The sequence below is a fragment of the Bradyrhizobium sp. CCBAU 51753 genome, from assembly GCF_015291565.1.
GTDB classification, from domain to species: domain Bacteria; phylum Pseudomonadota; class Alphaproteobacteria; order Rhizobiales; family Xanthobacteraceae; genus Bradyrhizobium; species Bradyrhizobium ivorense.
Genome location: NZ_CP030037.1, coordinates 2,225,272 through 2,282,942, shown reverse-complemented (window position 1 = coordinate 2,282,942; position 57,671 = coordinate 2,225,272). Strand labels below are relative to the sequence as shown.

Genomic DNA, 57,671 nt, shown 5'->3' with positions numbered 1-57,671 from the left:
GACACCAAGTCGCTTTGATCGGCTGAAGCGAGAATGCATCACGGGATCATCAATATGCAGCACCGCGGCACCGGCTTGTTCGAGAGCCAGCAATTCTTTGTTAAGAGCGGCCGCGACGGCCATCGCAAGCTCGAGCTCGTCATGGTAATATTCATCAGCCAATCGATCGACCACGGTAAATGGGCCGACGATTTGCGTCTTGAGCGGCCGGCTGGTCTGGCGCTTCGCAAATTCGAGCTCTTTCACTGTGATTGGCTTAAGCCATTCGATGGGACCGACCACTCGAGGAAGACCGTCATCATCCTCTCTCGACCATTCGCCCTTTTTCTTGAACTTGACCGTGCCGATTTCCGACGGAGGAACGACGATATTGGCCGGCCGCGCAATGTTCAGCCCGCCCAGCCTTGAAATGAAGTGCCTGTCCCAGGCTGACCGCCAAGGCTCGCCATCCGTCAACAGATCGATGCCAGCTTTTTCTTGATCATAGATGGATAGGCGCGCAACGTCTGCTTGCGCTCTTTCCAACAGATCAGGCTCTATCAGCCAGGCGCGACCGCCCAGACGATAGATTTCATTGTGCTTGATCAGCCAACTGGGTTTTGTGTAGCTTCCAACAAGCTGCGTGGTAAGCGGGTGAAGCATTCTCGCGGTCCTCTGCATGAACTACAGTACAGTCCTGTGTGCCATTGGATTGCTACTCGGGGCGCACAGCATCTTTCGCGGTGCAGCGTCGTGCGCTCCGTCTATGGGATACAACTGATAGGCTACGGATAAACTGCGCTTTGAGATTTACTTTAGAAGCGCCTCGACATCCTTCGTCATAGCCGCAAGAGCAACGTCGGGCTTCGATTTGAGCGTGACGACGGCCCGCAGCTGCTCTCGAATCGTGTCGCTAATCTTGACGGAGTTTGGCCCAGGGAATGCGGTCCAGGTTGTGACGATCGGAAGCTGCTTCAGGCTCGTCAGGTAGAGCGGGTTCTTGCTGTAGAACTTCCCTAACAGGCCCGGATCACTTGCTGGAAGATCGTTGCTCGGCATCATCCCTGTTTGTTCAACCACCAATGTTTGTGCGACCGGTCCGGTCGCAAACTTGATGTACTCCCATGCCGCCGCTTGTTTCTTGGGATCTTTCGTCGTCAGCATGTAGATTCCACCGCCCACTGGTATCCTTGCATCGCTCGCCGTACGCGGCAGGGGAGCGGTTCCGATGGAGAATTTGTTCGCCGAGGCTTTCAGAAGATTGCCCAGCTGGGAACTGGAACCGACGTAGATACCAAGAATGCCAGCGGCAAACGATTGTCTCGCCTGCTCACGGGGCATGTCGAGCATGCCCGACTGGCCAATCTGGCTCAAAGTCGTCAGCGCGCTCAACCCTTCGGCATTGTTGAAGCCAATCTTTCCTTCTGAGGTCACGAGTTGCCCGCCTCGAAGATTGAGCAACGCCTGGAAAGTCCAGTTACCATCCGCCTGGTAGTCAAAGAACATTCCGACCCGCTGGCCGCCAAGGGCGCTGATTCTCTTCGCGACCTGCAAAATGTCTTGCCAGTCGGACGGAAATTCGCTCGAGTTATCGGAGACCGAACGAACGAGATCGGCATTGTAAAATATGATTGGCGCTGAGATGCGGAACGGCAGCCCCCAGGTTCTGCCCTGGTATGTCCCAAGACTGGTGAGCGCCGGGCTGTAGCCCATCGACGACCAGCCCTTTTCTTGTTTGATCAATGAATCCAAGGGCTGCGCCAAACCACGATCTACGATCTGGCCGAAAAGATTGAAGGCATGTTCGGCAACGTCAGGCCCATTACCCGAGGCACTGTCAAGAACTGTTCGCTGCAGCTGATCCCCCCAAGCTTCTACCGGTGAAGCCAGAACCACTGCAATATCCGGGTGCAGCTGACTGAAGCGCCGAGCGATTTCCTCCTGTATCGGTTTCATATAGGAGCTCACGTAAGAGACGTGAATAGTGACGCGGTCCTGCGAATAGGCCGGCGAGCCGGCGAATATCCAGGCTGCGACGTAGAGCGCTGCACATATAAGGTCTTTCATCTTCATAGAGCTTTCCATTCGAAAGAGCATCGATATCTGGCTTGTATCGCTGGTCTCAGCTGTCCCACTGTCGGCTACGCTAGCTATTTCACAGCTCCTCCGGTCATTCCTTCGACAAACCATTTCTGAGCGGCAAGGAAGGAGATGACGAGAGGCAGCACGACGAGAGTCGATGCGGCCATGAGGGGGCCGTAGTCATTGCCCGCCTCCTCGTTCTTGAAGACCATGATGCCAAGCGGCGGCGGCATCAGTGATTGATCGCGCACCGCGATCAGTGGCCAGAAGAGATCGTTCCAGTGGCCGACCACGGAGAAGATCGAGAAGGCGATGAGCGCCGGCAGCGCCATCGGCAGCATGATCTTCCAGACGATGGCGAGTTCAGAAAGACCGTCGAGGCGTGCGGCGTGCACCACATCATCGGGAATAGTCTTGAAGAATTGACGGAATAGGAAGATCCCGAACGGCGAGACGACATAGGGGAAGATGAGTGCCGCATAGGTGTTGAGGATGCCGAGCTGGTAGCTCAGGATGAAGAGTGGCAGCGAAAGCACTTGGTGCGGCAGCAGCAGGCCGATGAGGACCAGGCCGAAGAGCAGGTCGCGGCCGGGGCAACGGAGCTTGGCGAGCACGTAGGCGCACGGCGCGCAGACGAGGATCTGGAGCGCCAGGATGATCGCGCAGACGATGAAGCCATTGCCCATGTAGCGCAGGAGCGGCGCTTCCGTCAGCGCCTTGGTGTAGTTCTCAATTCCGTAGAACCGGGCGGGCCAGAAGGAGAAGGACGCACGGAAAATCTCGCTTGGCGGCTTGATCGACAGCGACACCATCCACACAAAGGGGGCGAGGACAAGCGCGCCGGTAAAGAGCAGCACGGCGTGGCGAAGAATGGCGGTCGGCAGCGACAGGCGATTCGCGGACGTGCTCATTGATAATGTACCCTCCTGCCCATAATCCTCGCCTGGACAAGGGTGAGCGTCACAACGATGGCGAGAAAGACGACCGCAACCGCGGCACCATATCCGGTGCGCAAATACTCGAAGCTCTCCCGGTATAATGTGTAGAGCAGCATTTCGGAGGCGTGGCCGGGGCCGCCTTGGGTAAGTACTTTCACGGTATCGAACGTCTCGAACGCCCTCACCGCCACGACGATGACGACGAACATCGAAACGGGCCCCAACATCGGGAGCGTGACAGTACGCAGCCGGTCAAGCCAAAGGTCCGCGCCATCGACATCGGCAGCGTCGTAGAGATCCTGCGGGATGCCCTTCAAGCCTGCCGAGAACAGTACCATGGCATAGCCGAGGTTCTGCCAGATGCCGATGACGGCCAGCACCGGCAGGGCCGTATTCTCGTCTCGTAGCCAGTTGGCCGTCGGCAGGTCGATAGCGGCGAGCGCTTGGTTGACGAAGCCGATCGTGGGATGCAGCAACGCCTCCCAAGCGATCGCCATCGCGGCGAGTGTCGCCATGAACGGCAAAAAATGGATGGCGCGGTAAAAGGAGCGGCAGGACTTTGAACTCTCGATCAGCACCGCGATCAGAAGACCGAGGATGACGGTCCCCGGCACGACGATCAGAACGTAGACGACGGAATTGAGAAGCGACGTCCTGAAGCCCGCATCGACGAAGACCTCGCGAAAGTTGGCGAGGCCGACGAAGGAAAGGGAACGTACTCCGAACTGCCAGTCACTGAGCGCGATGACGAAGACCCCGATCACAGGCAGGAAGTACAGGACGAGCAAAAAGAAGATTGCCGGCCCGGCGAGCGCCCAGGACGCCAGCGCTTCTGCGACGGCCCGCCCACGGACGGGTGGCATGGCGGGGGCTCCGAACGTTCGACCGTCACCGGTCGCGGAGCGCTCGACGGAGCCGCGGGAAAGAGAAAGAGGTTGGCTCACCGGGCGATTTCCCGGATCGGTGTGACCGCGGCTCGGCCGGATTCCACTTCGCGGCGCAAACGCCGCCCATCACGGGTAAAGAGCAGCACGCGTTCGGCCCTGACACCGACATGCAAAGTCTGGCCGACGGCGATATGAGGCGCCCGCTCCGCCAACAGCCGCGCGGTCACCGGATGATCGATGCCTGCCAAATCGAGATGCACGAAGAGATCGGAGCCCATGTGTTCGATCAAGCGAACCGAGCCGGTCAGCGCGCCCGGTCCGCCGTGGTCGGCAAAATGAAAAGCCTCCGGGCGAATGCCAAGGGTGAGATGCGCGCCGGCGAGGGCATCGGCCTCGATCGCAAGCGCCGACCCGGCCACGTCGACCAAGCCGCGTTCGCGTACCACCCCGTCCAGCATATTGATCTTGGGCGAACCGATGAATTCCGCGACGCGGCGCTCGTCGGGATCGGCATAGATGTCCTGCGGCGCAGCGACCTGCAACACCTTTCCGTCGACCATGACCGCCACCCGGTCCGACAGTGTCATGGCCTCGGCCTGGTCGTGGGTAACATAGACGAACGTGCCCCCTAGCCGCTGATGCAGCTCCTTGATCTCGGCGCGCATCTGCACACGCAACTTGGCGTCGAGGTTCGACAGCGGCTCGTCCATCAGGAAAACGGCCGGACGGCGCACCATCGCTCGACCGACGGCCACGCGCTGGCGCTGGCCACCGGAGAGCTGTCCCGGTTTGCGCGCCAGCAAGTGGCCGATGCCGAGGGACTTGGCCGTACGGGTGACTTCCACGTCGATCTCGGCAGCGATCCGCGCCGTTCCTGGCAGCAGGCGACCGACGAGAGGAAGCCTCTGGAAGGCCGAGAGCCAGCGCATCCGGAGCGGCAGCGCCATGTTGGAGGCAACCGTCATATGAGGATAAAGGGCGTAGGACTGAAACACCATCGCCACGTCCCGCCGCTTCGGCCTGAGTCCGTCCACGGTCCGCTTGCCGATCAAGACTGAACCTGCGTCCTGCACCTCAAGCCCGGCCAGGATCCGCAACAATGTCGACTTCCCGCATCCTGATGGCCCAAGCAGCGTAAGAAATTCACCATCCGCTATCGACAGCGAAACACCATGCAGGACAGGCGTCGGGCCGTAATTCTTTCGGATGCCGTCAACCAATACGGATGCCATTGCCGTTACTTCCACGCGTCATGAGACTTTTGCGGAGCACGGCAATGAGATCGCCTATCTCATTTCGACTTGCCCGCCGATACGCAAGAACTTCAAGACGCCCATTGCTACGGCAGAATGACATCCATCGAATAGTTCGATGCCAGCTTCGAAAGATACGATGACGAAGAGGAGTGATGTCGAACGGAGAGGCGCGCTGCGCAATGCAAAGCGCGCTTTCATGGAGATCGCCAGCAACCCGAGCGTTCCACGCGCAGCGAGGAACCTTGGCATGACCCAGCGCTCCATCAAAGCATCTCTCTGTCCTGGAAAGCTACCTCAGCTCGAGGCTCGTCGGGCGGCGCGCCCGACGCAAACGAATGACGGACCTCTATCGGCACTTCGCCCATGCGTCGCCGAGCCTGGGCACGATCTTGTTCACCGCGAAGGTTTGAGGGAGCGCGACGAGCCGGAGCCGAACCGCTTCCTCGTAAGCACCTCGCTCAGAAGCCAGGCGCTGCTCGTTTCCAATCGACCAGATGACGTGTGCCGCGGTCGAGGTGATCAGATTATTATTCATGCTCTCGACCAGAGACAGCTTCGACGCGCCGGTAACGCGAGCCTGCGCTATCGGATTTTCTGGTCCGATGTGACATCCATATCGGCAACTGGTCTGCGTGGGCGCTGCGCAATTCGTCGCCGGACATGGACTTATCGCGTTACTCTCGATCGTGCGGTTGACTATGACCTCCCGGCCGGACGCAACTGCCATATGGTCGCTCATTAACATGACGATCATGATGTAGCCCGCCCCTTCTGCCGGTCGATGATCGCGTATCCCGCAAGGAGACGCTGTCCAGAGTCGCGACTTAAAATTATCGCAACTTTCGATGACCTCGTTCAAAAACGCGATATCATGATTGGTTGCGCGGTTTGGAAGCTAGTAGAAGCCCTTGAGAAGCTACTTTCCAGGTTCACAGGTCTTCTATCTTGTCTCTCGTTGCAGAACGGCTCAATCTCGTCCGTCTCTCTGAAACCAAGGCCATGACAGCTCGTGCCGCCGAGTTGCGCGATCAGGGGGCCGATGTGATCGCGCTTAGTCAGGGCGAACCGGATTTCGACACGCCGTCCGCCGTCTGCGAAGCCGGCATCCGCGCTATCCGCGACGGGCGGACGAAATACACGGCGGTCGCCGGAATCAAGCCGCTGCGTGAGGCAATCCGCGCGAGCTTCGGTCGCGATCACGGGCTCGATTATGGCATCGACCAGATCACGGTAGGCTGCGGCGCCAAGCAGGTCATATTCAACGCACTCTTCGCAAGCCTCAATCCGGGCGACGAGGTGGTGATCCCGACGCCGTGCTGGGTCTCCTATCCAGATATGGTGGCGCTCGCCGGCGGCAAACCGGTTCTCTCCGCCTGCGAGGAATTCCATGGCTTCAAGCTGCGCCCCGAGGCGCTGGAGGCGGCAATCACGCAGCGCACCAAGTGGCTGATGCTGAACTCACCCTGCAATCCAACCGGCGCGGTCTACAGCCGCGACGAGTTGCTCGCGCTCGCCGCAGTGCTGCGCCGCCATGCTCACGTCCATGTGCTGTCTGACGACATCTACGAAAAGCTGACGTATGATTTCGAGTTCGCTACCATGGCTGCGGTCGCGCCGGACCTCTACGAGCGCACGCTGACGATCAACGGTGTGTCCAAGGCCGACGCAATGACCGGCTGGCGCGTCGGTTACGGCGCAGGGCCACTGGCGCTGATCAAGGCGATGAACCTCATCCAGGGTCAGACCTCCTCGCACACCAGCTCGATCTCACAGCATGCCGCCATCGAGGCACTGTCCGGCGATCGGGGCCATATCGCGCAATTCGCGAGCGCTTTTCGTGAGCGTCGCGACCTCGCTGTTGCGAAGCTGAACCAGACCGAGGGGCTTTCGTGCCGCGTGCCGGACGGCGCTTTCTACGTTTTTCCCTCCTGCTCGGGGGTTATCGGCAAGCGCACGCCGAACGGCAAGATGATCGAAACCGATACTGATTTCGCCATGTACCTGCTCGATCGTTTCGCCGTAGCCGTCGTGCCCGGCAGCGGATTCATGGCCTCACCCTATATCCGCATTTCCTATGCCTCCTCGCTCGAAGACCTCACTCGCGCCTGCGACCGCATCATCGCCGCCTGCGCGGCCTTGTCCTGAAAGACGTCCCGATGTCCCCTGCCAATCGCCTCCGCGCTCGCATGGCCGAGACCAGGCTTCTCCACATCATGGCCGCCCATAGCCCGCTCTCGGCCATCCTGGCAGAAGAAGCCGGATTCGACGGTCTATGGGCCTCCGGCTTTGAGCTGTCGGCGCTTTACGGCTTACCTGACATGAGCCTGATTTCGATGACACAACATCTCGATATGCTGCGGGCGATCGCCGGGCGTTCGACGCTGCCGATCGTGGCCGACATCGATACGGGTTATGGCAATGCGATCAATGTCATCCATGCCATCAGCGAGTACGAGCGGGCCGGCGCCAGCGCCGTTGTCATCGAAGACAAGACCTTTCCGAAAGTAACGAGCCTCGTTGCCGGCGGACGCCAGGAGCTGCTGCGCATTGATGAGTTCCAGGGCAAGATCGGGGCCGCCATTGCGACAAGACGAGATCCGGATTTTCTTGTCATCGCCCGCACTGAAGCCTTGATCGCCGGCCTTGACGAAGCCGACGCCCTGCATCGTGCGGAAGCCTATGTGAAGGCTGGCGCCGACATGATCCTGATCCATTCGAAAAAGAAGGATCCGTCCGAGATCGAAAGCTTTTCGCGCGCCTGGACCGGATCGGTGCCGCTGGTGATCGTACCGAACGCCTACCCGGATCTCGACGCCGAACGGGTCAGGGCGCTCGGCAATATCCGCATGATGATCTACGGCAATTACGGCATCCGCGCCGCTGCGACCGCCATGCAGGAGACATTCCGCCGGATCCTTGCCGACGGCGGCGTTCAGAACGTCCATAAGGACATTCTGCCGGTCGAGGAGATCTTCAGACTCCAGAAAATGGAGACGATTAGAGCAGCTGAAGCTCGCTTCCTTTGCTGAATAAGTCCGGCCGCGCCCTGACTATCGAGATTTCAACAGATACACAGTACCTCCAGTCCTCGTCGGGCGCTGCCTGCGTTCGCCATTGACTGGAACACCTGAGCCACCGACTTTCTCCTGGGAAAAGTCGGCTAGTATCCATCGCGAAAAGATCGATCCTGGCGACGATCCGGCCGATTAAGGCGCGTCTACGAGAACGCGGCCGGAATCAACGATCGAGGCCATCACGCCGATCGTCTCGACCTAGCAAGATGTTTTTGCTCGCGATATCACCCATAGAAGCAGTAATCCGGCCATCGACATCGACTAATGTGATGGAAATATTCATTTTGGGCAATGGCCTGCCGTGAACGCTGGCAGACTTCCAGAGGTTGCCGGAGCAGAAGATGGCTAGCGAACACGATGACGCCCCCCTCAACGCGATCCGGGTCTTTGTGACGATCGCCCGCGAAGGAAGCGTAACGCGCGCGGCCAGCGTATTGAGAGCGACGCAGAGCTCGGTTAGCCGCTACCTGGCCGTGTTGCAAGACTACCTTGGGACAGATCTCATCGAACGACGCGGCAGGCGGAGCGAATTGACGGAGTTCGGAAGGCTTTTTGCGAACACTGTCGCTGAACCGCTGGACACGGTGTGCTTCACCGCCAAGAGAATGCGCCGGCGAGGTCGTCCGGACGCCAATCGGATTGTGGTCCGCACGTCGCTTTCCACCTTCGCCTACTCTTTGCTGATTCCCAACCTTCAGGCATTTTCTGCCGAGACGGGGGGCGTCATCGTGGATGTGACAAGTTCACTGTCTCCGCCGACATCTTCCGACGATTTCGATATCTTGATCACGCGCGATCTTTCCGTCATCGAACCGGCCGACGATTGGGAGCTCTACAATGAGCAAGTCGTCTGTGTGGGTTCTCCAAATCACGTAGATGGCAAGAGCCTCTCGGTTATTCGCTCGATGCCGATTCTGAACGTCACTTCCCGGCCCGACATATTGCCAATGTGGCTGCGGGCGATGAACCTGACCTCTGCAGACATAAAATCGGGGGCGCGATACGATCACAACTACCTTGCGCTGCCGGCCGTCATGACAGGAAAATGCCTCCTGGTGGCCCCCGAAATCATTGTTAGTGATCTGGTGCGCGGGGGCGCTCTGAATGTGATACCGGGATCACGTACCCCCAGCGGTATGCAGTATCGGGCCTACGCGATCGACCGCAGTGACAATCCCGAAATCGCCCGCGCCTTTTGCCGCTGGCTCGTCCGTCTTTGCAAGAAGGTCCCCCTTCTGGACAACGCTTAAGTACGGTACATGAGGCTACGGGCGCGCCTCTACCATTGGGTTGTCCGGCATTAGGATAGCGGCGTTGAACGCAGCCTCCAAAGAAGCCCGCTATGCCGGACACCCGGGACCGCAGCAAGCTTTTGTCGTAAACTGACCAGCTCCGAACAGAGGAATTTGTTGAACTGTCCGTAACCATCCCGCTCTCCTCCACCAGCGTTCTCGAGAGCTTACCCCCCCTCCGCCACTTCTTCCTGTTGACGCCCTCTCGTAAGACGAGCGTTTCTGTGTTGTGCCATCCCAACTATGTTCAAGCGCTGGCGGCTAGAAGCGAACAAGCACCATTCCCTGAACGCGGTCCGCGATACCACCGACGACCCCGTTCGCCTGAGTGACCAACAAGGTACGGGATCCATGCTGATATTCAAGACCGAGATCAATAGACGGCACAGGGCTGTAGATCAGATTGACACTTGTGGCCCACTGGGTGCTGTTGATGTTACCGGCGGTTGTCGTGAATTGGGTGACGTAGTCGGGGTAGCTGAGCCTGGCCGCGGCAATAAAAGCGTTGGTTTGGAGATTTGGAAGGAAGAAGTACTGGAACCCAGCAAAACCCGCCGTCGTCGTGACCGTATCGATTCGAGCCGTTTGCGCAGTTACGCCGGGCAAGCCAAAGTTGGTGACCGCCCCATATCCTGAACTGGCGATGTCATAACGGCCGATACCAGGTCCATAGTTTGCTGTCGCAAATAGGGTCAGACGATTGTCCAGGAGATTAAGCCCGCCGGTTACGCCAACGCCATAACCCAAAGTCGACGCGTCATATCGTTGAGCCCTATTAGCGGCAACATCATTGCTAATGGCGATATCCCGTACCATGCCTCGCAGGGCGAAGAACGAGCTTTCTCCGCGCCACACGACCTTTGCGGCAAAATCTGGAGTTCCACTCAGGGCGAAACCCGCGCCGCCGTTAGAATCGGGATAGCTCGTTCCGGTGGTACTTGTAACGTCGCTATACGCATTCTCCATGCCGACACTGATCGTCGTCGATCCAACACTTTTGCTGTATTGAAGAGCTGCGTGCCGGATGGCACTCGTTGCTGGAAATGTCCAATCGGAGACGCTTCGAAGGGGGTTAAGTGTGCAGTCGTTAAAAACGGAGTAGGTTTGGCCGGCAACTACAGAACCCCAGCCGTCGGTTTTGCCAAACTCACCAAATGCCAGCCTAAGTCTGGTGGTGAAGCTCGATGCAACCGTCTGAGTTGTAGGATCAGAGTACCCACCCCAATCGAGCTCGAAGACGGTGCGAGCACTTCCGAAGGTCTCGCTAATCGGCGTTCTTATATCAAGACCCAATCGGGAGTATTGAGCGCCGGCAGAGACATCTCCGGGCGTTTTTGTGCTCGACAACGGAAGGGACGGGATTGAAATTGCGACCGATCTGTTGAAGGGCCCGAGGTCTCCATACACATTGAGCTTGGCATAGCCGTAAAGCTTGAACGACGTGTTGGTGCCCGGAATTCGCATACTTCCGGGAAAGCTCCCCAGCAGTGGATCTGCTCCATTCTGCGCAGCTTGCGCCTTTGCCCGAGCGGCCTCAGCCTGGACTCGCGCCTCCTCCGCGCGCGCCCTCGCCTCCTCTGCTTCTTTTTGCGCTAGCTTCGCCGCCTTGGCCGCCGCGCGATCGGCGCGCGACCCAGCCTGTTCGGCCGCTTCAAGCGACTGGACGCGGGCCTGAAGACGCTGAAGCTCTTGCTTCAAATCATCTGAAGACTCAGCGTGAGCGGCCGAATGTGAATTCGAGAACGCCAAACCAACCAGGACGCTAGTTGCGATCCATCGCGATGCCATCGACCTGCTGACTTGCCGTGGCCGCCCAACATCAGGTTCACATCCGGTAGATATTTGTCCGCAAGATCCTTTTAGCACTGAAGCCCCCACATAGGTACGCAAACATAGCCCGCTATGTTCTTCACGTCGGAAAAGAAGAATCGTCGATGTCGGTGTTAGCCGGTAACGCGTCGTGCCTGGCCAACGAGGAAGGCACGCATTCCCATCACGCCAATTGGCGTATCGACGGGAGCCGGTGCGGCGCCTGTTCCTGTCTACAATTGCAAACCGGCACGTCTCACCCGTGAAGCAAAGACCTTGTTCAGGCCAAAGCCCAGCGTGCAACGCTCGCCCATCAACGGCACGAGACGAGCACGCGCTATCGTCGCCCGCCTTTTGCACGCTCGCCTCGCACGACTGTCGATGAGTGTGCGCGCAACGTGGTGAGGATGAATAACGCCGGCCGTCACCACGGGCTGTGCAAATCCGTAACGATGTGAGCCAACGCATTGAGCTGGAAATGCCATACCTATCCTTACGCCAGACCTCGTTTCTGCCGTCGCAAATACCGTTGGCAAGCAATGGCCCGGTGACAGACATCAAGTAATGTGATGGACCGTTCTCATTTTGATGATGGATGTGTTCGAACGGACCTGCCCGTCCGTTTTGTGCCACGTCGTCGGCCGAGCTGATAACGACGCGCGGATTTTTTGCGACCGACTTGATATCGGCTGGTCGTCAGCTTGCGAGCATGGAAGGGGACGTTGCTGGCGCGATTGACGTGCTCTGGACTGAGGTTTCGTCAGCAGAACGCTGCCACCGAACCGCTTGAGCCTGACGTCAAGGGAAGAGGTCTGTTAGTAACGTACAGATCGCAGTCGTTATCTCTGTCGCTGTATTCGTGACGCGTCATGTTTGTCCGAAACGTACCAACGATTTTGATCGGCTTGTTCCAGCGACATTGTTGCTATTTTCGATTTGCGCTAGGGGAAACAACGGTCGCTCAGCTTGCGCACGACACGGTGCGTACAGTTGATCGGCTAAGCGAAGCAAGAAAGGAATGATGCATGGCTAAGCCGCCACACCCGTCACATCCGGAGCATCCTGACGTGCCGCCCGGCCCTCCGAGCGAGACGCCGGGCAAAGGTCCTCCGCGCCCCAGCTCGCCGCCTGGACATCGTCCCGTGGGCTGAGCGTGGCTAAGCACAATCAGCCCGCTGCCGACCAGGATTGGTGGACGATCTGGCCGGAGATTCTCAATGCCGAGCTCGCGGCTTACGCACGGCTCGAGATTACCCCGCGAACTGTTCACAAGGGAAACGGGCTCCTGATCCTGGAAGCGGACTGGCCGGTGCACGGCCAGTCCTTACCAACGCTGTTGCGCATCGGGTATTCCCCGCTGCACCCTTTTTTTCGCCCTGCGGTGGCTGCGCCGAACCAAAGCTTCGAACGCCATCAAAACCCCTTCAGTCACGAGCTGTGCCTGCTGACCCAGGAGTTGGGACAATGGGATTCGAACCAGCTTGTCGCGGACTTCATAAAGGAGCGCCTGGATCAGCTTCTGCGCGTCCTTGCTGCCAGAAAAGATGGCCGTTGGGACGATGCAGCCAAGCTCGAGGAGCAAGCTGCGGATCCGCTGATGCCGTATTTCGCCGGGGCTGCCGAAGTGGACTCGATTATCCTTTTCGACGGTCAGGCATCGCTACCTTCAGGCCAGCATGGTTTGATGCAGGTGGCCTGCACCAGTCGCCCCACCAGGAGGAACGGCGCGGCTTTCGAAGGCGTCGTGCAGCAGCTGACCACCAGCACCGGTGCGCCAATCGGCAAACGCTTCGGTTTTCCAGCCGAGCCCCAGGATACTCCGGTGATTACCGGACGATGGGTGAAGCTCACGCCTCCCGCAATGGCGGATGCCGGAGAACTGCTGCGCCTTGCCGACGAAGAGCTTGCGCGGCAGGCGGTGCTGCAGCCGACCAGCGTGCGGAAGGTCAATGAAACCGCACGTGGGCCCTTTTCCATCACTGGCATCGTGTTCCCGGAGGAATCCGAGTATGACGTGCAGAAAAACGGCGTGGGCTGGCTGTTCCTGGTGACGAGGCGTGCCTTAGAGAACGAAAAAGCCGGTGTAACCGAAACGAGACTCGTCCGCGGCGAACGCGCCGGAAAGGACGACATATTTTCGCGGTTGCCCGTCGCAAGGTCACTTCTTACGAAGAAGGCGCTTGTGATTGGCTGCGGGGCTATTGGAAGCTTCGCGGGCCTCGAATTGGCGCGCGCCGGCGTCGGCGAGATCGGATTTCTTGATTTCGACACGGTCCAGCCCGGCAACAGTCTGCGTTGGCCACTGGGCCGCACCGTTTGGGGAAACGACAAGGCAATTGCGCTCGCGAACTTCATCGGCTCGAACTATCCGTGGACAAAGGCGTGGGCCGCCGAGGGACGGTTCGGTGCGGCCGTTACCGAACCGGTCGGCATTCCGCGCCAGCTGCGCAACATCCTGACGCCAATCTTCGATGAGGTCCGTTCCGCCGATGTCGTGATCGATGCCTCAGCCTCACCAGAGGTGCAGCTTGCGCTATCCTACTACTGTCGGGGATTCCGGGTGCCGTACGTGATGGGTTATGCAACGCTCGGCGTCGCGGGCGGCGTGGTCGCGCGGTTCCTTCCGGAATCCGAAGGATGCTTCGTATGCTTACAGGAACACTGGAAGGACAAGCGACACATACCAGAACTGCGCGTCGATGATGCCGGCGTCATCATCCCGGTCGGCTGCAATGCCCCTACGTTCACGGGCGGCGGTTTTGACTTGCAGGAGATATCTCTGGAAATCGTACGCACAGCCGTTGGGCTCCTCTCGGAGGGGAATTACGATCCTGGCCGTTGGGACCTGGCCGTACTGACGCTCAAGGACGATGACGGCGGGCGGATGCTGCCTCATTGGAAGGCATTTCAATGCCCGCCCCATCCCCGATGCTGCGGAGCCGCGCGGTGATCATCTGGCTCTCCTCACATGCGCTGCGGCTCATGTGCGTGTACGCACGCGAGCTGTCTCCCCTTGAGAATGGTGGCATCCTTCTTGGTTGGCGGTCCGGCGAGGATTACGTCGTCGTCGACTTGCGCGGCCCTGGTCCGCGCGCCCTTCACGGACGGCATTGTTTCATTCCAGATCATGCCTGGCAGGTGAATGAAATCAATCGTGCGTTCGAAGCGAGTTGCGGCGACCTTGATTATCTCGGCGATTGGCATTCGCATCCGAACGGAATTGCCGAAATGAGTGATCTCGATTCGGCCACGCTGTTGCGAATAGCCCGGCAGGTGAAGGCACCACTGATGCTCATCGTCGCCGGCAGCGGAACGGACTGGTCGCCCCACTGCTGGAAGGGACGGCTCGTGGGCCCTCCACTTTGGCGTCGATTGGAAGCCATGTCGCAGGAACTCAAAGTCTTCGATCCACCCGCCGCCTGGCCGGGCTCGCGGACCGTAGGTTCCGCATCGCTCGCGATCTGCCAATCTAAGACCTCCTAGACCTGATGGCGCAGCGCGTGACAGGGTCGTGCTTGGTGTGGGCCGAAGTGAGTCAACTGAGCGGCCCACCACTTTAGGATCCGAGTAGCTTTATCGGCGCCGTCGCCCGAATACGATGTGGCGCCCGTTCCAGTCGGCGCGACCGAACCTGCCTCCCAGCGAAAAGCCCCTTCGACGAAGCTGCGGATCACGCCGTATTCGGTCGCTGTGCGCGAATCGATCCTGAAATCTTCTCGAACACGAGTGGTGTCGTAATAGCCTACACGAGTGTGCGCAGCGCCAACACCGGAACGAGACTATTGGCTGGCCAGCACTGACCTGATGCAGGTATGAGTGCCAGGAATGTAATAGAGTCCGGCACCGAACACCATTCGCGAGCGTGAGAAGGAATGTTGGTCGTATCATTGGCGCCCTTTCAAATTCGTCGAATTCCAAGCATGAAGAAGGAACAATCTATACTGACGTTCGCCAGTTTCGTCCGAAACGTACCAACCATTTGACCTGCTCCCTTCGGCGCCATTGTCCCTGTTTCTGGTTCGCGCTAGGAAACGAGCGAAGGTTGGAAATCCTGAGCCAACAACCAAATGCGAACTTGCGGCGAACTCGTCCTACAATGGCGAGCGAGCATACTACCCTGGAACGCGGCCCCTGCCGGACGATGAGCACCCGAATTTTGTGCGCGAGACATCGTTGATTGCAGTAATCCCGGCTACACGCATCGAATGATGTGATGGAGCATCCATTCCTGGCGATGGCCTGCCGTCGCAACTTGCGGACATTCCAGAAGCTACCGGAGCAGAAGATGGCTGCCGAATATGATGAAGTGCCCCTCAACGCAATCCGGGCGTTTGTGACCATTGCGCGAGAAGGAAGCGTAACGCGCGCGGCTAACGCATTGGGAACAACTCAGAGCTCGGTCAGCCGCTACCTCGCCGTGCTGCAAGGTTATCTCGGCACAGATCTCGTCGAGCGACGCGGGCGGCGGAGCGAGTTAACGGAGTTCGGAAGGGTATTTGTCAACACGGTCGCCGAACCACTCGAAACAATCTGCTTCACCGCCAGAAGAATGCGCCGCCGGAATCGTCCTGACGCCAATCGGCTCGTGGTCCGCACGTCCCTTTCTACCTTCGCTTCCTCTCTTCTGATTCCGAATCTCCAAGCATTTTCCGCCGAGGTCGGCGGCGTCACCGTGGACGTCATTAGCTCGCTGTCTCCGCCGGCATCTTCCGACGATTTCGACATCTTGATCACGCGCGACCTTTCCGTGATCGAACCGGCAGACAGTTGGGAAATCCACAATGAGGCACTCGTATGCGTGGGCGCCCCTAATCACGTCGCAGGAAAAACGCTCTCGATTGCTCGTTCATTGCCAATTCTAAACATTACGTCCCGGCCTGATATTCTTCCCACATGGCTGAGGGCGATGAACCTGACTGCGAAAGACATAAAGTCGGGGGCCCGATACGATCACAATTACCTTGCCCTGCCGGCTGTCATGACGGGAAAATGCCTGCTGGTCGCGCCTGAAATCATTGTCAGCGATCTCGTGCGCGCGGGCGCGCTGCATGTGATACCGGGATCGCGCGCTCCTAGCGGCATGCAGTATCGGGCCTACGCGGTCGACCGCAGTGGTAATCCCGAAATCGCGCGTGCGTTCTGCCGATGGGTCGCTCGGCTCTGCAAAAAGACTGCCGTGCGGATTCCGAGATGATGGTGCGCAGCGTACCGACTTGATGGCGCGCGGGGTTCCGAAATGATCGCGCGCAGCATTCCGAGCATTGTCCGCGCAGCATTCCGATTTCATCGCGCGCAGTTTCGGATGGTGTGAGGCCCGATCGTTGGGTCATTTCTCCGGCTGGAAACAGCTTGGAGAATTGGATGCCAACGAGGAGGGTTATCATGCGCCAGGTGCGCGAGATCGTGAGGTTGAGCCTTGAGGCTGGGCTCTCGACGCGTGTGGTTGGCGAGCGTGTCGGCGTCGGGTCGACGACGGTACGTGACACGCTGAAGCGGTTTGCCCGCGCGGGCCTGGCATGGCCAGTCGCGGAAGCGATAAGCGACGCCGAGCTGGAGCAACTGCTGTACGGGGTGCCTGGCGTGAAGCCTGGCCGGCGCAAGGTGGCCGAGCCTGACTGGTCCGTTATTGCCCGCGAGCTCAAGCGCAAGCATGTGACTTTGCAGGTACTGTGGGACGAGTACATTGCAGAGCATCCGGACGGGTACCGGTACAGCCGTTTCTGTGACCTGTTCCGCAACTGGGAAGGCCGGCTGCCGCTGGTGATGCGCCAGCACCACGGCGGGGGCGAGAAATTGTTTGTCGACTATGCCGGCGACACGGTGCCGGTGGTCGACCGAAAGACTGGCGAGGTGCGTGACGCGCACATCTTCGTCGCGGTCATGGGCGCGTCCAGCTTGTCGTTTGCGCTGGCGACGTGGACCGAGCAGCTCGGCGACTGGATCGCGGGACATAACGCGGCCTACAGCTTTTTTGGCGGCGCCACGCAACTCCTGGTGCCCGACAACGCCAAGGTCGCGGTGATCAAGGCGTGCCTCTATGACCCTATGGTCAACCGCAGCTATAGCGATATGGCGCAGCATTACGGCACGGCGATTTTGCCGGCACGGCCGCGTCGCCCGAGAGATAAGGCAAAGGTCGAGGCCTGCGTCGGAATCATCGAGCGCTGGCTGCTGGGGCGGCTGCGCAACCGGACCTTTTACAGCCTGGCCGAACTCAACGGTGCGATCGCCGAGTGGCTGGCCAAGCTCAATGACGGACGGGTGTTGCGCCAGTATGGCCGTACACGGCGCCAGCTGTTCGAGGAAATTGATGCACCGAATCTTAAACCGCTCCCCGGCGAGCCGTGGGTCCATGCCGAATGGCGCCGATGCCGGGTCGGGCTCGACTATCACGTCGAGATCGAACGACACTACTACTCGGTGCCCTATCGCTTCGCCCGTCGCGAGGTAGAAGCGCGGATCTGTGCACGAACGGTTGAAATCTTCCTGGGGGGCGAGCGCATCGCCGCGCACATGCGCGGCAGCGGCAACGGGCGGCACACGACGATCAGCGCCCACATGCCTTCCAGCCACCGGCGCTATGGCGAGTGGACGCCGGCAAAGATCCGCAGCGAGGCAAGCCGGATCGGCCCGATGCTGCGCCTGCTGGTCGATCGGATCATCGAGGATCGGCCGCATCCCGAACAGGGCTATCGTTCGTGCCTGGGCATCCTCCGGCTTGAGAAGCGCTTTGGCGCCGAACGCCTCGAGGCTGCCGCGCTGCGCGCGCTTGAGATCGAGGCTCGCAACTACCCAAGCGTCAAATCGATTCTCGAGAAGGGGCTCGATCGCCTTGCAACGCCCGCGTCCCCCGAGCGCGAGCCGATCATACACACAAACATCAGAGGCTCGGACTATTACCACTAAAAGGGAAGAAAATGCTGACACACCCCACACTCCGCTTGCTTACCCAGCTCGGCCTTACCGGCATGGCCGATGCCTTCACGAGCCTCGCAGACAACGAGGAGGTCCATGATCTCGCTCACGCCGAATGGCTGGCGTTGCTGCTGGACCATGAAGCGACCTGGCGTAACAACCGGCGCCTGGCGCTTCGTCTTCGTAAAGCAAAGCTGCGTCATCATGCCGTGCCCGAGGATATCGACTACCGCGCCTCCCGTGGGCTCGACCGCCGCTTGTTCGACATGCTGCTCAAGGGAGACTGGATCAAAAACCATGAGAATTGCGCCATCGTCGGGCCAACCGGCGTCGGGAAAAGCTGGCTTGGTTGTGCGCTTGGTCACAAGGCCTGCCGGGACAACCACTCTGTCCTTTACACCCGGCTGCCGCGGTTGTTCGAAGAACTGGACCTTGCCCGGGGCGACGGGCGACTCACTTCGCGGATGAAGAGCATCGCCGCCGTCGAGCTCCTGATTTTGGACGATTGGGGCCTCCAGGCCATCGACGCCAATGCCCGTCATTATCTGCTCGAAATCCTTGAAGACCGCTACGGCCGTCGATCAACACTCGTCACCAGCCAGCTCCCAATTGCCAAATGGCATGAGCTCATAAACGACCCAACTTACGCTGATGCCATACTTGATCGCCTGCTTCACAACGCTCACAGGCTCGAACTGAATGGTGACTCCATGCGTCGCTCGCCCGTTCTTCCTCGGCCTTGATTACGGGATCAGCCGATGAAGACCGAGACTGCAGCCCGCGAATCTGACCGGCCGCTACGGCACTGTTGGGGGTGCGCGTCCGGTCAGCTTCGCTCCGTCGAGCGACACCATCAAACATCAGGCGTGATCTCTTCGGCAGCCGCTTGACCACGGGCTAACGATAGTGCCAATTGCCTTAACGATCGGGGGCCCTCACAAGCGCGCGATCAGATTGGAACGCTGCGCGGCATCAGATTGGAATAGCTGCGCGCGATCATTGGAATCCGCACTGCCGTTCTGGAAGCCGCCTAACAACCTGTCCGGCGACATCAGACATTCGACCGATGGATCGGATTTGGACTAGAGGCAATAGCTCAATTTGAGCGCCTACTGTCCGTTCAAGCGGCGAGACGAATGGCGCCGACCGTTCTGCACCTTACATTCGACTTTGCTATGCCACTTTCCGCAGCCGCAAAGACCGAGCCGAAGTGACGCCAAGATGATACCGGGCGTCTTGATGACCCAATTGACTTGCCAAGTGTCCTTGTCGATGGTCGCGTGCACCTAACCGATCAGCCAAGAGCTCAGAAGGTGCCGTCCTTGGCTTTACCCTTGCGACGGAGCAAGTCACGGTAGCCGCCTCGCATGAGGCGCAGTCCCATCTGGACAAGGCGAATGATCCAGCTGCGGAGATCGTGTGTTTTCCAGCCTCGATCGGGAATGCGAGCCTTGTCCAGGAGGCCTTGCGCGATGTCGCGATAGCTGTTCCCCTCCAGCCACCCGTCCACTGCACGCAAAGCGAGAACGTGCTGACGCCGGCTCGCAATCGATTGAGCAAGAGGGGGCGGTCCAATTGGACGCTGTTCAAGCGCCAGCCAAAATCGATGTGCTGCCCGCAAGCGAATGTCGAATTCGCGGTCGAGCGGCAAATCAGCGACAATCAGTGAGTCGCTCAGTCGAACTTCTCTTAGCCAAAGCCGATGCTTCGCTCCTCCAAGCGGCACGATGGCGTGCCATCCATCTGGTGCGTAACGAAGCTCGCTACCTGCTAGTTTAGCGAAATCAAGCTCATACCGATTGGACGCCATCGAGCAAATGTCGGTGCGGACGGCTAACACAGTTGCCAGCGCCTCAGGCGCCCAGAAAACGGCTTGCTTATCGAATGTTTTTTGGGGATCGGCTGCAAAACGTCAGCCCCCACTTCCTTCGGAAGTGGTCCGTCACGCTGGAGTGTTCGCTGCTGAGCAGGCTCTTAAAGTCTTTGTGATACTCGCGATCGCGGCGTAGCCACTCCCAGGCCATGTCGGCAGTTTCTGCCTTCTGGACCTCATTGTATGCGCTCTCTGATCTCCAGTCGGCACCTGACATCGTACTATTTCCCCACATGTTCTTCATGCACGCGAGGATACTGCAGCCCGACAATTGTGACGGTTTTCGGTTGTGCTCTTGCGGTTATTCAATGTCGATGCAGTTGCACGATGGAACGTTCTACTTTTGCGATTGGAGATTAGTCCAACCCGTTTCGAGCGCCTTCACCTTTCATTTTTCGGCCATCCCCGGCGCAGCAGTTCACGATAGCCGTGACGCGCTGCCCACTTGGCACGAACCAGATGACTTTCGAAAGCGCGGCGCGCGCGATCCGGCTCATACGTAGGATCAACACCAAGCACAATGCGCGCGACTTCGCGCCAATCGGCATTATCGGCTTCGGCATCGAGAAGGCGCATATAGGTAACGGCGTGCTGCTCGTCGTATGGCGTAAGCTCAGGCGCGCTGGGCGCCAAGTCCGCGATCTTCGGATCGGTCGGCATTGCCTGGAACTCTCCTATCAAACCGAAAAACCTCTACAGAAACCTAGGCGATGCTAGCCAGATTCATGGCATCTTGGTACCGCCCAATTGTCGGGATTGGCGCGAATATTTCCCGCAGAAATCTCGATTCAAGGCCGCCGGCAGATGTCCTCGCGTCACTGATTCCATCGTTTATCTCCATTTCGCTCGCTCCGATCTGGTCTGCGTGGATTTGACCATGGTCCATCTCGCTCGGAGCGCGATTGGCAGATTTGCTGCTCTGCAAAGCGCCCACTCGCTTGTCGCCTGCCAGAAGGCGGACGCGTGCGGTTCGACGGGCAAACTCATTGCGTGGTCGCTGGCCGATGATTTGGCTGCTCGGTCCAGCCGCCTGGTGGGAACTTGGTTCTCAATTTCGAACTCCACGTGATCAATTTCTCTATTCGTTCGCGCCGCCGCGAAGAAAGCCGCGGCAATCCCGGTTGGCCATCCACTTTGCGCCCGCCAAATGGCCAATGAACGCTTCGCGACCGCGCGCTGGTTCGACATGCACCACGGTCCGAGCGACCCTCTGCCCGGTCGGCATCGGCGGCTTCCGCATCAAGAAGTCGCCAGCGGGTCACCAGATGCTGCGCGCCATGGGCAGTGAGCACTGAACCATCCGGAGCAAGATCAGCGAGGATTGAGGGGTAGGGTCCGGATGATCTTACGCATGCGCAGCAGATAGACGCAGTTTCGGTTCACAACGTGCATGGGACGACGTTTTGTGAAGTATATCGAGGTGCAGTATATCGAGCAAGCGGCTTCCCTTCCCGCATGGATTTGCGGGAGACATTCGCCACTAATTTGCGCCGTCTGCGCAATGCGAGGGGATGGTCCCAAGACGAACTTGCCTTCGAGGCCAAGATAAGCCGGGGCTATTTGAGTAAGCTTGAAAAGGGCGCGTACTACGTCAGCATCAAAATCATAGGTCGCCTTGCCGACAAGCTCGACGTCGAGCCTGCCGAGTTCCTGAAACGGACAGCAAAGAGAAGCCACTAGGTAGACACATCCCAATTGGAATGGTCGTGACGACCTCCGTGACGGCGGCGGCAAGATGAGCCAGGGCGGCGCAACACGAGCAACCGCTCCGCCGTCACTTCATAGGCATCGGTGGTTTGAAGCCGTTGCGAAAGGAGCAAAGATCAAGGCGGCTAGCGGTCTAGGGTCAGATATCTCGGAAACCTGCGTCGTATAGAGAAAACCATGCGGCACGCTTTCTTCCTCGCAAGTTCGCTTATGTCTCGAGCCGCTCGGTCACGGCGAAATGTTCGCGATGCCTGACGCTCGCAAACTGAAGCCCTCCCGGTTCGCTGTAGGGCTTTCGCATATGAAAGAAACCCACGTGGAATCGATAGTTCCGCGAAGAGTGGGGTGAGTGAACGTGTCCGCCATTCGCGGTCCGGCCGATCTTCATCTTCGGACGGGCGGAGTAACGCGCGAACGCCGGGTACCATTGCCGGCGGGATCAGCATTAACTCCATGCCAAGCGCGCGCGACTCAACCGGCCGTGCCGAGCGTGTGGCGGCACTCGCCTCAAGTAGCCCGCGCCATCTCCAGCGCCGCCTCCACATCCAGCGCACCGGTTGGTCGAGCGATGAGGCCGGATGGGAGGCGAGCCGATCGGTCAGGAGCTCAGGAAGCATCGCGCCTGTCTTTTCGCTTGTGACGGAGCAATGCGCGATAGCCGCCGCGAGTAAGACGCAGCCCCATTTTGACCAGGCGAATGGTCCGGCTGCGCAGATCGTGCGTTTTGCAACCTCGATCGGGAATGCGAAGGCTGCCAAACAGACCTTGTGCGATGTCGCGATAGCTGTTGCCTGCCAGCCATCCATCGACTGCACGCAGAGCGACGATGAGCCGGTGCCGGGTCGCCATCGGGAGAGCAAGAGGCGGTGGTCTGAGCGGACGCTGTTCGAGCGCCCGCCAAAATCGATGTGCTGCCCGCAAGCGCATATCGAAATTGCCGTCGAACGGCAGCACGACGGCGACCATCGAGCCGCTCGGTGGAGGCTCTCCGAGCCAAAGCCGATGCTTCGCGCCGCCGAGCGGCACGATGGCATGCCATCCATCCGGCGCGTGGCGAAGCTCGCCGCCCGCGAGTTTGGCCATATCCAAAGCTCGCACCGTTTGGACGCCGCCAAAGAGACAGCCGGCCGACAGCTAGCACGGTCGACAGTGCCCCGGGCGCCCAGAGTATGGTTTGTTCGTCGAACGTCTTGTGCGGATCAGCCGCGAAACGACAGCCCCCACTTCCGGCGGAAGTGGTCCGCCGTCATGCTCGATCGGTTGCTGCTAAGCAGCATTTTATAATCTGGTTGGTAGCCGCGGTCGCGGCGAAGCCGCTCCCAGGCCAGATCCATCGCTTCCGCTTTCCTGGCATCGGGATAGGCTTGCTCAGATCTCCAGTCGGCACCTGCCATCTTATTCCCCGCACGTTCACGCAAAGGGAATTGCAGCCCGACAAGTGCGACTAGTTCTGGTTGCGCTGATGTACGATTGGATGCAACAAGAAGCCTCGTCTGCTCCAAACGCATTCATGGCTCACTCGTCGGCTACCCCCGGCGCAGGAGATCACGTGACGCGTCGCCCACCTGGCGCGAGCCAGATGACTTTCGAAAGCACAAGCGGGCGCGATCCGGCTCAAGGCGTGATAGATACAAAGCAGAACGCGCGACTTCGCGCCAATCAGCGTTGTCGGCCTCGGCATCGAGGAGCCGCATATCTTGGGACCGCGCGGCACGGCCTGAAACTCCTACCAAACTGAAAAGGCCATGAGAGCCGCATCCAGGCGTCTTCTTCGCGGCCCGAGTGTCGCGCCTTGCGGGAACAATTTCCTACGAAGGTCAATTGAGGGCTGGCGGCGAGCGTTTCCGAGCGAAGCGGCTCACTTCAATTTCGTTTACCCCGACTTTCGCCAGAGAAGATTTTGTTACAACCTATATCGCTTAGAGCTCGATCAGCAACGACTTGGCGTCCTGCATGCGTCAGCTTGGCTTTTTGCCTGCCAAGCGGCGACCGCGTGCGGTTTACGTTCACAACGCGCACGAGACGACACTTTGTCAAGTATATCGAGGTGCAGCATATCGAGCAAGCGGCTTCCATTTCCGCATGGACTTGCGGGAGACATTCGCCACCAATTTGCGCCGTTTGCGCAATGCGAGGGGATGGTCTCAAGACGAGCTTGCGTTGGAAGCCAAAATAAGCCGGGGCTATTTGAGCCAGCTTGAAAAGGCGCGTACTACGTCAGCATAAAAGTCATAGGCCGCCTTGCCGACAAGCTCGACGTCGAGCCTGATGAGTTCCTGAAACGGCCCGCAAGGAGGGGGCGCTAATGCACACTACCTCCATCCATTTTTTGGTTTCTTCCGCGGCTCTTGAAAAGCTGGTCTGAGTGATTCCCGCCGGTCGCGTGCATAAGCGGTTCTGGGGTGATCCCAACCCCATTCAGAATGATACAAAGTCATCAGCAGTCTCTGGGCCACGACAAGGCCGGCGACGCAGACGGTCGCGATGCTAGAGCAGATTCTGATCAGACGCGATCATAGCCGGCAGCGGCGAAGAAGTTCAGACACTCTTGGGCGGTGAAGGCGGCCAAGGCGAGGGCGATAGCGTTGACCAAAGCCTCGATAGATCTGGCGGCCGCCTTTCGAAGGGCGGCTTTGAGCTTGGCGAAGGCCATTTCGATCGGATTGAGGTCGGGCGAATAAGGCGGCAGATAGAGGAGCCGAGCGCCCGCTGCATCGATTGCGATGCCGACCTCGGCCCGCTTGTGTGCTGCGAGATTGTCCATCACCACGATGTCGCCGGGCCTGAGTGTCGGCACGAGGACTTGCGTCACGTAAGCCTCGAACGCCGAACCATCCATGGGGCCATCGAGGACCATCGGCGCCGTCATGCCAGTCGCCCTGAGCGCGCCGACGAAGGTCGTCGTCTTCCAATGACCATGCGGGAGCGCTGCAACACAGCGCTGGCCGTACGGCGAACGGCCATAGAGCCGCGCCATCTTGGTCGAGGCTCCGGTCTCGTCGATGAACACCAACCGGTGGATGTCGATCTCAGGCTGGGATGCCTTCCACGCCGCGCGTTCAGCGGCGACGTCCGGCCGATCCTGCTCGCTGGCGTGCGATGTTTTTTTTGAACGTGATGTTGCGGCGATCGAAGAACCGCCAGACCACGCTCGGCGCGAAACGCTCGCCGTGGACTTTGAAGAGATGATCGGCGATCTCGGCCAGCGTCATGTCAGGCGTAGCCTCGACCAGGGAGAGGATCTCTGCAGCATGCCCCTCGATCCGAGCCGAACGCCGGTCGCCACCCTGCGCTCCCGCCTCACAGGCGCCGGTGCTTCGCCACTCGCTGACCAGTTCGATCGCTGTCGACGGCGCCACGCCGAACCGGCCGGCGGCGCCCCGACAGCTCATGCCTTCATCTTCCACGGCCCGAACAATGCGAAGGCGAAGATCCGGCGAGAGGGGTTTAGCCATGGGGGCTGGCCTCCATCACCAGCCCTCAGGGTGAATCACGATTTGCCCCGGAAGGGAATCCCTTTCGATTCCGCCAGATCGGAAAATGCTCTAGTGCTGCTGGAATGATGATGACGGTGATGGTCATCGTGGTCATTCACCAAGAACGACTTCGCCAACGCCTGCGCCGCCCGAAGCCTGATGCCCGACGACACGAACCTGCTCGTCTCCAGCGCTTGGCACACGATTGATACCACGCGGCCTGCAGTGGCCTGGAATGTGCGCCGGATCCGCGTGGATCGCGGCATTCCGCAAGAGCGATTGGCTTATGATGCCGGGATCGACCGCTCCTATGTGAGCGGTCTTGAGCGGCAATTGGAGAACCCAACAATCGATCTTCTCGACCGTATCGCCGGAACGCTAGGTGTTCATTTGTCGGATTTCTTTGTTCAGCCACCCAAGGAAGCTGCGGCTCCCAGGATATTGCCGAAGGGCCGCCGGCCGGTGCGTCCACGTCGCAGCGAAACATAGCACTGTTTACGTTAGATTTTATGGCACCCCGGCTCAGCGAGTTCCAAGGCTGACGGAAGTCGTCCGTATACGACGTACTGAGCTTGCGCGTCACGCTCGTCCGAAGCGTACGGACGATTTGATCGGCTTCCTCCATTGTTCCTACTCCTGGTTCGCGCTAAGGGAGACAAGCCAGACGATGAAGATACCGAGCAAACACCAAAATGAGCACCTCCAGCGAGCCCGTACTGCAATGGCATGCGAGCATGTCCATCGCGGGGCTTGGCCGTGTCGGCAACGTCTTGGCGGCCGAGCGCCACGATCTGGACGCGCAGCGCGACGTCGCCCGCCCCACGCATGAGGAGAAGCTTTATAGAGTGTCCAAGGGCGCCAGGCAGATGGCGACGACCTGAGGTTACGAATGAACTGCGGCCCGGCGGGTTTCTCCCGCCGGTCTCGTTCTGCGGCAAGGATGTGCCATGAAGATCGACTGCGAGATCCACGCTTTCCGCCAAGAGGCTCGGCGGGCGGCGCCTGTCATCGACGGCTCCCTGGAACGGCTGGAAGGTGCGGCACGCGACTGCGCGATCACCGGCTGGTCCTGGTCGAACCCTCTTTCCTGCACGCGATCCGACCGAGCTCTTCGCCCAGGCGAACCGGACCCGAATGCCGGTGAGGCTTATTCCGCCCCTTGTGCAGCCGCCGGCGCCCGAGGTCCTGGCGGAGTGGAGCCGAACAGGCGCCGCGGGTGGTGCTAACCCTCGACGACCTTGATCCGCTGGCCGAGTCGCTCGAGACTGCCATTCAGTTGGGCTTCCACTTGGAGGTGTCCGGTGGGGCCGAAGGAGGAGAGCGCCTTATGGAGCAGCTCCTGGCCGACGGCCGCCGCCTAGTCTTCCGAGACTTCGGACTTGCGGATAGCGCTCGCGATCCCGCCTGGGATCCGCGCTTGGAGCGGCTTCTGGCGCTCGCTGAGGGCGCAGAAGTATGGGTGAAGCTGTCGGGGATCGGACGCGTCGCAGATGACTGGGCCAAGGCAGCGGCGGGAAGTCTGCTGAAGGAGCTCGGGCCGAGACAGCTGCTCTGGGGGTCGGAGTGGCCGCCCATGCCTATGCGCCATCCTATGCTACGCACAGACGTTGGCGTAGCTCGAGGAGATCATCCCAGACGAGGACGCGAGGGGACTGGTCCTTAGCGATGCCCCTGCCGCCCTCTACGGTTTGCGCAACTAGGACCTGGAACATTCCGCGCGCCCCGATCCGATCTTCAGACTAGCGCGCCTCGGACCACTCAGCATGGACGACATCGGCTCAAGACAACTATCCGCACGCCCACGGCGTAGAAAGTTGCGGTCTAAGTTGGCTGACTGGTTAGCCTTGGACGACTCCGGCTTGAGACGGCAGAGCGGAACGAGCATTGGAAATTGGAAGCTAGTCTTTCAACTAAGCGCAATATCGTTCGCTCCGGTGCGATCGAGCGTTATCACCCTCGTCGCGATATATGCACCGCGCGGGCCGGCCCGATTCCTTATCAGCACAAGTTCGGCGCAAAATGAGGCCGCCAAGATGCGGGCGCGTTCCTCAAGCACGGGAGATTAGCCGTGCGGACGTCGTGAGGCGGACCTCAGCTATTTCGGCGCGTCAATCGGTTCTGAGCGATCTCAGGGGCTCTGATCTCACGGCACCACCCACGCACCTTGCGGCTGATTTCGTTCGAGGCGGCCGGATGGCTGCGTTCAGCTCCGCCAACGTAAAGAAGCGTTGGTTGCGCAGCCGCGCCAGACTCCATCTCTGGGCGACTTGCACCGCAACTTCGACCTTTGCCTTATTTTTTGGACGCCGCGGCCGGGCTGCGAGAATGGCCGTGCTGTAATGGCTCGCCATCTCGGCATAGGTTCGGTTGAGACCGGTATCGTGGCGGTCCGGATTGGTGACAGCGGCCTTGAGATTGTCGCACACCACGAATGTTGGCGCGCCGCCGAGGAAGGCGAAAAGGTTGATGTGGACGCGGATCCAGTCGGCGAGCCCCTCGCTTGGGCAGGCCTCGCCGTACGTATAATTGAACGCACCCATCTCGAACACACGACGGAAGAGATTGCTCTGCCGGAAGCGGCCATGCCTGTTCTTGGAGAATGTCGAGTGATCCGGTACCGCTCCATCCAAGCCGAGCCGGCAGAACCACCGGTAGGCCAAATTGAGGTGAACCTCGTCGCAAAGGCACCGCTCCGATCGTATGCCGAAGCAGTAACCGATCAGGAGCATCCGGATCCTCGGCTCGGGATCGATCGAAGGCCGGCCGATGCTGCTGTAAAACGGCGCAAGATCCCGCCTAATCTCTTGAAGGTCGACGAACCCGTCGATCGACCTGAGCAGGTGGTCGCGGGGAATATGTTTCTCGACCGAGAACTCATAGAACAAAGCAGCCTGGTCGACTTGCCGATGCCCCATCATGAACTTCAGTCCTGCCAGTCAGACAGACTGAATCACTGATCCCCCTGCATCGCAACAGCCGCCCTTTTCAACAGAATCCGCAGCACATCTGATGAAATCACAGCGGATGCTGGCATACGGGACACGGAAGAACGTAACTCATCCGCGGGCCTTCGTGGCGAGCCCAACCACGAAAGTATAGGGAACACGTGCGTAGTCTTCGCGGATGATCATCCGCACTTTCTCAAAAGTATCAGAGAGTATCTCGCGATATCCCTCTTCGTTGCGGATGTAGTCGCCCCGATCGTTGTCGAGTATCCACTTGGCGATTGCGCGCTGTCCAGGCCGATAGCACGGCTCTAGAACAAAGAGCGTTCCGCCGGGGCGCAGCACAGTTCGGATGTTCTGGAGCAACTTCCTAAGGGTGGCGTTGGCGATATGATGCATGACGCCGTTCATCATGACATAGTCCGCGCCAGTAAGTTCCTTCACGACAACCTCGTCGAACAATCGACACTGAAAGGCACCCTGATCACTGAACTTCTTTCGCGCGTGACTAATGTACGACGGATCGATGTCTAAACCGGTGTATATGATGCCGCGTGGCAGATGCTGAACTATGTAGCCAGGACCGCAGCCGATATCGATGACACGATCACCGGCCTTGAGAGGCAGATATTCTGCGATGGACTTGACCCGTGCGTCGAAAAAACCGCCCACATTCTGGTATGCTTGGTATAGTGCAGGGTATCGCAAGAGTTCTTTCATCAGTGCGTCCCAACGGTTGCGATTCGTATAGATAAAGCTTTGCCTGACCGTCGCGCGTGCGCTTTTTTGAACTTCCGCCATCCCGCTCGTGACTGTCGAGGGCTTCGCCGCCGCTCGTATAGCGATATGCAAGAATTTACGCGACGGTCAACTACCACTGCTAGCAATTGATCTAGATAACAAAAACATGGCATGTGTCCGTTGATAAACGTTGAGTCAGTTCAAACACAGCTGCAAGAACCCGGCATACAAGATCAATCACAATTTGTTCACCAACGACCCTAATGCGCTGACTCCTCACTTGCAGAAATGCTGTCTGCTCGTGACGCCGGCATCTCCGCAGGTGATCTGCGGCCAGCTATTCGATGGGAGCCGCAATCTTGAAATCGTACTTCTTGTCCGGGAGGCGGCTGCGGGCCGCGCGGGTGCTGCCCATGGCAAGTGACACTAGGGCAGGTCGGTCCACAGGCTACGAGGGCGAGCGCGCAATGGTCAATCTCGTCAACTTTGTGCCGCTCGGTCTGGCGAACACGGCCTTCTATGCCCTTTGCTCTGTTTGCGCTCTTTTTCCTACTGCTCAGATCTCATCTACCTGCCATAACGCTTGCGCTTGCGACGAGTGCGGACATGCTGCTGGCGCCGCTAGTCGATCTCGGCCCAGTTCATCCGGAGGCCAGTGCAGTGAGATCTCGGTTGCAGTGTCCGGTCTGTGCTTCGAGAGCCCACAAAGACCTGTGGATCCATCGCCCCGGTCGCTCAATCAATGCGCGCGTTGTCGTGTGCACAGGACATAAGACGCTCTTCAAATCCCGGACGACCTCACCGACGGCGTCGCGCAATACTATACGACGGAAGCTATGCGTCCGACTACGCAGTCCACGATGGCGAGAATCATGCCGCTGCCATGGCTGAACTTCGCGAAGTCCTGAAGCACATGATTGCCACGCTTGGCCCGCGACGCGGCAAACTCCTCGATTTCGGTTGTGGTATCGGTCAATTTGCGGAGATGGCGCAAAGCGCCGGGTTCGACGTCGCCGGCATCGAGATCGATGCCCATGGGGCCATGGCTGCCAAAGTCCGGACCGGCGCGACCGTTTGGGAGAAAGACCTCGACGTCGATCCTCTCCCCATCGAGAACTATGACGCCGTCACCATGCTGGACCTGATCGAACACGTTCAAGATCCCGTCGCTCTCTTAAGACGAGCGCATGATAGACTGTCGAATGGAGGGAAGATCATTGTCTTCATGCCCAACCACGACAGTCTGATCGCAAAGGTCGCCCGCGCTCTCGAAAGCGCCACTGGTGGTCGCGCTCACCGTCCCGTCGATCACATCTTCGACTGCGTGCATGTGACGTTTTTTACTGTCGACAGTCTCGCACTTGCGCTCCAGTGCGCCGGTTTCGCGGTTGAAGCGACGCATTTCGTCGACCGGGACGGCGCGGGGAAGCCAGCGGGCTCTCCGCGTTAGGACTGCGCGCCATCGAGACAGTGAGCCACCATGTCTCAAATGGCCCGTTCAGGATTGATGGTTGGTGCCGAACGTTAGCGGCATCTTCGAAACATTGGCTCGAACGCGCATATCGATCGGGCACAAAACAGGTCACATTGACATTCGGGCTGGTGGTGCCCCCGGCTACGAGGGCGGAGCGCACATTGGTCAACTTCGTCACATTTGTGCTGGTCGGCGTCGCCAACGCGGCCTTCGGCTACGCACTGTTTGCGCTTCTTTACCTTCTGCTCGGATCTCATCAACTTGCTATAACACTCGCGACTGCTTGCGGCGTTGTGTTCAATTTTCATTCCACCGGAAAACTGGTGTTTCGCAATCGACGGATTTCCGCACTCCCGCCCTTTGTTGCTGGCTGCGCAGTCGTCTGGCTCGTCAACATCATGCTGCTGAACGAATTAACTACTACTCTCGCAATGTCGCCGCTCACCGGGCAATCGCTTGCCCTCCCCTTTCTCGCTCTGCTCTCCTACGTGATCAATCGCTATCTTGTATTTGGCAGGCCCGATAAAGACGAGCCGCTGTGTTTCAATGAAGAACAGAGCACAAAAGATGCCAACGATGACGCAGAGCGGCTGCGCCCGCGCCAAGCAGCAAGAATGCATCCGGCGACCGATCCGCCATCGTGCAGTTCCAACCGAAATCAGGACGACGGCCAGGATTCGTCCGATGTACGCTGAGTTCAGCGCGGCATCAAGTTGCCTCGGGCGCACGCTGGCACCTGCGACGGATGTTGCATGACAGATTGACGTACTAGCGCTTGGATCGACTCGTACTCATTTGAACGATCCCGAACTGATGAGTCGATCTTCTTCACTCCCATGCCCACCGCGTCATCCCAGACTCGGCCAAATAGTTATCAGCTGAGCCCAGACCGATGTGGAGGTTATGCCGGGCTCCGTGCTGTTGCATCATGTCCGAGGTACCGTCATTGGCGCGAGCACGATTTGATCCCACGCTGCCAGCAGCGCCGAGCGCAAAATAACAAGAAGCTGCTATGGCGGGTGATCCCGTGGCGAACGCAACGAGTCTTCCGGGCCCGGCACGGTTCGTAGTGCTTTGAATTTGCGATGGCTCGACGATGAGCGGGCGAGGCTGACCTCTGGCGCCGCTAAACAGCCCGCGGCTTCTGGGTTCGCTCCGCGTCATCAGCGCGTGAGCGACTCGAAGGAAAAAAAAGGCCAACGCACAAACTCTTCGGCAGGAGTGCTGATTCCGCTCGATGTCGCCCACGCTCCGGAATGATCTCGCCCACCGTTCCGATTTGATGTCACCCGCCATTCCGGGATGATGTCGCCCGGGGTGACGAGCCCTCTTCTGGCTCCGATACAGTCCCGTTTTTTGGCTTTGCGAAGGGGCACCTCAATGCAGACGAGAGGTTTGCGATGCGTCATGTGCGCGATGTGATCAGATTGAAGTCGGCCGGGATGCCGACCCGGGAGATTGCGCGGCGTAGAGCGGAGTCATCCGCCCGGTCGTCTGGTATCTGATGGTCATGCGGCAATCGCAGACGCGCGACAGCTTTCCGCTTGGCCGCGGGCGTCACCACGTCTTTCCAAACGGCCCTTCAGCGCAATGTTGTCCAGCATGGTGATCTGAGGCCGGCAAACTGGACCATTTTTGGCTAGAGTTTTTCCTACCGATTCCCTGGCTGCGAGGAGCGAAGGACGATGAAGGCCTCGAGGTTTTCGGACGCCCAGAAGGCGTTCATCCTGAAGCAGGGCAGTGACGGGGTTGCGGTGGCGGAGATCTGCCGCAAGGCCGGGATCAGCCAGGCTGACCTATTTCAACTGGAAGAAGAAGTACGACGGGCTGCTGCCGACGGAGATGCGACGGCTGAAGCAGCTCGAGGAGGAGAACGGCAAGCTGAAGAAGCTGGTGGCGGACCTGTCGCTCGACAAGGAGATGCTGCAGGATGTGATCCGCCGAAAGCTATGAAGCCTGGCCGGAAGCGCATGCTGGTCGACGAGGTCTGTGGCGAGGGGCCGGTGTCGATCCGCGGGGCCTGTGACGCTCTCGAGTTTGACCGCTCGACCTATCACTACAAGTGCCGTCGCTCCGGCCAGGCTGCCTCGAACAGAAGATCAAGGAGATCTGCCATGTTCGTATCCGCTACGGTTATCGTCGGGTTCACGTCCTGCTCCGCCGCGATGGCTGGCGCCATGGCCAGAGCAAGACGCGGCGCATCTATCGCGAATTGGGCCTGCAATTACGCAACAAAACGCCCAAGCGCCGGGGCAAGGCCAAGCTGCGCGATGACCGCAGGCCGGCCACACGATCGAACGAGACCTGGGCGATGGACTTCGTTCATGACCAGTTGGCGACGGGACACAAGCTTCGGGTGCTTACGATCATCGATACCTTCTCCCGCTGCTCGCCGGCGCTGGCGCCACGGTTCACCTTCCGCGGCAGCGACGTCGCGGAGATACTGGAAAGGGCCTGCAAGGAAGTGGGCTTCCCGGCAACGATCCGGGTCGATCAAGGCAGCGAGTTCGTATCGCGCGATCTTGATCTGTGGGCCTACCAGCGCGGCGTCACCCTGGACTTCTCACGGCCGGGCAAGCCAACCGGCAACGCGTTCATCGAGGCCTTCAACGGCCGCTTCCGGGCCGAATGCCTCAACGCGCACTGGTTCCTTAGCCTTGCAGACGCCCAGCAAAAAGTGGAGACTTGGCGCAGATACTATAACGAAGAACGGCCCCATGGGGCGATCGGCAATCGACCGCCGATTTTGCTGCAAAACCACGTCGGTGCAACCAGCCCGCCAACGTGACAGAGGCGCAAAACTCTAGTTCTGGGTGGTCCAAACTTCGGTCTCGCTACAAGAGCACAATGGACTCTACCAATTCTTGGAGGAGATCGCGGGGCGCAGGTCAGTTAGAAACTCCGTGAGGCTGATATCCTTTGGCCTCATTTACGAGAATGGCAGGAAGATCCCTATGCCAAAAGAGAACCGCTCTGCCAAAAGATAAACCGCTCTGCCAACGGAAGAACCGTCGTCAGTCTTGCTGAACCGGACTCTGGCCGCTCTGTCCGTGGTAACCACAGCGGTTCCTTCCGCTTGGCCACGATACTATAGCGGTGACGGTCTCACTCTCGTCGGGGATCGCTTCGTATCCGGTGTGATGCGTGAACGATGAGATGAGCTGTCGTACCACTGCCAAGCACCATTTAGCCAGCACCGCGCCGGACGGTACAAATGGAAGCGATCGAAGATTAGTGCCTCGCGCATAGTCATGTCTTTGTCTTGGCGAATGCAGTGCTCCGAGCCGAAGCATCGACGAACGAAGAGCTCAGATGCGCTCCCGCCCCTGCGGACAACATTTACCGGAGCGAAAAAAGCACTGCATCAAGGATCGAGAATGACAGATGATGAAGGCGACACGCTACTGAAACAGCTTTGAATGGTGTACAGCGAAGCGAATCACACCGGCTTTCCTTCTATAGACGGCCCATTGGAAGGAGTTAACCTTGAGTGGAAGTGTCATCGATAGTTCGGTTGGGAGACGACCAGGGCAACGCCGACCAAAGTCTCTCTCTATTGTGGTACCCTGCTACAATGAAGAGGGTAGCATCGCTGAGCTCATTAGAAGGTGTCGGCAGAGCGCTTTTGATGTGGCCGGTAATGACTTTGAAATTGTGCTTGTGGACGATGGTTCTGCCGATGGAACGTGGCAGGCAATCTCAGCAGAGACCGAGCACGGGCGCAACATCATTGGCATGAAGCTGTCGCGGAACTTCGGGCATCAAGTTGCGTTAACGGCGGGGCTATCGGCGGCAACAGGCGAGTTGGTTCTCGTTATCGACGCGGATCTGCAGGATCCTCCAGAATTGCTTTCGCCCATGGTAGAGGTCATGAAGCGCGAAGACGCGGACGTCGTATATGGCCAGAGGAAGACTCGCGCTGGCGAAAGCTGGTTTAAGACGAGGTCAGCGAGCATCTTCTATCGCCTGCTGAAACAAGCGAGCAGCCTTTCGATTCCTGTCGACGCCGGTGACTTCAGGTTAATGACGAACCGGGTCGCTCAACTTATAGCGCAGATGCCCGAGCGGGACAGGTTCATACGAGGAATGGTGGCCTCCGTTGGCTTCAAGCAGGCACCGTTCTTGTATGACAGGGATCGGAGGTTTTCCGGCGAAACGAAGTATCCACTGTCAAAAATGGTTCATTTTGCGATCGATGCTTGCCTCGGCTTTTCATCGACCTTGTTGCGCCTATCATCGGCGGCCGCAGCCTTGCTGTTGGTGGCAATCGTCGTGGTCTCCGTCTACTCGCTATATTCTTGGCTTTACCTTGAAGTTGTCCCCGGCTGGAGCAGCTTGATGATTTCGCTTTTGGTCGCGTCGTTCTTCCAACTTGCCTCGCTGAGTATCATCAGCGAGTACATTGGTCGCATCTATCTCAGCACGAAGAACAGGCCACTTTTTATCGTTGATAAGATCAAACGTAGCGGCTAAGTAGTGAGTGAACCTCATTCCGGTTCAGATGATTTTTTGAGTACATTGAGTGCGGTGCGATTTCATCCGCATAGGATCGCAAAGCTCGCTTGATATCCGACGACCGTAGTGTTGTCGTTCCGGCAAATCTGTCAGAGTATTTCTTTAGCGCTGACCTGCCACTGAATTTTCATCCAGTGGCAGTTAGAGTCTCGGTGGTTTTGTAGCGAGACCGAAGTTTGGACCACCCAGAACTAGAGTTTTGCGCCTCTGTCACGTTGGCGGGCTGGTTGCGCCGACGTGGTTTTGCAGCAAAATCGGCGGTCGATTGCCGATCGCCCCATGGGGCCGTTCTTCGTTATAGTATCTGCGCCAAGTCTCCACTTTTTGCTGGGCGTCTGCAAGGCTAAGGAACCAGTGCGCGTTGAGGCATTCGGCCCGGAAGCGGCCGTTGAAGGCCTCGATGAACGCGTTGCCGGTTGGCTTGCCCGGCCGTGAGAAGTCCAGGGTGACGCCGCGCTGGTAGGCCCACAGATCAAGATCGCGCGATACGAACTCGCTGCCTTGATCGACCCGGATCGTTGCCGGGAAGCCCACTTCCTTGCAGGCCCTTTCCAGTATCTCCGCGACGTCGCTGCCGCGGAAGGTGAACCGTGGCGCCAGCGCCGGCGAGCAGCGGGAGAAGGTATCGATGATCGTAAGCACCCGAAGCTTGTGTCCCGTCGCCAACTGGTCATGAACGAAGTCCATCGCCCAGGTCTCGTTCGATCGTGTGGCCGGCCTGCGGTCATCGCGCAGCTTGCGCCTTGACCCGGCGCTTCGGCGTTTTGTTGCGCAATTGCAGGCCCATATAGCGCGACAATCTGGCTGGGAAGCGCGCGACAATCAGGATGGCGAGTCGGTGTCGCGGCGAGGTGATGATTGCCGCGATGATTGTCGCGCGCAAGAGTTTTGTTGGCTCTGATTGTCGCGGAGCGTCAATCAACGAGGGTTTTTGGTGTCGCGTGCGACGGTGGCCGGCCTGGGCCGCGTTTTCGCTCGAGCGCGGTTCGCCTGCGATAGCTCTCGACGTTCATTTCGATGATGGTGGCGTGGTGAACGAGGCGATCGATGGCGGCGAGCGTCATGGCGGGGTCCGGGAAGACCTTATTCCATTCGCCGAAGGGCTGATTGGCGGTGATCAGCATCGAGCGCCGTTCGTAGCGCGCGCTGATGAGTTCGAACAGCACGCTGGTCTCGGCCTGATCCTTGGTGACGTAGGCGAGGTCATCGAGGATCAGGAGGTCGAAGCGATCGAGGCGATTGATGGCGGCCTCGAGGTTAAGCTCGCGCCGCGCCACCTGGAGCTTCTGCACGAGATCGGTGGTGCGGGTGAACAGGATCCGCCAACCGTTCTCGATGAGAGCCAAGCCAATCGCTGCCGCCAAGTGGCTCTTGCCACCGCCAGGCGGCCCAAACAGCAGCAAATTGGCGCCCTTGCCGACCCAGCCGTCGCCAGCGGCAAGCGCGGTCACCTGCGCTTTGGAGATCATCGGCACGGCGTCGAAGTCGAAGCTATCGAAGGTCTTTCCGGCCGGCAGCCTCGCCTCGACGAGATGGCGCTCGATGCGACGGCGGCCGCGTTCGGCGATCTCGTGCTCGGCGATGACGGCGAGGAAGCGGGCCGCCGGCCAACCTTCCTTGTCGGACTGTTCGGCGAACCGTGGCCACAGCACCTTGATGGCGGGCAGCCGCAGCTCGTTGAGCAACAGATTGAGGCGCGCGGTGTCGACGGTGTTGGCCGTGTTCATGCGGCGTCTCCGATCTCGCTGGCGCCGATGAGGCACTCATAGCTGGCGAGCGGGGCGAGCTGCACCATGACCTGCGGCACGCAGGCAGGATCGGGCGCGAAGTGGGCGCGCAGCCGGTTGAGGTCGGGCAGTTGGCCGGCGTCCAGGTCGGCGGCGAGCTGACCGGCGAGTTCGGCCTCGCAGCCGCGCTCGTGCGCCAGCGCAAGCAGATCGACCATGAGCCGGCAGGCTTTCCTGTCCGGCAGCCGTTCGCGCAAGCGATCGAAGGTTCGGCGATAGGCATCGCGCGGGAACAGCCGATCACGGTAGACGAGATTGAGCAGCGCCATTGGCTTGCGCCGCAAGGAATGGATCACGTGCCGATAATCGACGACCTGGTCGTGCTTGCCGTTGGGATGCGGCCGCCCACGCGACAGGGTGACGAGATGGGTGCCGCCGACGAACACGTCGAGACGATCGTCGTAAAGGCGCACCCGCAGCTGGTGGCCGATCAGGCGTGACGGCACGGTGTAGAACACCTTGCGCAAGGTGAAGCCGCCGCTTGACGTCACGCGGACAATCACCTCCTCGTAGTCCGAGGTACGGCGATCCGGCAACGCCTGCAGGGTGGCGCGCTCGTGGTCGATCCGCTTGGCGTTGCGGGCATTGCGGCGGCTGACGATCTCGTCGATGAAGCCGCGGTAGGCGGCGAGATCATCGAAGTCGGCAGTGCCGCGCAACAGCAGCGCATCGGCGATCGTCCGCTTGAGATGGCCGTGCGAGCTCTCGATCGCCCCATTCTCGTGGGCGATGCCGCGATTGTTGCGGGAAGGCCGCATGCCGTAGTGGGCGCAGAGGTCCTCGTATCGCCGGGTCAGATCGTCCCTCGCATTGCGGTCGAGATTACAGAAGGCGGCCGACAGGCTGTCGGTCCGATGCTCCCGCGGTGCGCCACCGAGCGACCACAGGGCATTTTGCAGCCCTTCGGCCAAAGCGACGAAGCTCTCGCCGCCGAGCACGACATGGGCGTGCTCGAACCCGCAATAGGCCAACCGGAAGTGATAGAGGCGATGATCGAGCGGCACGCCAGCGATGGTGATCCCCAGTTCGCCCATGTCGGTGAAGTCGGACAGGCCGACCTGGCCCACTTCGTGGGTCTGGCGGAAGATGACCTCCTGCTCCTCGCCGTGGATCGCCCGCCAGGCGCGGATCCGGCGCTCCAGCGTGCGGCGGATCCCAGCTCCGAGCTCAGGATGACGCCGTAACATCTCCTCGAAGATCGCGACAGCCCGCACGCCGGGGGCCGCCTTCAACATCGGCACGACCTCGGTCTCAAACACACTGGCCAACGGGTCCGGTCGGCGCCGGCCGCGGGCACCTTTCTTCCGCGATGGAAGGCGGGAATCCTTCTCCATTCGATAAGCGGTTGACGTGCTGAACGACGCCTTGGCAGCGGCCACTGGCGGGGTATCGGTCTGACGGTACTTCATGTAGAGCCTCATCTGGTGATCGGTAATGTGTCGGCCTGGCAAGCGAGTGATTCCTCTTGGCGGAAGAACCACTTGCATAACCAACCGGCCGCGATCACCCGACGGCGCGGTCCCCTGTGGATCGCGCCGTCGCTGGGCTCGTAACTCCGGTCGGACTACGCCCTCCCTGCGTCACGAGCCCAGCGACGCTCTCTCATCCTGATTGACGCTCCGCTTCCATCCTGATTGCCGCGCGGCAGGCCCAACTCGCGATAGGCGCGGCGCGTCTTGTTTTGCCCATGACTCCAGCCCTCGCGGCGGAGCAGGACGTGAACCCGACGGTAGCCGTAGCGAACGCGGACATGACAGATCTCCTTGATCTCCTTGATCTCCTTGATCTTCTGTTCGAGGGCAGCCTGGCCGGAGCGACGGCACTTGTAGTGATAGGTCGAGCGGTCAAACTCGAGAGCGTCACAGGCCCTGCGGATCGACACCGTCTGTGCGGCCGCGGGATGTGGCCGAAGTGCCATTGACGACGGCACCGGCGCGTCGACGGAAGAGCCAGGGCATCATCGAGATCGATCTTGGTAGCGGGCCCCGCATCCGGGTCGATGGCGACGTCGATGGAGACGCGCTGCGTCGCGTTCTCGATGCCCTGGTGCGCCGATGATCCCGGTTCCGACAGGCGCGCGAGTGTGGCTCGCGACAGGCTACACCGATATGCGCAGAGGCTTTCCGTCGTTGGCACTCCAAGTGCAGGAGGTGCTGCACAAAGACCCGCTCAACGGTCATCTGTTCGTCTTCCGCGGTCGCCGTAGCGATCTTGTGAAGGTGATCTGGCACGATGGCCAGGGAACATGCCTGTTTACCAAAAGGCTCGAGAGAGGCAGGTTCATCTGGCCATCGGTTGCCGGTGAATCAGTAACGATCTCGCCGGCGCAGTTGAGCTATCTGTTGTCCGGGATCGATTGGCGCAACCCACAAGAAACCCAGCGTCCAACGCGGGTCGGATAGCGTTTTATGGTTTGAATCTGCGGCTTGATCTGATTCACTGGCTTCATGATATCGAAGCCGGACGATCTTCCATCGGACCTTGCGAGTGCCCTGGCGGCGCTGCAGGCCGAGCGTGAGGCGCGGCTACACGCTGAGGCGGTGGCTGCCAGTGTGCGGGCGGAGCTGTCGGACAACGAGGCGCTGATCGCGCATCCCGAGCTGCGGATCGAGAAGCTCAAACGCGAACTGTACGGGCCGCGCTCCGAGCGCACGGCACGGATGCTCGAGCAGTTGGAGCTGGAGCTCGCGGAACTCGTCACCACGGCGAGCGAGGATGAGCTTGCCGCGCAGGCTGCAGCAGCAAAGACGCAGAACGTCCGTTCCTTCACGCGCAAGCGGCCGGGTGCGCAAGCCATGGCCGGATAACATCGAACGCGAGCGCGTCGTCATGGAGGCTCCAACGAGCTGCGCCTGCTGCGGTGGATCGCGGCTGGCGAAGATCGGCGAGGATGTGACCCAGACGCTGGAGGAGATCCCGCGCCATTTCAAGATGATCGAGACGGTACGGGAGAAGTTCACCTGCCGCGATTGCGAGAAGATCAGCCAGCCGCCCGCGCCGTTCCATGCCACGCCGCGCGGCTTCATCGGCCCACAATTGTTGGCGACGATTCTGTTCGACAGTTCGGCATGCATATCCCGCTCAACCGCCAGAGTGCGCGCTTCAAGGCCGAGGGCATCGACCTGTCGTTGTCGACCCTGGCCGACCAGGTCGGCCACGGCACCTTCGGCGTCATGCCGCTCTTCCATTTGATCGAGCGCCATGTGCTCGCGGCCGAGCGCCTTCATGGCGATGACACCACCATCCGTATCCTGGCGAAGGGCAAGTGTACCACCGGACGGATCTGGACTTATGTGCGGGATGACCGGCCCTTCGCCGGGCCCGCGCCGCCGGCGGCGGTCTATTACGCCTCGAGCGACCGACGAGGCGAGCATCCCCAGAAGCATCTGGTCGCCTTCGGTGGTATCCTGCAAGCCGATTGCTACAGCGGGTTCGAACCGTTGTTCGATCCGCAGAAGGCGTGGCCGATTACGCCGGCATTTTGCTTTGCCCATGCACGACGGGGCTTCTTCGAGCTGGCCGACATCGAGAAAAATGCTCGGGAAGGTAAGAAGGGCAAACCGGTCTCTCCGATCGCGCTGAAGGCGGTCAGACGCCTGGATGCATTGTTCGAGATCGAGCGCGCCATCAACGGCCGCGGCGCCGAGGAGCGGCGCGTCGTGCGCCAGGAAAAGAGCAAGCCGCTTCTCGAGGACATGCACGCCTGGTTGCTGCGTGAGCGCGGAACCCTCTCGCGCTCCTGCGAGGTCCTAAAGCCTATGAATTAAATGCTCAGGCGCTGGGACGACTTCGCCCGCTTCCTCGACGATGGCAGGATCTGCTTGACCAACAATTGTGCCGAGTGCGCATTGAGAGGCATCGCCTTGGGACGGCGGAACTGGACCTTCGCCGGCAGCCAGCGCGGCGCCGACCGTTCCGCCATCATGCTGACAATGATCACGACCTGTCGCCTCAACGAGGTCGATCCCAAGGCCTGGCTCGCCGACGTCCTCGCCCGCATCGCCGATCTTCCCGCATCGCGTCTGCACCAACTGCTGCCCTGGGAATGGAAGCTCCTGGGCCAAGTCGGCAAGCCCGCCGGTCAGCAGGCCGCCTGACCTTCATCGCAACGCCATCATAGAACTCGCCGGGCCCGCGCGCACGCGTCAATCGGGCGGTCTTCATCGTATGCGTACCGAGAGCCTGCCGTTCACGAGTTCGAATTGCGGGCCGGATCGCCAAATATCCCACCGAGCCAAATCGCAAACGCCCTCGCACGTGCTTCCGAAATCATAGACGAGCTCGAGTCTCGCAGGAATGCGCGCGCCTGCGCTTACCCAGAGCTATGCCATCAACTGGAATATTTTACGGGTATCCTTGAGAGGCTGACTGAAATGCAGTCGACGAGTTCATCCAGATATATTGCTAGGAGCTCCGGGAGAGATCAACCGCATCGATGTCAGCAAATAGCCTTCCGACTGGCCAAACTCTATGAGACATTGGCTAGGCGTCCGTCGGCAGCAAACCGTCGCACTACTTCCAGTAGCAGTTGGGCGCATCACTGATCTCGACCTTCAGATATCCACAACCGGACCTGTCACTACCTGCTTCAGAATGAACGCCTTTCGGACGTCCGAGAATTTCGAGGCCTTCATCGTCTCCCTCTCCTCCCAGCTGAGGGGATTCGGACTTCGGCGCGGTGCCGATGAACCTTCATGCAGTTCTTTGCCATGTTGAAGGCTGACGTCCGACACGTGCAGAGGTAGTTGGCAATGTAGTTCTTGATCAAATAAACTGCGGCAGATGGCAAAATCGTTGATGCCGTTGTATGAGTATATTTTGAGGATGTGGCACAGAATTGGTTCACCGCCGATCTCGATCAAGGGCATTGGTGGAAGGCGGGTTTGCTCGGAGATTCGGGATTCAAGGCCGCCTGGGAAGATCACAGCTTTCGCCTTTGGCTCCATTTCTGGCTATCCGTCTACTTGTCGCCTGGCTTCGCGGCAGGTCCGCTCCGCCAGCGCGACGGGGCGTACGGGCTTAAACAAATACTGCCTGGCAGGTCTCGGAAACCCGTCGATGATAGGTGGATCCAGAGTAGCGGCTTCGACGTAGTCCGCCTGCCCAGCTCCAAAGGACGCCATGACACTGGCTTGGTCTAGACGGTACGGGCCCTCCGGCTCAACCAATAGCCATGCTTTAGCCAGATCGGCGCAGTTCTCATGTCCGAGCGTTACCGCCGCTACTGCGTTGCTGCCGGGATATCCCCCCAATTGCCATGGTAAACCGAGCGCTCGCGTCTCGAGCACATAAAGTAGATTCGGCGAGATGCCAGTGAGATCGATCGCCGGGGTACCGACTTCAAGGCCAGCCGAACGAGCCTGGGCTATGGCCGTGGTCAGATAGTCGTGGAAGGATTGAGAGAGCACCAATTTTCCACCACGCGGCAGGGGGGTGACCGCGGTATAAGCGCGCAGATCTCTCACCTGACGGAACGGCTTGAGCATGCCGGTATTGATTACTGATGCGGTGAGCAACTGCGCCAACACCGTCAGTGGCAATAGGGTGGCGACGCTGCGTCCCTGTTGCACAAGAGGGCTGAGCAAGGCAACGACCGCGAGCATCCAAAACAAGGCTGCGAGCGAACAGTTCCACCAGTAATTGGCCATGGAGCTCAATGTGAGAAGGGTGGGCACGACAAAAAAGGTTAGCGCCAGAGTGATGCTCGTGCGAGCTTGGCTGCGAAGAATCATTCCCTTGCGATAAAACATCGCCCCAAGGCATATGAAGGCTGGTACCAAGAACAGGGTCGAGAACTTGATGCTGATCGGATCGATCCCCAACAGCGCAATCGCCATTGTTAGGAACAACACCGTGGCGAGAGCCAGCACTAGGAGCAACTTGTACGTAGACCCAATAAGAATGCTGAGCGGCAGGGCTGTCGCCAATAACACAGCTATAGCGAGTTCCGAGCTACTGGTGGCGAGCCACTCGATATGAAAAATGCGAGACAACTTATGCCCGGCACCGAGCATGGTTATCCCCTCAGCGCCGTTGACCATACGGGTCACCAGCCCGGTGATGCCCCCGCCGATCAAGTAGACGGTAACGATCAGTAGAGCGAGAGCGACCAGCACCGCGCTGTGCATGTGCAGTAGCGACTTTCGACGCAAAACGACGACATAGAGCAAAACGACGAGGGCGATGGCCGCAGCGCTGGCCGGCCTGGCCATGAAGCAGCACCAGCCGCCAAAGCCGACCAGAATCCCTCCCAAGACTTGGCGCATGCTTCCCGGCCGATCGGCAAACAGCAATCCGATCATCACAATCAGGACCGATTGAAGGTTCAGTGTGTAGTAGTTGGGGGTTAGCGGAAACCAGCCCTGAAAGGCGGCTAATCCTAGGCTGGCGATCCCTGCCGATAATATTACAACATGTAGCCAGCCCATTGTCCAGAAGCGCTGGACCACAAGGAAGCTTAGAGTCCAGCTCAGCATCATGGTGAGCGTGATGTTCGCCACGCGAAGCACCGCGATGTCGCCATCCGCCCACTCATATGGCCAGTGATAGACGAAGCGAAAAAGGGTCGGCGGAATATCCATTGCGTAGGCGAATGGGTTCGCGATGGAATTAAGCCACATACCTTCGTCGGTGAGAAAGAAACCGTAGCTGCTGTAGTATAGCAACCAACCGAAAAGGACTGTTGTGGTTACGGCGGACAGAGCCAGCAAAATCCGATCCAGCAAGATTGATAGGGTCCTTCCGTTGGCGAAGCGGTCGTCTCTTGACATATGACCTTCCTGCTAATCTCGTAGAGAAACCCCGATCCAATGATATCAGCTCGGGGCGCTTCTAACTGACATGAGTCCCGCAGATCTGCTCCCAAGATTGGTAGAGTCTATAACCGAGCGTCGGCGTCGATGGAGTTACGACGAAAAGGTCCGTCCGGTCGAAGAGACCTTACCAATCCTCAAATTGATCGACCGATGTAGGCCCAATCGCGGAGCGCGATTGACATGATCTTCCACGGCTGATCGATGAGGCTGTTCCAAGCGTAACATCAGTGATCGACGATGTCGTCATAGGATTTGAAGACGCGGTTTGACAGCCAATTTTGGCGCATGAACTGCCAGATATTTTCCTGGCTGTTCAGCTCGGGCGAACGCGGTGGCAACGGCATCAGCGAGATGTTGTGCGGGATCTTCAGCTCGTTCACTCCGTGCCACCCAGCCTGATCGAGGATGACGATGGCGTGGGCACCAGGGCTGACCTTGCTTGCGATCCCGTTGAGAATGGCCTCGCTGTTGCAGAAGGGCAGAACCAGTGCCGCGCCGGTTCCGAGCTCCGGGCACACGGCACCGAACAGGTAGGTCGATTGCGTACGCTGGTCGTGAGCGGCCCGCGGCCGCGATCCTTTTCTGGCCCAGCGATAGGTGAGCTTGTTCTTCTGCCCCACCCGCATCTCATCCTGGAACCACACCTCTACCGGCGTGTCCGGCGCAAGGCTGCTGCGGATTTCCTCCACGCGGGCGTGGACGTTTTTTTAAATGCCTCGATCGCCTCGCCATCCTGCTTGTACACTCTCGGCCGGGCGCTGACGTGTGAGAAGCCGAGGTCCTTGAGGGCTCGATAGACCGTATCGTCTGACACCGCGATGCCGAACTCCTCATGCAGCCGCATGATCAGGTCACAGGCCCGCCAGCGCACCACGCCATGGACGGGCGGGGTCGGCCCTTCGTCCACGATCCGCGCCAGAAACGCCCGGTGCTCCGTGTTGAGCTTCGCCGGCGCACCTGGCGCGGGGACATTGATCAGACCATCAGGCCCTTGCGCGTTGAACCGGATCACCCAGTCGCGAAGCGTCAGCCGGTCCATCCCGCCGACCTTGGCGGCCTCCGCCCGCGATGCGCCATCGAGCACGGCAGCGATCGCCAGAAGGCGCCGGACCTGATCGCCGTCCTTCGCCCGCCGCGCGAGCCGACGCACCTCAACCGCTGTAAAATCCGTTCGAACCGCAATCGGCTAGCCCATGGCAACTCCCTCCAGTTGCCATGTTGAATCATCTATCCTCTGATCCGGGAATGCCCGCCGTGAGCCAGCACCTCAGCGGATTGGTATTACAGCCTCTGCGGCATGGCACACCCGCACGGGCCGGTTCATAGCCTGCTGTTCACCTGGCGTTGACAAGCGCGCCAAAGACGACTGGGCGGAGATGCTGCGCCTGCCCTTGTTCCCGTCGAGATCACGCCTATAGCGGCTCCGATCTCGAGCTGCGCACCACAACTGGCGTCCTCCCCGCCTGCGCAGCGTGCAAGGGCTGGAATCATCGAGATTGAGCCCGGGCGCGGCTGTCGGGTTCGCGTTGACCGTGACGTGGATGTTGAGGCGCTGCAGCAGGTTCTTGAGCTCTTGCGACGACGATGATCCCGATTCCGAGCGGCGTCAGAGTCTGGACCGCCACTGGCGACACCGATATGCGTCGCGGCACGCCAAGCCTAGCTCTCACAGTTCAGGAAAGCCTGAAGCGCGATCCTCATGCTGGCGATCTCTACATCTTCCGGCGCCGCAGCGGGCGCTGTGGTCAAGATTCTTTGGCATGATGGGTTGGGCATGCCGCTCCATGCCAAGCATCTTGATCATGGGAAGTTCATATGGCCATCAACGTCGGACGGCGCAGTATCGATCTCAGCGGCGCAGATGGCCTATGTGCTGGAGGGGATCGACTGGCGTAGTCCGCAACAAAGCTGGCGACCGAGAAGCGCGAGTTAACTCAAAAACTCTGCGGCTTTTGGCATTTTGGGGAGTCACAACGCTTCCAATCTGTGCTTCACTGTGGTGGACGTTGAGCGCGACGCTGTTCCGGATGACATCGCGGCCTTGAAGGAGGCCTTTGGCAGATCACCGCTGAGGCTTCTGAGTGAGAACCTAACAAAACCTCTAATCATGGATTTCGGTCTGTCCAGGACAGCTACGTCATGGCTTATGTGCCGCAACCACTAACGCCCATCGTGTCGCCGCGCGGGTTCAGCCCCACCTGAAGATACCGCACAACAGTTTGCATATGTACGACCGCGCCGGTGCCTAGACGACATTCGCGGGCGGCTGCCCGATGACCTTGACACGCATTGCGCTACACCGGCCGTCGACGCTGACGGGCACCTCACCATCCACGGCCGCGCGACGAACGACGCGGCGCTGATCGCCATAATCCTTCACTGCATAATGCATCGTGGCGCGGTTGTCCCAGATGGCAACATCGCCCTGCTTCCAGTTCCAGCGGACAGTGTTTTCCGACGCGGTAACATGAGACAAGAATAGGCCGAACAGCCTTTCACCATCATATTTCTGTATGTCGGCAAAACGCTTCACATACCCCCCAAGCACCAGCGCGCGTTCACCGGTCTCGGGATGGACTCGTACGACAGGATGTTGGGCCTCGAAGTTCGTCTTGCTATTGATCTCATCGTAAACATTCTTCTCGGCTTCGCTAGGGTGGTCGAACACGGCAAAATCGTAGGCGTTGCTGTGAACAGCCCAAAGATCGTCGGCAAGCCGTTGCAGCGGCCGCGGCAGGTCGAGATATGCGGCTGCAGTGTTCGACCACACAGTGTCGCCGCCGACTGGTGGGATAACAACTCCTCGCAGCACTAAAATCTTGGGATAGGCATCGACGTAGGTCACGTCGGCGTGCCACACGTCAGCCCGGATACCTGCCCCTGCGGAATCAAGTTCGAGCATCGACAGCGTTCCCTTGCTAGGAGCTACCGTGGGAACGGGCACAAGCTTCCCAAAACGAAGTGCAAAGCGCTCCTGCTCTGCGTCATCGAGATGCCCCTGATCGCGGAAGAAGATGACCTTGTGCTCGAGCAGCAGTCCGTTGATCGCAGCAACGATCTGGCCCGGCAGATCGCCCGACAGCTTGATATTCCTGATTTCGGCGCCGATGCGCGCCGCGCGTTTGACGACATCGGTGCGCGGAATGCCGCTGTCAATGAAAGCTGTTTCACTCATCTTATATTCTCCGACGTTGGCGTTCTTCACTCGTCAAAACTCCTTCAGCCGCGACACGAACGTGAGAATGTCGGCGCGTCGTTGATACGACGGGAGATCGACCACTTAACTTCGTTCATTTGACACCATTCTCCGCTTCGATGATCTTCTCGCGATCGCGAATTGTCTCGTCTGTTCAACGCACCTGCGAAACAACCAGGTGCGGATAGAGATCGGTGACATTGCTGGTCTCCGACAAGGCCTCGCTACCAAATGATCCGCAGCAATTGCCGTGCCAGTCGCGAGAACTCGATCTAAACGTTCACTTACCTAAGGGATTTTCTCAGGCTGCTAAGGACAGCTTAGCTCTACGTTCTAACGCGTCATACTTTGCTGTCGCATACACAACAGGTGCGGTCGAGATGCAACCGGAGCTCCCGGCCCTCTCCTTAAGGAGCGCAATGCCCGCAATTACGTCAGACTCCGACCTCAATAAGCGGAGCATTGAGGCATAGACGCCATGCGTGCGACTTTCCTGCACATAAAGACCTGCCTACTTCGCAACATCAACCACGGGCAGCATAAAAGCGTATCCGGAACGACGTGGTGCGCTCGACAGTTCGAGCAACATGCGATGGGCCGCGATTCCAAGAGCCCGTTGGAACCGCTATATCTAGCCCGTACGAGCACCGTTGCGGGCGCGCGAATTCTTCGCATCCGCCTTCGCGGTGAAGTCAAGTAATTCAGGCGCTTCTCGATTTCTCTGCCAATACGGCTTAAGCTAGGGCACGAAAGCCGCATCGCTTGGCATTCCGCTTTAGCTGTGATCGCGAACTACCGTAAGCCAGAGCGAAATACTTCATCGCGCTCTCTGCCCGATGCTCCCGCTGCGAGCCTGCAGTTGAAAAGGTTGCTTTGCAAGGTTTTGCCAAGACCACTATGCTCTAGCCGCTCCGTATTTATCGACAAATTTCTCGCCCGGGGCTCTCCGAGTGGCGTTCCAAAACGGCTCCGAGCTATTCCATCCAGATCATATCTCTTCCATCTGATTGTCGTGAGCACAGTCTGATGATTCCTCGATGCGTGATGGGGGCATTACAGTCTCGCGAAAGCGAGTTCGATGCTCTACCAGAAATGGGAGACTACATTAATTCATTTTTGCTCTATTCAATGTTCGGGGCTAGCCTTTTTCGCGAAATCGGTAATGCAACAAGCGAGTGATGAAAGCACCATGGCCATTCTAGAAACGGAAGCTCGTGGCGCGGTTTTGGTCGCGCGTTTCAATCACGCCAAAGTTCATAATCCAATGAGTTTGGCACTTGAAAACGCTATTCGCTCAATATGCCGAGAGACAGAGGATAATCCGACAATACGGGCCTTAGTGTTGACGGGAGGGAACGACCGATCCTTTTGCGCTGGTGCCGATTTCACTGAGGTGGCGCGGCTTTATGAGCGGAAGTCTGTAGAGGCGAGTATCGACAGGTGGATCCACTTCTATTCCACGATACTCATGACCACGAAGCCCGTTGTTGCCGCTATTGGTGAATACGCCGTAGGCGTCGGCTTTCAGGTCGCGCTATGTTGCGATTGGCGCGTCGGATCGCCAGCAACCAAGCTGCTTATGTGGGAGTTGAAGCATGGGATTGCCTGTCCAATCGGCGCTTATATGCTCGAGAGATTTGTGGGCCGCGCGGCCATGTCTGATATAATCTATGGGTGCGAGGCCATTCCGATTTTGTGGGCTGTCGACCACAAATTGCTTCACGAGGTCGTCGATTCGAGTAGTCTTTTGGAGACAGCTATCGCGCGAGCGCAGGTTCTCAGTGAATTTCCGGAAATTACTTTTCGCCGAACGAAGGAGACGGTAAACCGGTCCATCATCGCAGGTCTGCAGGCTATCGCGCCCGATGCGAAGCAAGCTCATGTTGCGAGTGTTGCGAGCAGAGCTGCTCAACCACACTTCAAGCGGGTTCTAAGGCAGTAGTTTTGGCTGCGAGATGTGTAACACCTCGATGCGACGTGGTCGACAGCTGGCTCAGCTTGTACTAGCTCGCATTCGAGTCGCTAATTTTGCGGTGCGAAACAAAGTTCGCTCGCATTCGATACTTAATCTTACTGAAAAGCATGACTGCCAGTGTCGGCAGCGCGTTGTGATCCTAAGTGTCCAGTAGATGAGTGATAAAATCTTAGCTGGAGGGACACATGCAGTTTCTAAGTAAAATCACGTCCTCATCACCGCTAACGCACGCCGATGCCGTCTTGGCCAGGCCGCCTGCTGCTCGCCGCTTTCTACATGCTTTACATTCGACTAACTTGCGGACCGCACTTAAGATCAGCGCGATGTCGACGCAAAGACAGCTGCACTAATCAGTTTTTTCGAAGTGGAGCGTCGCTGCGCCGTCTCTCCTGGTTGCGGGAACGACACTTAGCAATCATGGATCTCTAGTTAGCGTGCGCCAGTCTGCTCCCGTCTTGTCTTGACCATAGTGTTCATTGTCAGCCTCACGATAGCCTTTTTGCCTTTGCGAGCTCTCTTTCGGAGAGCATTGCCGTTCCGATAATGCCATCACCCAACAATTGTGCGATCTCGTCGTCCGAGAGGCCGAGAAGCTCTGATAGGATATCTCTGTTATGCTGTCCGAGTGTCGGCGCCGAGGTACGGATCCCATATGGTCGTACACTTTCGCGGATCGGCATCGAAGGCTGCTGATGCAAGCCGATGAAAGCGCGTTCTACTTCCTGCAGAAATGCGCGCGACCTGAGGTGCCGATCATTGAGCAGGTCAATTGGTAGCCGGACCACACCGGCAGCAACGTTTGAGGCTTGCAAATCGAGCATGGCCTCGTCAGCATTGCGAGTGACCGTCCAATTTTCGATGCCCCTCTCTATGACATTTTCGACCTTACGGCGAGTTTCCGCGCATTTAAGTGAAGCGTCCATCGCCCAGTCTGGTCGTCCGATAAGTAGCGCAAGCCGCCGCCACATCTGCTCGTCAGTCGCGGCTACCACGATCCAATTGTCTTCTCCCGCGCAGCGGAAGCAGCCATGCGGCACGAACTGCGGGTGTCGATTGCCGTACCTCGTCGGCGAAACACCCATCGACTGGACGGTGATCCATGGCGCAGCGAAAGGCATCATGCATTCGATCTGGGCCAAGTCGATAAACTGTCCCTGCCCTGTATTTTTGGCATGAATAAGGGCAACCAGAACTGCAGCGCATCCATTCAGCCCGCCGACAGGATCGCCAAAGGCCGTGTGGCTCATTGTCGGTGGCCCATCGGGCTCTCCTACCATCCCCGGCAACCCCGATCCCTGCTCCAAAGTCGAGCCGTAGGCTCGGCAGTGCCGATGAACGCTGTCTGCGCCAAAAGCTGACATCGACATCATGACGAGCTGCGGGTTCAGCGCTCTAAGCACGTCATACCCAAGGCCTAGCTTCGGTAGCACGTCGACTGAATAGTTACTAACGACAATATCCGCTCCGGCTATCAGTCGTTTGGCAAGATCGAGGCCTTGCGGCCGTGTTAGGTCGAGGGTGATGCCACGCTTATTACGGTTCATTATGCAGAACCGCGCAGTCTTTTCGTACATCTGGCCGTCGACGTAATCACATCTTCGATCAACACCGCGCCACCAGTCAGGATATTGGATAGCCTCAATCTTGATAACGTCCGCACCAAGGTCAGCCAGGACGCGCGTACACAACGGGCCTGCCCACCCCATCGAGAAGTCGATGACGCGAACTGCTTGCAACGGCGGCCGACCGGCATCAGCACAGCCGGAGGACGCTGATTCAGTGCTGACTAGTTGCCTTAGCGGATTCGCGAAACTCTGCTGCTCCCCGGGAGCCGGAACCCTCCCGCCGCGCCGCGGTGGGGTTAGCGTCAGCCGTTGCATCGAACCGGTAGTAACCCCCTCCTCCTCACCAATCACAACAGGCACGATCGCACCGCGCGCCTTTTTCTCCCGGCTGTGAAGCAGATCGGAAATGGTAGGCACCGGGACAATCGGGATCTTTCGTTTTAGTCCCTCCGCAAACCACTCCTGTGCGGTCCGCGCCTTCAATCTCGGCATGAACTCTCGTTCGATCCGTTCCATATGGTGCATACGGTCTTCGGCCAGAACCAGAGCAGGATCATCGCGCAAGTCGACCAAGCCAAGCATATCGCAAAATGCCCGCCATTGTGCCGGCGTGGCGGTGGTAACCCCCAACCACCCTTCCTTCGTTTCGTAAATCCCGACGGGAAAGCCCGGCCAGAACCGGTTAATGCCAAGTCGGCGCATCTCCTCGCCGTGCGCGGCCGCCTCGAACATGAGAAGCTCACTGGGAGCGAGGTTCGCTTCGAATATGCTAAGCGACCACGATCGCCCTGCGCTCGTCTGGACTTGAGTTACGGCCGAACAAGCCACTGCGATAAACCCCCACAGACCGGCGAGGATACCCGTCTGGAAATCCGGTGCGTGCGACGGCGGGCCCTCGACCGGGCCAACTAGCTTGATGAGGCCGGCGAGCGCGCGGACTGTCGAATCGGTTGCCGCGAATCCTGAATAGGGGCCCTCGCGGCCGAACCAGCTCGCTTCGAGGTGGATCCACTTAGGGCGCCGCTTGCGTATCGCGGCGACATCAATCGACGCGCAATCCGCAGTATCGACATCGCGGCCGTCGACCAGAACGTCACAATTTTCGATCAGAGTCGTCAGCCGCATAATCGCGTCCGGATTGCTGGGATCGATGATGATGCTTGACTTGTTGAAGTTCAGGAATGCGAACCAAGCGCTCTGTGCACCGGGCGTAAGTGGCGCGCTGTGGCGGAGCGGATCACCTGCCGGCGGCTCAACCTTCTGAACATCGGCGCCGAAATCTGCAAACAACCGGGCGCAATAGCTGGTTGCGGGCGAGCTACCTATTTCGACGACGCGTAGATGCGATAACGCTCCCATCGATGACTCCTTTTTCAAGCTATACAGATGCTCCGGAACATCATCGGCTACCCGATGCAGCCTGTGGCCAATAGGAGCAAGGCGCTACTTGCCAGACGTCGATACACGGCGTTTGCGAGCGGCTGATGCCCTGGAACGGCGCCCGCTTCCGCGGAGAACGGACCACTGTTCACATGTGACGCTGCCCTAGATCCGCGCATAGCTCTTGGCGACTCGCCCCGGGAGGTAGCAACGACCGTGCCAGCTCGGATTGGGAACCGAAGAGGAAGCGCGCCTAGAAGCCGATGATTGCGCTCGGCTTAACCGAGTATTGTCCATACGCGACATTACGCCGCAATGAAAAGGCACGCGTTTCGCCCCTGTGTGCGATGCGCCGCCGCGTGCGCTCGCGACTTTTCCTTCGCGGTGCGGAGCCCGGCCACCATGCCTTGGCCCGACGCAACGACCATCGAGCTACCCCAAACGGAAAACTCGCTGAGCGCACCTCGATTTAACGCGATCTCTGCTCCGATATCCACCCGGCCAAAATTCCCCGTCTAGATAACGCTTGGACCGGAATAGCGGGCTCATCGCGGTCTCGAGGTTCTTCGCCTTGGCCACAACCGCCTTGCACGCGGGGCAGGATGAGATTGCGAGCTAGAAACGGCATGACGTCGAACGACGCATCGATGGGAAGAGCGTCCGTGCTAGGGGCCCCTGATCCTCAAGATAGATGTTCAAACTCGGAACGACACCAATTTGCGTCATCTTTGTCGTGCCATGCAGGTCTGATTGAAAACGTGATGTCGGAAATCCGACAATAGCGACACGACAACCGCCGGCACGCACCGGTGTTTATCTCGGCAGCTAAAGGGCACGCATCAGATTCCGCGAGAGGCATGCGGATTGCTGGGATGAGGAAGAGAGAGCCTCAAATGTGGCGCGGTTCTAGGCGTTTCTGATGAGGCTTACCCGATCGACTGCTCATAGATACCCTGGCGCTGTTTGTGCTTGGCAAGAACGGCGCAAAGACAAATTTCACCTGGTTGGCCAAGGAGATTGCTGCAGCTTCCTAATAGAAATCCCGTCATGTGGCGGCGTTGTTGCTATGTCATACATGCTGTCGAGGTTGGGTTTCTGATGTTGTACTCAGCTGCTAATGGGAACGATGCACGATGTCGCGACTAAACGCTTTGAATTCCAGTAATGTGCCGCCCAAGCTGCGCGCAGTATTGCCTGTGTCGCCCGGCCCGACGTTCCCGACCGCGGCGTTGCCCTTGGATCCCATCGATCGTCAGACCAGTCTTGGCGAGCTCGCCTATACTTCTCTGAAAGAGGCAATTGTCGGAGGCCAATTTTCGGACGGCCAGAAGCTCACGGTCCGTGCGGTGGCTCAGGCTCTAAGCATCAGTACCTCACCAGCCCGCGACGCGATCATGCGACTCATCAGCGAAGGAGCACTCGTCAATTCCGGGCCCAAGACAGTGGTTGTGCCAACCCTGACGTTGGCCGCGCTCGACGAGGTGACTTCGATTCAACTGATCCTTGAAGGATTCGCTGCGCGCGTAGCCACGGAACGTATTGCGAGCCAGACAGTGGAGGAGCTTAAGGGCCTGGAACTGCAGCTTAATGCCGCACTGGATACGGCCAATTACGCCGCCGCGCTGAAGGCAAACAAGGCGTTCCATTTCTTGATCTACAAAAGCGCGCAAATGCCTCGGCTGGTCTCGATGGTCGAGTCACTGTGGCTACGGATTGCGCCCTCCCTCAGCGGTGCTTATCCGACATTTGTAGATTCCCGCATCGGTCTTAGCAATCACATGGAAGCAATAGCCGGCCTTGAGGACCGTGATGAGGCGCGCGTCCAGGCCGCAGTCGAAAAAGACATCCACGACGGGTACCAGCGCTTAGTTACCTGCATCAGGCAACGGCGAAGATGATGGCTTACAAATGGCTGATCTCGACGCATCCAGTTATCCTGACGATGGCTCCATCAAGCATTTCCTCCTCCTGTTCCGACGGCACTCACATTGAGGCCCCTGTTCGCGTGACCCGCTCCACCGCGCCGGGGGTGTTTACGCGACTGCCCTCCATTGCGATCGAGCTGCATCCAATCTCGTTGCCATAGACGCGAACGCCGGCCCCATCTGTTCGATATCGCGCCCTAAAAATTCCTGGACCTAAACAGCAAGTTCTCCATCCGCATCCATTTCACGCATTCGTATAATCGCTACAGCGCGGAACAGTAACTTCACGATAGTACCTTGCGATGCGGAGAATGGATTACACTTGCAGCGCTGGTTTGACGATCAAGCGCGCATCGGCGAGGCCGGAAGGGCTGCGACGTTTCTGGATCTTCAGCCATTCCAAAGCGGCCGATTGAAATACGGTTGAGGGCGGCGCGGCTGATGGCGGTCTCGGGCCCATAGCCAGGAGCCTTGGCCAACGAGTTTTGAGATGGGCAGCTCGGTGCGCCCACACCGCTGCTGCAAATAGGAATGGATCTCGCGCTCAACTGGCCGGCAATTATCGGCATGGAGGGATGTCCACTCGGCGGCAGTAAGACATGCGATAACGTTCGGCGCGCTTCAGCACCGGTACGACCGCTCCGATCGCCGCAACAGGTCCTGCAATGTCGGCTGGAATGAACTGCAAAAATCCTGCATGGGCGGGATACTAGACTAGTTTCTGTCGCGAAACACATTTCGCCCTTTAAAATAAGGGTTATCGCGCGATTTTCGAGTACGTTTTTTCTTGCGGCGCACATGTGCACGGTATCACATACTTGATATGAAGCATGTTGATTCGGAATCGCCTTCTGATGTCGCGCGCTGGCTGCAAAGCGAATCGGCGACTCTTTGGCCTGCGTTTTTGGGTTCGCTGAGCCTGCGCCGGAGTCGGTGCATCCGCAAGAATTGCCCAGCGTGCCAGTCTGGCGAGCAGCATCAAAGTTATGTGCTGTACGGTCGCGTAAACGGGCGTCGCGCTGCGGTCTATGTGCCGGAAGAGCTTGTGCCGGAGGTTCAGCGCAGTCTGGACAACGGACGCGCCCTGCAGGAGCTGCTGCAGCAGGCCGCGCCGCGCTACGTGAATGCCTTGAAGCGAGAACGGGCCGAAGCAACCAAAAGCAAGAAGAGCCGAGCGGTGTGAGAGCGACGTCGCGACAGATCAGCTTTGCCGATTGGGAGCTGATGCGGCAATGTGATCAGGGCATTCGCCTGGAGCCGCTGCTGGAGGCGATATCCGGCTTTCTCGACGACCAGCGGGACGTCGTCGAGCGCGTCCGGCGGGATCTGGTGCGTGGCCTGAAGCAGCCCGATAGCGGTCGTCACGGATTGACGGCGACACAGGTTCTGCGCTCGCTGGTTCTGATGCGGCTCAAGAACTGGGACTATCGCGAGTTGCGTGAACGCATCGCAGATGGATTGACGCTTCGTCAGTTCACCGACTTCTACTGCGCGCCGGTGCCGAAGCATGACGCCTTTCAGCGTGGCTTCATCCGTCTGACCCCGCAAACGCTGAGAGCGGTCAACGATTTGGTGGTTCGGGCAGCGGTCGAACTCGGATTGGAGGACGGCGCGAAGCTGCGGGTCGACACTACGGTGGTGCAGACCGACATTCATCATCCGACCGACAACACGTTGCTATGGGATGTGGTCCGCGTCGTCACACGCTTGGTCCGCCGTCTGGCCAAAGCGCTGGAATTGCGAAGAATCAAGGGCTTTTGCGACCGCACGCGCGCGGCGCGGCGCCGGATGTACGAAATCCAGCGCATGACGACGAGGCAGCGTCACGAGCAGCAGACCCGAACGTACCGGGTGCTCATCGACATCGCCGAGGAGGTCGTAGGAAACGCGCGCGCGGGGCTTGAGAGGACCCGCGCGATGCGCGGCAAGGACATGTTCGCCGACATAGCCATTGAGGAACTGGGCAGGCAGATCGAGCACTTTTGCGGGCTGGGAGATCGTGTCATCGATCAGGCACGTCGTCGTCTGCTCTTTGGTGAGCAGGTGGCTACCGACGAGAAGATTTATTCCATCTTCGAGCCCCATACCGACCTGATCAAACGCGGCAAGGTGCGCACGCCGGTCGAGTTCGGCCATAAAGTCTTCCTCGCCGAAAGCGCGGAGGGCCTGATCACGCAATACGAGGTGCTGAAAGGCAATCCGCCCGACGAGGTTCACGTGGCATCTTCCCTCCAGCGCCACAGGCAAGCCTTTGGCCGTGCCCCGCAGCTGTACGGCTCGGATCGTGGCTTCTTCAGCGAGCAGAACCTTGCCTCGTGCAAGCACGCCGGCGTCAAGGTGGTCTGCATTCCGCAGCGTGGCGGCAAGAGGACGGGACGACGTGAAGCGTACGAGAAGAGCGCGGTCTTCAAGAATGGTCAGCGCTTTCGCGCCGGCATCGAGGGACGCATCTCGGTGCTGTTCCGAGGCCGCGGCATGAAGCGCTGTCTTGCCGAAGGATGCGACCGCTTCGAATTGTGGGTCGGCGCTGCCGTGCTCGCCAACAATCTCATGAGGATTGCGGCAATGCTGGGGGCACGATTGCCGCGCAGGCAAAAAGCGGCTTGACCTTCATGGTGCCCCCTTCGCCGAAGCCGCAGGTCCACTCGCGGCTCAACGCCTCTTGATCTGAAACCCCGCTGCTCAATACCGAAACCAGGGCCCGAAAATCTCCCTTCGGAGCTTGCCGATCCCTGCAGCCACGGGCATTTTGTGCCCAATCCATCGGCATAACTTAGATTGCGCCACTCAAGCCGGGCGTTTCGCGACAGAAACTAGACTAGTGCCAAGGTAGTCGCGCTATCTGTCTCGAGTTCGAGGCATTTTTCCTGACACGAACCGATCGACAATCGAAATATGAGTTAAGAGGGCATGGTGTCCTTCGTGAGAGCATCGCGAAGGGAAGCGCCGAGGACTTGGCCTCAAGGACATGCGTTCGAACTCTAACAATAGTTCGAAGAGCTTTTCTCCTTCCTCTCCCCATAAACTAATAGCACCTTGGCTCCGCGAGGCAGCCCATGCAGTTTTCCGCGGAATTGCAATTGACACCTCAGGGGGGGCCGCTCCCATTTCCAACTGTATCAGTCAGCTTTTCCAAGATGCAGTCGCAGAGCCGCTCTATGTCGCGCACATCATGATCGGCCGTAATGCAAACCCGAATCCCTGCCTTTCCTTGCGCGACCGTCGGAAAGAACGTCACGGAAGTATAGAAACCTGCATTGAGAAGCTCTCTCGCTATCGCAATTGCCTTGGCTTCCGATCCAATGGCAATCATTCTGATCGGAAGTGAATTGCCTTGCTCCGCGGTCACCACGCGACGATCAAAGACGGCGATTCGTTCCGCCAACCGCCTTCGTCGTTCGGCAAGCTCTGGCGACTGGTGGATCTTACACGAGCCAAGTGCCGCGCCAACCGCCGCCAAGTTGGGGGCCACCGAAAACGCATAGGGAATAGAGTAGCGCCGAAATAGAGTCTCCTGGTCGAGCGTTCCGAGCATCAACATGCCGCCCGATGCGCCGAATCCCTTGGCTAGTGAGGCTGCTATAATTGTGCGGTCACCCAGCAGTTTCGGAAACTGGGAACGAGCAAATCCTTCGCCTTGCCTTCCGAACAGCGATATGCCGTGAGCATCGTCGATGTAGAGAAAGAGCCCATAACGCTCTTGGAGCTGCCGTAGTTCCTTGACCGGTGAATTCCCTCCCATGGAATAAACGCCATCGCATACATACGCGACTACAGGATGTTCACGGCACAAGCGTTCGAGAGCGTCGATGTCATTGTGCGCAATCGTTTCCACACGCGCTTCATCAGCGACTACCGGCTTGTGATAGGCGAGCGATATGTGTGCAATACGATCGAACGCGATGACCGGCTTCCTTCCGCTCGTCAATTGGCCCGAAGCGAGGATGGGCATCGCACCCAAATTGGCGAGCATAACGCTGGAAAAAGCGAGCACGCGAGTGCAGAACATCTCGGACAGGGTTGCTTCAAGCTCTGCCAGAAGATCGAAATTGAGCCGCGTCCGCG

The 57,671-nt window shown here is 59.0% G+C and carries 47 protein-coding genes and 7 pseudogenes (2 of these 54 only partly in view); 27 read left to right on the top strand and 27 right to left on the bottom strand.

Features of this window, described 5'->3' with window-relative positions:
* The 7 genes from XH93_RS10335 to XH93_RS10305 all read right to left on the bottom strand — a co-directional run.
* Positions 1–642, bottom strand: the 5' portion of a protein-coding gene (locus XH93_RS10335; protein ID WP_194473396.1) for a hypothetical protein. 459 nt of this gene lie to the left of the window's left edge; 642 of the gene's 1,101 nt are visible here — the first part of the coding sequence; it begins with the start codon at positions 640–642; the stop codon falls past the left edge of the window.
* 147 nt (positions 643–789) lie between these two features.
* Entirely contained in the window at positions 790–2,052 is a 1,263-nt protein-coding gene (locus XH93_RS10330) for an extracellular solute-binding protein (RefSeq protein WP_194473395.1), read from the bottom strand.
* Positions 2,053–2,129: 77 nt separating this feature from the next.
* A complete protein-coding gene (locus tag XH93_RS10325) occupies positions 2,130–2,972 on the bottom strand; it encodes a carbohydrate ABC transporter permease (protein WP_194473394.1) in 843 nt (280 codons plus the stop codon).
* Complete coding sequence (locus tag XH93_RS10320; protein WP_194475085.1) at positions 2,969–3,862, bottom strand: carbohydrate ABC transporter permease; 894 nt, start codon at positions 3,860–3,862, stop codon at positions 2,969–2,971. The genes XH93_RS10325 and XH93_RS10320 overlap by 4 nt, the downstream gene beginning before the upstream one ends.
* Before the next feature lie 77 nt (positions 3,863–3,939).
* A complete protein-coding gene (locus tag XH93_RS10315) occupies positions 3,940–5,118 on the bottom strand; it encodes an ABC transporter ATP-binding protein (protein WP_194473393.1) in 1,179 nt (392 codons plus the stop codon).
* A 54-nt stretch (positions 5,119–5,172) separates the two neighbouring features.
* On the bottom strand, positions 5,173–5,406 hold the full coding sequence (locus XH93_RS10310; RefSeq protein ID WP_194473392.1) for a hypothetical protein: 234 nt from the start codon (positions 5,404–5,406) through the stop codon (positions 5,173–5,175).
* A gap of 82 nt (positions 5,407–5,488) precedes the next feature.
* A complete protein-coding gene (locus XH93_RS10305; RefSeq protein WP_194473391.1) occupies positions 5,489–5,677 on the bottom strand; it encodes a hypothetical protein in 189 nt (62 codons plus the stop codon).
* 410 nt (positions 5,678–6,087) lie between these two features.
* On the opposite strand from XH93_RS10305, the gene XH93_RS10300 reads away from it, so the two are divergent.
* The 3 genes from XH93_RS10300 (at position 6,088) to XH93_RS10290 (ending at position 9,466) form a co-directional block, all read left to right on the top strand.
* Positions 6,088–7,287: a pyridoxal phosphate-dependent aminotransferase gene (locus XH93_RS10300; protein ID WP_210340469.1), complete on the top strand. Its 1,200-nt coding sequence runs from the start codon at positions 6,088–6,090 to the stop codon at positions 7,285–7,287.
* A gap of 41 nt (positions 7,288–7,328) precedes the next feature.
* Positions 7,329–8,171 carry an isocitrate lyase/phosphoenolpyruvate mutase family protein gene (locus tag XH93_RS10295; RefSeq protein WP_246799555.1) on the top strand — a complete coding sequence of 281 codons (843 nt, stop codon included), beginning with the start codon at positions 7,329–7,331 and terminating at the stop codon, positions 8,169–8,171.
* Positions 8,172–8,557: 386 nt separating this feature from the next.
* The gene (locus XH93_RS10290) at positions 8,558–9,466 is read left to right on the top strand and encodes a LysR family transcriptional regulator (RefSeq protein ID WP_194473389.1); all 909 of its coding nucleotides are present in this window, start codon (positions 8,558–8,560) and stop codon (positions 9,464–9,466) included.
* A gap of 303 nt (positions 9,467–9,769) precedes the next feature.
* On the opposite strand, the gene XH93_RS10285 is transcribed toward XH93_RS10290, so the two are convergent.
* Positions 9,770–11,296, bottom strand: a complete 1,527-nt coding sequence (locus tag XH93_RS10285; RefSeq protein WP_194473388.1) for a porin — start codon at positions 11,294–11,296, stop codon at positions 9,770–9,772.
* Between the two features lie 1,174 nt (positions 11,297–12,470).
* On the opposite strand from XH93_RS10285, the gene XH93_RS10280 reads away from it, so the two are divergent.
* Positions 12,471–14,267, top strand: a complete 1,797-nt coding sequence (locus XH93_RS10280) for a ThiF family adenylyltransferase (protein WP_194473387.1) — start codon at positions 12,471–12,473, stop codon at positions 14,265–14,267.
* Positions 14,264–14,800 (top strand): Mov34/MPN/PAD-1 family protein, encoded by a 537-nt coding sequence (locus XH93_RS10275; RefSeq protein ID WP_194473386.1) that lies wholly within the window; start codon positions 14,264–14,266, stop codon positions 14,798–14,800. The genes XH93_RS10280 and XH93_RS10275 overlap by 4 nt, the downstream gene beginning before the upstream one ends.
* On the opposite strand, the pseudogene XH93_RS43045 reads toward XH93_RS10275, so the two are convergent.
* A pseudogene (locus XH93_RS43045) lies at positions 14,797–15,051 on the bottom strand (porin); the annotation flags it as partial. The gene XH93_RS10275 and the pseudogene XH93_RS43045 sit on opposite strands and share 4 nt — an antisense overlap.
* A 551-nt stretch (positions 15,052–15,602) precedes the next feature.
* On the opposite strand from XH93_RS43045, the gene XH93_RS10260 reads away from it, so the two are divergent.
* From XH93_RS10260 to istB (XH93_RS10250), 3 genes are all read left to right on the top strand, one after another.
* On the top strand, positions 15,603–16,511 hold the full coding sequence (locus XH93_RS10260) for a LysR family transcriptional regulator (RefSeq protein ID WP_194473385.1): 909 nt from the start codon (positions 15,603–15,605) through the stop codon (positions 16,509–16,511).
* A 188-nt stretch (positions 16,512–16,699) separates the two neighbouring features.
* Positions 16,700–18,223 (top strand): IS21 family transposase, encoded by a 1,524-nt coding sequence (gene istA, locus XH93_RS10255; RefSeq protein ID WP_194473296.1) that lies wholly within the window; start codon positions 16,700–16,702, stop codon positions 18,221–18,223.
* 11 nt (positions 18,224–18,234) lie between these two features.
* Positions 18,235–18,975, top strand: coding sequence for an IS21-like element helper ATPase IstB (istB, locus tag XH93_RS10250; protein WP_194473297.1), 741 nt, complete (start codon positions 18,235–18,237; stop codon positions 18,973–18,975).
* Positions 18,976–19,538: 563 nt separating this feature from the next.
* Here the strand turns inward: istB (XH93_RS10250) and XH93_RS10245 are convergent.
* From XH93_RS10245 to XH93_RS10240, 3 genes are all read right to left on the bottom strand, one after another.
* Complete coding sequence (locus XH93_RS10245) at positions 19,539–20,042, bottom strand: DUF2285 domain-containing protein (protein WP_246799554.1); 504 nt, start codon at positions 20,040–20,042, stop codon at positions 19,539–19,541.
* Between the two features lie 67 nt (positions 20,043–20,109).
* Positions 20,110–20,256 carry a transcriptional regulator domain-containing protein gene (locus tag XH93_RS43040; protein ID WP_371815112.1) on the bottom strand — a complete coding sequence of 49 codons (147 nt, stop codon included), beginning with the start codon at positions 20,254–20,256 and terminating at the stop codon, positions 20,110–20,112.
* A gap of 230 nt (positions 20,257–20,486) precedes the next feature.
* Positions 20,487–20,765 (bottom strand): DNA -binding domain-containing protein, encoded by a 279-nt coding sequence (locus tag XH93_RS10240; RefSeq protein WP_194473384.1) that lies wholly within the window; start codon positions 20,763–20,765, stop codon positions 20,487–20,489.
* Positions 20,766–21,560: 795 nt separating this feature from the next.
* On the opposite strand from XH93_RS10240, the gene XH93_RS10235 reads away from it, so the two are divergent.
* Positions 21,561–21,785, top strand: a complete 225-nt coding sequence (locus XH93_RS10235; RefSeq protein ID WP_194473383.1) for a helix-turn-helix domain-containing protein — start codon at positions 21,561–21,563, stop codon at positions 21,783–21,785.
* A gap of 633 nt (positions 21,786–22,418) precedes the next feature.
* On the opposite strand, the gene XH93_RS10230 is transcribed toward XH93_RS10235, so the two are convergent.
* Positions 22,419–22,895, bottom strand: coding sequence for a DUF2285 domain-containing protein (locus XH93_RS10230; RefSeq protein WP_194473382.1), 477 nt, complete (start codon positions 22,893–22,895; stop codon positions 22,419–22,421).
* A 116-nt stretch (positions 22,896–23,011) separates the two neighbouring features.
* Positions 23,012–23,206 carry a transcriptional regulator domain-containing protein gene (locus XH93_RS10225; RefSeq protein ID WP_194473381.1) on the bottom strand — a complete coding sequence of 65 codons (195 nt, stop codon included), beginning with the start codon at positions 23,204–23,206 and terminating at the stop codon, positions 23,012–23,014.
* A gap of 559 nt (positions 23,207–23,765) precedes the next feature.
* On the opposite strand from XH93_RS10225, the gene XH93_RS43035 reads away from it, so the two are divergent.
* Positions 23,766–24,038 carry a helix-turn-helix domain-containing protein gene (locus tag XH93_RS43035; RefSeq protein WP_371814964.1) on the top strand — a complete coding sequence of 91 codons (273 nt, stop codon included), beginning with the start codon at positions 23,766–23,768 and terminating at the stop codon, positions 24,036–24,038.
* Between the two features lie 277 nt (positions 24,039–24,315).
* Here the strand turns inward: XH93_RS43035 and XH93_RS10215 are convergent.
* Positions 24,316–25,267, bottom strand: a protein-coding gene (locus tag XH93_RS10215) for an IS630 family transposase (protein WP_139480399.1) whose coding sequence is annotated in 2 segments (ribosomal slippage) — positions 24,316–24,922 and positions 24,921–25,267 — 954 coding nt in all. Because the reading frame shifts where the segments join, the coding sequence is not laid out codon by codon here.
* A gap of 180 nt (positions 25,268–25,447) precedes the next feature.
* Here XH93_RS10215 and XH93_RS10210 point away from each other — a divergent pair.
* The 3 genes from XH93_RS10210 to XH93_RS43030 all read left to right on the top strand — a co-directional run bounded on the left by XH93_RS10210 (position 25,448) and on the right by XH93_RS43030 (position 26,951).
* On the top strand, positions 25,448–25,777 hold the full coding sequence (locus tag XH93_RS10210) for a helix-turn-helix domain-containing protein (protein WP_194473380.1): 330 nt from the start codon (positions 25,448–25,450) through the stop codon (positions 25,775–25,777).
* A 203-nt stretch (positions 25,778–25,980) separates the two neighbouring features.
* Positions 25,981–26,169 (top strand): hypothetical protein, encoded by a 189-nt coding sequence (locus XH93_RS10205; protein ID WP_194473379.1) that lies wholly within the window; start codon positions 25,981–25,983, stop codon positions 26,167–26,169.
* A 446-nt stretch (positions 26,170–26,615) separates the two neighbouring features.
* Positions 26,616–26,951: an amidohydrolase family protein gene (locus tag XH93_RS43030; RefSeq protein WP_194473378.1), complete on the top strand. Its 336-nt coding sequence runs from the start codon at positions 26,616–26,618 to the stop codon at positions 26,949–26,951.
* Positions 26,952–27,777: 826 nt separating this feature from the next.
* Here XH93_RS43030 and XH93_RS43025 read toward each other — a convergent pair.
* Positions 27,778–28,206: pseudogene (locus tag XH93_RS43025) on the bottom strand (transposase); the annotation flags it as partial.
* Between the two features lie 138 nt (positions 28,207–28,344).
* Complete coding sequence (locus tag XH93_RS10185) at positions 28,345–29,034, bottom strand: class I SAM-dependent methyltransferase (RefSeq protein ID WP_246799553.1); 690 nt, start codon at positions 29,032–29,034, stop codon at positions 28,345–28,347.
* A gap of 130 nt (positions 29,035–29,164) precedes the next feature.
* On the opposite strand from XH93_RS10185, the gene XH93_RS10180 reads away from it, so the two are divergent.
* The 6 genes and pseudogenes from XH93_RS10180 (at position 29,165) to XH93_RS10160 (ending at position 34,921) form a co-directional block, all read left to right on the top strand.
* A complete protein-coding gene (locus XH93_RS10180) occupies positions 29,165–29,398 on the top strand; it encodes a hypothetical protein (RefSeq protein WP_194473377.1) in 234 nt (77 codons plus the stop codon).
* 459 nt (positions 29,399–29,857) lie between these two features.
* The gene (locus tag XH93_RS10175) at positions 29,858–30,424 is read left to right on the top strand and encodes a bifunctional 2-polyprenyl-6-hydroxyphenol methylase/3-demethylubiquinol 3-O-methyltransferase UbiG (RefSeq protein ID WP_194473376.1); all 567 of its coding nucleotides are present in this window, start codon (positions 29,858–29,860) and stop codon (positions 30,422–30,424) included.
* Positions 30,425–30,609: 185 nt separating this feature from the next.
* Entirely contained in the window at positions 30,610–31,143 is a 534-nt protein-coding gene (locus tag XH93_RS10170) for a GtrA family protein (RefSeq protein ID WP_210340468.1), read from the top strand.
* A gap of 990 nt (positions 31,144–32,133) precedes the next feature.
* Positions 32,134–32,401 (top strand): annotated as a pseudogene (locus XH93_RS43020) (transposase).
* Between the two features lie 109 nt (positions 32,402–32,510).
* A complete protein-coding gene (locus XH93_RS10165; protein ID WP_371814963.1) occupies positions 32,511–33,236 on the top strand; it encodes an IS3 family transposase in 726 nt (241 codons plus the stop codon).
* A gap of 770 nt (positions 33,237–34,006) precedes the next feature.
* Entirely contained in the window at positions 34,007–34,921 is a 915-nt protein-coding gene (locus XH93_RS10160; RefSeq protein WP_246799700.1) for a glycosyltransferase family 2 protein, read from the top strand.
* A 252-nt stretch (positions 34,922–35,173) separates the two neighbouring features.
* Here XH93_RS10160 and XH93_RS10155 read toward each other — a convergent pair.
* The 4 genes and pseudogenes from XH93_RS10155 to XH93_RS10140 form a co-directional block, all read right to left on the bottom strand.
* Positions 35,174–35,765, bottom strand: a pseudogene (locus tag XH93_RS10155) (integrase core domain-containing protein); the annotation flags it as partial.
* Positions 35,766–35,877: 112 nt separating this feature from the next.
* A complete protein-coding gene (gene istB / locus XH93_RS10150) occupies positions 35,878–36,690 on the bottom strand; it encodes an IS21-like element helper ATPase IstB (RefSeq protein WP_210340453.1) in 813 nt (270 codons plus the stop codon).
* Positions 36,687–38,237, bottom strand: a complete 1,551-nt coding sequence (gene istA / locus XH93_RS10145; RefSeq protein ID WP_194473139.1) for an IS21 family transposase — start codon at positions 38,235–38,237, stop codon at positions 36,687–36,689. Before istA (XH93_RS10145) ends, istB (XH93_RS10150) begins: the two co-directional genes overlap by 4 nt.
* Positions 38,238–38,380: 143 nt before the next feature.
* Positions 38,381–38,632: pseudogene (locus XH93_RS10140) on the bottom strand (IS3 family transposase); the annotation flags it as partial.
* A 172-nt stretch (positions 38,633–38,804) separates the two neighbouring features.
* On the opposite strand from XH93_RS10140, the gene tnpB (XH93_RS10135) reads away from it, so the two are divergent.
* Positions 38,805–39,152: an IS66 family insertion sequence element accessory protein TnpB gene (tnpB, locus tag XH93_RS10135; RefSeq protein ID WP_194473374.1), complete on the top strand. Its 348-nt coding sequence runs from the start codon at positions 38,805–38,807 to the stop codon at positions 39,150–39,152.
* A gap of 45 nt (positions 39,153–39,197) precedes the next feature.
* Positions 39,198–40,847, top strand: a pseudogene (locus tag XH93_RS10130) (IS66 family transposase).
* Between the two features lie 456 nt (positions 40,848–41,303).
* Here the strand turns inward: XH93_RS10130 and XH93_RS10125 are convergent.
* The 3 genes and pseudogenes from XH93_RS10125 to XH93_RS10115 form a co-directional block, all read right to left on the bottom strand.
* Positions 41,304–41,696, bottom strand: coding sequence for a hypothetical protein (locus tag XH93_RS10125; protein WP_194473373.1), 393 nt, complete (start codon positions 41,694–41,696; stop codon positions 41,304–41,306).
* A 6-nt stretch (positions 41,697–41,702) separates the two neighbouring features.
* A complete protein-coding gene (locus XH93_RS10120; RefSeq protein ID WP_194473372.1) occupies positions 41,703–43,520 on the bottom strand; it encodes a hypothetical protein in 1,818 nt (605 codons plus the stop codon).
* A 179-nt stretch (positions 43,521–43,699) separates the two neighbouring features.
* Positions 43,700–44,748, bottom strand: a pseudogene (locus tag XH93_RS10115) (IS630 family transposase).
* 401 nt (positions 44,749–45,149) lie between these two features.
* Here XH93_RS10115 and tnpB (XH93_RS42715) point away from each other — a divergent pair.
* Entirely contained in the window at positions 45,150–45,329 is a 180-nt protein-coding gene (gene tnpB, locus XH93_RS42715) for an IS66 family insertion sequence element accessory protein TnpB (RefSeq protein WP_210340467.1), read from the top strand.
* Positions 45,265–45,498 carry an IS66 family insertion sequence element accessory protein TnpB gene (gene tnpB, locus XH93_RS42710; protein WP_371814962.1) on the top strand — a complete coding sequence of 78 codons (234 nt, stop codon included), beginning with the start codon at positions 45,265–45,267 and terminating at the stop codon, positions 45,496–45,498. The genes tnpB (XH93_RS42715) and tnpB (XH93_RS42710) overlap by 65 nt, the downstream gene beginning before the upstream one ends.
* A 312-nt stretch (positions 45,499–45,810) precedes the next feature.
* Here tnpB (XH93_RS42710) and XH93_RS10105 read toward each other — a convergent pair whose 3' ends face one another.
* Entirely contained in the window at positions 45,811–46,740 is a 930-nt protein-coding gene (locus XH93_RS10105; protein WP_194475078.1) for a TauD/TfdA family dioxygenase, read from the bottom strand.
* Between the two features lie 1,099 nt (positions 46,741–47,839).
* Between XH93_RS10105 and XH93_RS10100 the strand changes: the two genes are divergently transcribed.
* Positions 47,840–48,703 carry an enoyl-CoA hydratase/isomerase family protein gene (locus XH93_RS10100; RefSeq protein WP_194473371.1) on the top strand — a complete coding sequence of 288 codons (864 nt, stop codon included), beginning with the start codon at positions 47,840–47,842 and terminating at the stop codon, positions 48,701–48,703.
* A 518-nt stretch (positions 48,704–49,221) separates the two neighbouring features.
* Here XH93_RS10100 and XH93_RS10095 read toward each other — a convergent pair.
* Positions 49,222–51,678: a CaiB/BaiF CoA-transferase family protein gene (locus tag XH93_RS10095; RefSeq protein ID WP_246799552.1), complete on the bottom strand. Its 2,457-nt coding sequence runs from the start codon at positions 51,676–51,678 to the stop codon at positions 49,222–49,224.
* A gap of 1,136 nt (positions 51,679–52,814) precedes the next feature.
* Here XH93_RS10095 and XH93_RS10090 point away from each other — a divergent pair.
* The 3 genes from XH93_RS10090 to XH93_RS10080 all read left to right on the top strand — a co-directional run bounded on the left by XH93_RS10090 (position 52,815) and on the right by XH93_RS10080 (position 56,213).
* Positions 52,815–53,579 carry a GntR family transcriptional regulator gene (locus tag XH93_RS10090; RefSeq protein WP_194473370.1) on the top strand — a complete coding sequence of 255 codons (765 nt, stop codon included), beginning with the start codon at positions 52,815–52,817 and terminating at the stop codon, positions 53,577–53,579.
* A gap of 850 nt (positions 53,580–54,429) precedes the next feature.
* Positions 54,430–54,789 (top strand): DUF6788 family protein, encoded by a 360-nt coding sequence (locus XH93_RS10085; RefSeq protein ID WP_194469053.1) that lies wholly within the window; start codon positions 54,430–54,432, stop codon positions 54,787–54,789.
* On the top strand, positions 54,786–56,213 hold the full coding sequence (locus tag XH93_RS10080; protein WP_194469054.1) for an ISNCY family transposase: 1,428 nt from the start codon (positions 54,786–54,788) through the stop codon (positions 56,211–56,213). Before XH93_RS10085 ends, XH93_RS10080 begins: the two co-directional genes overlap by 4 nt.
* Positions 56,214–56,694: 481 nt before the next feature.
* Here XH93_RS10080 and XH93_RS10075 read toward each other — a convergent pair whose 3' ends face one another.
* Positions 56,695–57,671, bottom strand: partial view of an aminotransferase class I/II-fold pyridoxal phosphate-dependent enzyme gene (locus XH93_RS10075; RefSeq protein WP_246799551.1) — the 3' portion only. Its footprint extends 301 nt past the window's final position; 977 of the gene's 1,278 nt are visible here — the last part of the coding sequence; the start codon falls outside the window, past its right edge; its stop codon occupies positions 56,695–56,697.

Bases quoted from the DNA above. Each gene is read 5' to 3' on its own strand.
- XH93_RS10330 (WP_194473395.1), bottom strand. From the start codon at position 2,052: ATGAAGATGAAAGACCTTATATGTGCAGCGCTCTACGTCGCAGCCTGG.
- XH93_RS10325 (WP_194473394.1), bottom strand. From the start codon at position 2,972: ATGAGCACGTCCGCGAATCGCCTGTCGCTGCCGACCGCCATTCTTCGC.
- XH93_RS10320 (WP_194475085.1), bottom strand. From the start codon at position 3,862: ATGCCACCCGTCCGTGGGCGGGCCGTCGCAGAAGCGCTGGCGTCCTGG.
- XH93_RS10315 (WP_194473393.1), bottom strand. From the start codon at position 5,118: ATGGCATCCGTATTGGTTGACGGCATCCGAAAGAATTACGGCCCGACG.
- XH93_RS10310 (WP_194473392.1), bottom strand. From the start codon at position 5,406: ATGGAGCGCTGGGTCATGCCAAGGTTCCTCGCTGCGCGTGGAACGCTC.
- XH93_RS10305 (WP_194473391.1), bottom strand. From the start codon at position 5,677: ATGAATAATAATCTGATCACCTCGACCGCGGCACACGTCATCTGGTCG.
- XH93_RS10295 (WP_246799555.1), top strand. From the start codon at position 7,329: ATGGCCGAGACCAGGCTTCTCCACATCATGGCCGCCCATAGCCCGCTC.
- XH93_RS10290 (WP_194473389.1), top strand. From the start codon at position 8,558: ATGGCTAGCGAACACGATGACGCCCCCCTCAACGCGATCCGGGTCTTT.
- XH93_RS10285 (WP_194473388.1), bottom strand. From the start codon at position 11,296: ATGGCATCGCGATGGATCGCAACTAGCGTCCTGGTTGGTTTGGCGTTC.
- XH93_RS10260 (WP_194473385.1), top strand. From the start codon at position 15,603: ATGGCTGCCGAATATGATGAAGTGCCCCTCAACGCAATCCGGGCGTTT.
- istA (WP_194473296.1), top strand. From the start codon at position 16,700: ATGCGCCAGGTGCGCGAGATCGTGAGGTTGAGCCTTGAGGCTGGGCTC.
- istB (WP_194473297.1), top strand. From the start codon at position 18,235: ATGCTGACACACCCCACACTCCGCTTGCTTACCCAGCTCGGCCTTACC.
- XH93_RS10245 (WP_246799554.1), bottom strand. From the start codon at position 20,042: ATGGCGTCCAATCGGTATGAGCTTGATTTCGCTAAACTAGCAGGTAGC.
- XH93_RS43040 (WP_371815112.1), bottom strand. From the start codon at position 20,256: ATGGCCTGGGAGTGGCTACGCCGCGATCGCGAGTATCACAAAGACTTT.
- XH93_RS10240 (WP_194473384.1), bottom strand. From the start codon at position 20,765: ATGCCGACCGATCCGAAGATCGCGGACTTGGCGCCCAGCGCGCCTGAG.
- XH93_RS10235 (WP_194473383.1), top strand. From the start codon at position 21,561: ATGGATTTGCGGGAGACATTCGCCACTAATTTGCGCCGTCTGCGCAAT.
- XH93_RS10230 (WP_194473382.1), bottom strand. From the start codon at position 22,895: ATGGCCAAACTCGCGGGCGGCGAGCTTCGCCACGCGCCGGATGGATGG.
- XH93_RS10225 (WP_194473381.1), bottom strand. From the start codon at position 23,206: ATGGCAGGTGCCGACTGGAGATCTGAGCAAGCCTATCCCGATGCCAGG.
- XH93_RS43035 (WP_371814964.1), top strand. From the start codon at position 23,766: ATGCGTCAGCTTGGCTTTTTGCCTGCCAAGCGGCGACCGCGTGCGGTT.
- XH93_RS10210 (WP_194473380.1), top strand. From the start codon at position 25,448: ATGCCCGACGACACGAACCTGCTCGTCTCCAGCGCTTGGCACACGATT.
- XH93_RS10205 (WP_194473379.1), top strand. From the start codon at position 25,981: ATGAGCACCTCCAGCGAGCCCGTACTGCAATGGCATGCGAGCATGTCC.
- XH93_RS43030 (WP_194473378.1), top strand. From the start codon at position 26,616: ATGGAGCAGCTCCTGGCCGACGGCCGCCGCCTAGTCTTCCGAGACTTC.
- XH93_RS10185 (WP_246799553.1), bottom strand. From the start codon at position 29,034: ATGGCGGAAGTTCAAAAAAGCGCACGCGCGACGGTCAGGCAAAGCTTT.
- XH93_RS10175 (WP_194473376.1), top strand. From the start codon at position 29,858: ATGGCTGAACTTCGCGAAGTCCTGAAGCACATGATTGCCACGCTTGGC.
- istB (WP_210340453.1), bottom strand. From the start codon at position 36,690: ATGAACACGGCCAACACCGTCGACACCGCGCGCCTCAATCTGTTGCTC.
- istA (WP_194473139.1), bottom strand. From the start codon at position 38,237: ATGCAAGTGGTTCTTCCGCCAAGAGGAATCACTCGCTTGCCAGGCCGA.
- tnpB (WP_194473374.1), top strand. From the start codon at position 38,805: ATGATCCCGGTTCCGACAGGCGCGCGAGTGTGGCTCGCGACAGGCTAC.
- XH93_RS10125 (WP_194473373.1), bottom strand. From the start codon at position 41,696: ATGGAGCCAAAGGCGAAAGCTGTGATCTTCCCAGGCGGCCTTGAATCC.
- XH93_RS10120 (WP_194473372.1), bottom strand. From the start codon at position 43,520: ATGTCAAGAGACGACCGCTTCGCCAACGGAAGGACCCTATCAATCTTG.
- tnpB (WP_210340467.1), top strand. From the start codon at position 45,150: ATGATCCCGATTCCGAGCGGCGTCAGAGTCTGGACCGCCACTGGCGAC.
- tnpB (WP_371814962.1), top strand. From the start codon at position 45,265: ATGCTGGCGATCTCTACATCTTCCGGCGCCGCAGCGGGCGCTGTGGTC.
- XH93_RS10105 (WP_194475078.1), bottom strand. From the start codon at position 46,740: ATGAGTGAAACAGCTTTCATTGACAGCGGCATTCCGCGCACCGATGTC.
- XH93_RS10100 (WP_194473371.1), top strand. From the start codon at position 47,840: ATGCTCTACCAGAAATGGGAGACTACATTAATTCATTTTTGCTCTATT.
- XH93_RS10090 (WP_194473370.1), top strand. From the start codon at position 52,815: ATGTCGCGACTAAACGCTTTGAATTCCAGTAATGTGCCGCCCAAGCTG.
- XH93_RS10085 (WP_194469053.1), top strand. From the start codon at position 54,430: ATGAAGCATGTTGATTCGGAATCGCCTTCTGATGTCGCGCGCTGGCTG.